This window comes from Burkholderia sp. JPY481 (assembly GCF_038900515.1).
In the GTDB taxonomy this organism is placed as follows: domain Bacteria; phylum Pseudomonadota; class Gammaproteobacteria; order Burkholderiales; family Burkholderiaceae; genus Paraburkholderia; species Paraburkholderia youngii.
Window position 1 is genome coordinate 169960 of the sequence record NZ_JAYMRT010000009.1, and the last position, 57671, is coordinate 227630.

The 57671-nt window shown below is 63.2% G+C and carries 53 protein-coding genes (2 of these 53 only partly in view); 29 read left to right on the plus strand and 24 right to left on the minus strand.

Translation table 11 applies throughout. The features are described 5' to 3' along the window. On the plus strand, positions 1-172 hold the 3' portion of the coding sequence (locus VSR82_RS22105; RefSeq protein ID WP_013090989.1) for an HU family DNA-binding protein. Its footprint begins 107 nt before the window's first position; 172 of the gene's 279 nt are visible here — the last part of the coding sequence; its start codon lies off the left edge, out of view; the stop codon is at positions 170-172. 98 nt (positions 173-270) lie between these two features. Here the strand turns inward: VSR82_RS22105 and VSR82_RS22110 are convergent, their stop codons facing one another. Next, complete coding sequence (locus VSR82_RS22110) at positions 271-1626, minus strand: GTP-binding protein (protein ID WP_429461472.1); 1356 nt, start codon at positions 1624-1626, stop codon at positions 271-273. Positions 1627-1770: 144 nt separating this feature from the next. After that, entirely contained in the window at positions 1771-2214 is a 444-nt protein-coding gene (locus VSR82_RS22115; protein ID WP_013090991.1) for a lytic transglycosylase domain-containing protein, read from the minus strand. Positions 2215-2710: 496 nt separating this feature from the next. Here VSR82_RS22115 and gspD point away from each other — a divergent pair, with 496 nt between their 5' ends. Genes gspD through gspF form a run of 3 tightly spaced genes read left to right on the plus strand, consistent with a single transcriptional unit; the run spans position 2711 to position 7855 of the window. Continuing rightward, entirely contained in the window at positions 2711-5113 is a 2403-nt protein-coding gene (gene gspD / locus VSR82_RS22120) for a type II secretion system secretin GspD (RefSeq protein ID WP_429461474.1), read from the plus strand. Between the two features lie 5 nt (positions 5114-5118). Next, on the plus strand, positions 5119-6633 hold the full coding sequence (gspE, locus tag VSR82_RS22125) for a type II secretion system ATPase GspE (protein WP_368624141.1): 1515 nt from the start codon (positions 5119-5121) through the stop codon (positions 6631-6633). Positions 6634-6637: 4 nt separating this feature from the next. Continuing rightward, positions 6638-7855 carry a type II secretion system inner membrane protein GspF gene (gene gspF, locus VSR82_RS22130; protein WP_176380597.1) on the plus strand — a complete coding sequence of 406 codons (1218 nt, stop codon included), beginning with the start codon at positions 6638-6640 and terminating at the stop codon, positions 7853-7855. Positions 7856-7931: 76 nt separating this feature from the next. Here the strand turns inward: gspF and VSR82_RS22135 are convergent, their stop codons facing one another. Next, entirely contained in the window at positions 7932-8345 is a 414-nt protein-coding gene (locus tag VSR82_RS22135) for a type II secretion system protein N (protein ID WP_429461477.1), read from the minus strand. A 136-nt stretch (positions 8346-8481) separates the two neighbouring features. On the opposite strand from VSR82_RS22135, the gene gspG reads away from it, so the two are divergent. The 8 genes from gspG to VSR82_RS22175 all read left to right on the plus strand — a co-directional run bounded on the left by gspG (position 8482) and on the right by VSR82_RS22175 (position 14616). Then, positions 8482-8946, plus strand: coding sequence for a type II secretion system major pseudopilin GspG (gene gspG, locus VSR82_RS22140; RefSeq protein WP_013090996.1), 465 nt, complete (start codon positions 8482-8484; stop codon positions 8944-8946). Positions 8947-9122: 176 nt separating this feature from the next. Then, entirely contained in the window at positions 9123-9662 is a 540-nt protein-coding gene (locus VSR82_RS22145) for a GspH/FimT family pseudopilin (RefSeq protein WP_368584845.1), read from the plus strand. A 52-nt stretch (positions 9663-9714) separates the two neighbouring features. Further along, on the plus strand, positions 9715-10107 hold the full coding sequence (gspI, locus tag VSR82_RS22150; protein WP_498858089.1) for a type II secretion system minor pseudopilin GspI: 393 nt from the start codon (positions 9715-9717) through the stop codon (positions 10105-10107). Continuing rightward, positions 10085-10759, plus strand: coding sequence for a PulJ/GspJ family protein (locus VSR82_RS22155; protein ID WP_429461480.1), 675 nt, complete (start codon positions 10085-10087; stop codon positions 10757-10759). Before gspI ends, VSR82_RS22155 begins: the two co-directional genes overlap by 23 nt. Position 10760: 1 nt before the next feature. Beyond that, positions 10761-11870, plus strand: coding sequence for a type II secretion system minor pseudopilin GspK (gspK, locus tag VSR82_RS22160; RefSeq protein ID WP_429461482.1), 1110 nt, complete (start codon positions 10761-10763; stop codon positions 11868-11870). Positions 11871-11898: 28 nt separating this feature from the next. Then, on the plus strand, positions 11899-13308 hold the full coding sequence (gspL, locus tag VSR82_RS22165; RefSeq protein WP_498858075.1) for a type II secretion system protein GspL: 1410 nt from the start codon (positions 11899-11901) through the stop codon (positions 13306-13308). Next, positions 13305-13808, plus strand: a complete 504-nt coding sequence (locus VSR82_RS22170; protein WP_368584841.1) for a type II secretion system protein M — start codon at positions 13305-13307, stop codon at positions 13806-13808. The genes gspL and VSR82_RS22170 overlap by 4 nt, the downstream gene beginning before the upstream one ends. A gap of 28 nt (positions 13809-13836) precedes the next feature. Then, positions 13837-14616, plus strand: a complete 780-nt coding sequence (locus VSR82_RS22175; RefSeq protein ID WP_368584840.1) for a type II secretion system protein N — start codon at positions 13837-13839, stop codon at positions 14614-14616. Positions 14617-14722: 106 nt separating this feature from the next. On the opposite strand, the gene VSR82_RS22180 is transcribed toward VSR82_RS22175, so the two are convergent. Beyond that, on the minus strand, positions 14723-16318 hold the full coding sequence (locus VSR82_RS22180) for an efflux transporter outer membrane subunit (protein ID WP_429461486.1): 1596 nt from the start codon (positions 16316-16318) through the stop codon (positions 14723-14725). Positions 16319-16575: 257 nt separating this feature from the next. Next, positions 16576-16980 (minus strand): hypothetical protein, encoded by a 405-nt coding sequence (locus VSR82_RS22185; RefSeq protein ID WP_429461488.1) that lies wholly within the window; start codon positions 16978-16980, stop codon positions 16576-16578. A 258-nt stretch (positions 16981-17238) separates the two neighbouring features. Here VSR82_RS22185 and VSR82_RS22190 point away from each other — a divergent pair, with 258 nt between their 5' ends. Next, positions 17239-17745 (plus strand): MarR family winged helix-turn-helix transcriptional regulator, encoded by a 507-nt coding sequence (locus tag VSR82_RS22190; RefSeq protein ID WP_429461490.1) that lies wholly within the window; start codon positions 17239-17241, stop codon positions 17743-17745. A gap of 212 nt (positions 17746-17957) precedes the next feature. Then, positions 17958-19520, plus strand: coding sequence for a DHA2 family efflux MFS transporter permease subunit (locus VSR82_RS22195; RefSeq protein ID WP_429461491.1), 1563 nt, complete (start codon positions 17958-17960; stop codon positions 19518-19520). Positions 19521-19569: 49 nt separating this feature from the next. Here the strand turns inward: VSR82_RS22195 and VSR82_RS22200 are convergent, their stop codons facing one another. The 4 genes from VSR82_RS22200 to ada form a co-directional block, all read right to left on the minus strand. Beyond that, positions 19570-20085 (minus strand): hypothetical protein, encoded by a 516-nt coding sequence (locus tag VSR82_RS22200; protein ID WP_368584835.1) that lies wholly within the window; start codon positions 20083-20085, stop codon positions 19570-19572. Between the two features lie 223 nt (positions 20086-20308). Next, positions 20309-21925: a glutamate--cysteine ligase gene (gene gshA, locus VSR82_RS22205; RefSeq protein ID WP_429461494.1), complete on the minus strand. Its 1617-nt coding sequence runs from the start codon at positions 21923-21925 to the stop codon at positions 20309-20311. A gap of 218 nt (positions 21926-22143) precedes the next feature. Continuing rightward, positions 22144-23064: a DNA-3-methyladenine glycosylase family protein gene (locus VSR82_RS22210; RefSeq protein ID WP_410852366.1), complete on the minus strand. Its 921-nt coding sequence runs from the start codon at positions 23062-23064 to the stop codon at positions 22144-22146. Further along, complete coding sequence (gene ada / locus VSR82_RS22215; RefSeq protein ID WP_429461959.1) at positions 23061-24221, minus strand: bifunctional DNA-binding transcriptional regulator/O6-methylguanine-DNA methyltransferase Ada; 1161 nt, start codon at positions 24219-24221, stop codon at positions 23061-23063. Before ada ends, VSR82_RS22210 begins: the two co-directional genes overlap by 4 nt. 435 nt (positions 24222-24656) lie before the next feature. Between ada and VSR82_RS22220 the strand changes: the two genes are divergently transcribed. Continuing rightward, entirely contained in the window at positions 24657-25082 is a 426-nt protein-coding gene (locus VSR82_RS22220; RefSeq protein WP_368584832.1) for a VOC family protein, read from the plus strand. Between the two features lie 43 nt (positions 25083-25125). Here the strand turns inward: VSR82_RS22220 and VSR82_RS22225 are convergent, their stop codons facing one another. Then, a complete protein-coding gene (locus tag VSR82_RS22225) occupies positions 25126-25680 on the minus strand; it encodes a YaeQ family protein (RefSeq protein ID WP_429461961.1) in 555 nt (184 codons plus the stop codon). Between the two features lie 142 nt (positions 25681-25822). Beyond that, entirely contained in the window at positions 25823-26800 is a 978-nt protein-coding gene (locus VSR82_RS22230) for a LysR family transcriptional regulator (protein ID WP_429461498.1), read from the minus strand. A 172-nt stretch (positions 26801-26972) separates the two neighbouring features. Between VSR82_RS22230 and VSR82_RS22235 the strand changes: the two genes are divergently transcribed. From VSR82_RS22235 to araH, 4 genes are all read left to right on the plus strand, one after another. Further along, on the plus strand, positions 26973-28421 hold the full coding sequence (locus VSR82_RS22235) for an aldehyde dehydrogenase family protein (RefSeq protein WP_429461500.1): 1449 nt from the start codon (positions 26973-26975) through the stop codon (positions 28419-28421). 178 nt (positions 28422-28599) lie between these two features. After that, positions 28600-29604 carry an arabinose ABC transporter substrate-binding protein gene (locus VSR82_RS22240; RefSeq protein ID WP_368584828.1) on the plus strand — a complete coding sequence of 335 codons (1005 nt, stop codon included), beginning with the start codon at positions 28600-28602 and terminating at the stop codon, positions 29602-29604. Between the two features lie 93 nt (positions 29605-29697). After that, positions 29698-31257: an L-arabinose ABC transporter ATP-binding protein AraG gene (gene araG, locus VSR82_RS22245; RefSeq protein WP_368584827.1), complete on the plus strand. Its 1560-nt coding sequence runs from the start codon at positions 29698-29700 to the stop codon at positions 31255-31257. A 73-nt stretch (positions 31258-31330) separates the two neighbouring features. Further along, positions 31331-32335, plus strand: a complete 1005-nt coding sequence (gene araH / locus VSR82_RS22250; protein WP_498858076.1) for an L-arabinose ABC transporter permease AraH — start codon at positions 31331-31333, stop codon at positions 32333-32335. A gap of 255 nt (positions 32336-32590) precedes the next feature. Here araH and sap1 read toward each other — a convergent pair whose 3' ends face one another. Further along, a complete protein-coding gene (gene sap1 / locus VSR82_RS22255) occupies positions 32591-32929 on the minus strand; it encodes a surface attachment protein Sap1 (RefSeq protein ID WP_013091020.1) in 339 nt (112 codons plus the stop codon). A gap of 493 nt (positions 32930-33422) precedes the next feature. On the opposite strand from sap1, the gene VSR82_RS22260 reads away from it, so the two are divergent. Then, on the plus strand, positions 33423-33602 hold the full coding sequence (locus VSR82_RS22260; protein WP_176109876.1) for a hypothetical protein: 180 nt from the start codon (positions 33423-33425) through the stop codon (positions 33600-33602). Between the two features lie 200 nt (positions 33603-33802). Here the strand turns inward: VSR82_RS22260 and VSR82_RS22265 are convergent, their stop codons facing one another. Further along, entirely contained in the window at positions 33803-34228 is a 426-nt protein-coding gene (locus VSR82_RS22265; protein WP_498858077.1) for an HIT family protein, read from the minus strand. A 103-nt stretch (positions 34229-34331) separates the two neighbouring features. Further along, positions 34332-35267 (minus strand): GlxA family transcriptional regulator, encoded by a 936-nt coding sequence (locus tag VSR82_RS22270; protein WP_429461507.1) that lies wholly within the window; start codon positions 35265-35267, stop codon positions 34332-34334. A gap of 176 nt (positions 35268-35443) precedes the next feature. On the opposite strand from VSR82_RS22270, the gene VSR82_RS22275 reads away from it, so the two are divergent. Next, entirely contained in the window at positions 35444-36283 is an 840-nt protein-coding gene (locus tag VSR82_RS22275) for an SDR family NAD(P)-dependent oxidoreductase (RefSeq protein WP_429461509.1), read from the plus strand. A gap of 31 nt (positions 36284-36314) precedes the next feature. Here the strand turns inward: VSR82_RS22275 and VSR82_RS22280 are convergent, their stop codons facing one another. Continuing rightward, positions 36315-37430: a diguanylate cyclase gene (locus VSR82_RS22280; protein ID WP_498858078.1), complete on the minus strand. Its 1116-nt coding sequence runs from the start codon at positions 37428-37430 to the stop codon at positions 36315-36317. Between the two features lie 273 nt (positions 37431-37703). Here VSR82_RS22280 and VSR82_RS22285 point away from each other — a divergent pair, with 273 nt between their 5' ends. Beyond that, positions 37704-38033, plus strand: a complete 330-nt coding sequence (locus VSR82_RS22285) for an ecotin precursor (RefSeq protein ID WP_429461513.1) — start codon at positions 37704-37706, stop codon at positions 38031-38033. Between the two features lie 97 nt (positions 38034-38130). On the opposite strand, the gene VSR82_RS22290 is transcribed toward VSR82_RS22285, so the two are convergent. From VSR82_RS22290 to mnmE, 3 genes are all read right to left on the minus strand, one after another. Next, positions 38131-38292, minus strand: coding sequence for a hypothetical protein (locus VSR82_RS22290; protein ID WP_176109870.1), 162 nt, complete (start codon positions 38290-38292; stop codon positions 38131-38133). A 245-nt stretch (positions 38293-38537) separates the two neighbouring features. Continuing rightward, complete coding sequence (locus VSR82_RS22295; RefSeq protein ID WP_429461515.1) at positions 38538-39728, minus strand: tyrosine-type recombinase/integrase; 1191 nt, start codon at positions 39726-39728, stop codon at positions 38538-38540. Between the two features lie 187 nt (positions 39729-39915). After that, on the minus strand, positions 39916-41310 hold the full coding sequence (mnmE, locus tag VSR82_RS22300) for a tRNA uridine-5-carboxymethylaminomethyl(34) synthesis GTPase MnmE (protein ID WP_429461517.1): 1395 nt from the start codon (positions 41308-41310) through the stop codon (positions 39916-39918). Positions 41311-41656: 346 nt separating this feature from the next. Between mnmE and VSR82_RS22305 the strand changes: the two genes are divergently transcribed. Further along, positions 41657-42064, plus strand: coding sequence for an XRE family transcriptional regulator (locus VSR82_RS22305; protein WP_368584819.1), 408 nt, complete (start codon positions 41657-41659; stop codon positions 42062-42064). A 140-nt stretch (positions 42065-42204) separates the two neighbouring features. Here VSR82_RS22305 and yidC read toward each other — a convergent pair whose 3' ends face one another. The 4 genes from yidC to rpmH form a co-directional block, all read right to left on the minus strand. After that, positions 42205-43863, minus strand: coding sequence for a membrane protein insertase YidC (yidC, locus tag VSR82_RS22310; protein WP_429461520.1), 1659 nt, complete (start codon positions 43861-43863; stop codon positions 42205-42207). Positions 43864-43893: 30 nt separating this feature from the next. Further along, complete coding sequence (gene yidD / locus VSR82_RS22315) at positions 43894-44124, minus strand: membrane protein insertion efficiency factor YidD (RefSeq protein WP_498858079.1); 231 nt, start codon at positions 44122-44124, stop codon at positions 43894-43896. Between the two features lie 112 nt (positions 44125-44236). After that, positions 44237-44716, minus strand: a complete 480-nt coding sequence (locus VSR82_RS22320) for a ribonuclease P protein component (protein ID WP_410852358.1) — start codon at positions 44714-44716, stop codon at positions 44237-44239. Between the two features lie 19 nt (positions 44717-44735). After that, positions 44736-44870, minus strand: coding sequence for a 50S ribosomal protein L34 (gene rpmH / locus VSR82_RS22325; protein ID WP_004198824.1), 135 nt, complete (start codon positions 44868-44870; stop codon positions 44736-44738). 383 nt (positions 44871-45253) lie between these two features. On the opposite strand from rpmH, the gene dnaA reads away from it, so the two are divergent. From dnaA to VSR82_RS22345, 4 genes are all read left to right on the plus strand, one after another. Next, a complete protein-coding gene (dnaA, locus tag VSR82_RS22330; protein WP_368584817.1) occupies positions 45254-46852 on the plus strand; it encodes a chromosomal replication initiator protein DnaA in 1599 nt (532 codons plus the stop codon). Positions 46853-47348: 496 nt separating this feature from the next. Next, positions 47349-48452, plus strand: coding sequence for a DNA polymerase III subunit beta (dnaN, locus tag VSR82_RS22335; protein WP_410852357.1), 1104 nt, complete (start codon positions 47349-47351; stop codon positions 48450-48452). A gap of 114 nt (positions 48453-48566) precedes the next feature. After that, positions 48567-51038 carry a DNA topoisomerase (ATP-hydrolyzing) subunit B gene (gene gyrB, locus VSR82_RS22340; RefSeq protein WP_429461523.1) on the plus strand — a complete coding sequence of 824 codons (2472 nt, stop codon included), beginning with the start codon at positions 48567-48569 and terminating at the stop codon, positions 51036-51038. Between the two features lie 146 nt (positions 51039-51184). Continuing rightward, positions 51185-52297 (plus strand): hypothetical protein, encoded by a 1113-nt coding sequence (locus VSR82_RS22345; protein ID WP_498858080.1) that lies wholly within the window; start codon positions 51185-51187, stop codon positions 52295-52297. Positions 52298-52980: 683 nt separating this feature from the next. Here VSR82_RS22345 and VSR82_RS22350 read toward each other — a convergent pair. Then, positions 52981-53886 carry a GIY-YIG nuclease family protein gene (locus tag VSR82_RS22350; RefSeq protein ID WP_429461529.1) on the minus strand — a complete coding sequence of 302 codons (906 nt, stop codon included), beginning with the start codon at positions 53884-53886 and terminating at the stop codon, positions 52981-52983. A gap of 604 nt (positions 53887-54490) precedes the next feature. Next, entirely contained in the window at positions 54491-55372 is an 882-nt protein-coding gene (locus tag VSR82_RS22355) for an AraC family transcriptional regulator (RefSeq protein ID WP_498858081.1), read from the minus strand. A gap of 333 nt (positions 55373-55705) precedes the next feature. On the opposite strand from VSR82_RS22355, the gene VSR82_RS22360 reads away from it, so the two are divergent. Then, positions 55706-57100: an ethanolamine ammonia-lyase subunit EutB gene (locus tag VSR82_RS22360; RefSeq protein ID WP_429461531.1), complete on the plus strand. Its 1395-nt coding sequence runs from the start codon at positions 55706-55708 to the stop codon at positions 57098-57100. Then, positions 57097-57671: the 5' portion of an ethanolamine ammonia-lyase subunit EutC gene (gene eutC / locus VSR82_RS22365; RefSeq protein ID WP_368587343.1), read on the plus strand. 217 nt of this gene lie beyond the right edge of the window; only the first 575 of its 792 coding nucleotides appear in the window; its start codon is at positions 57097-57099; the stop codon falls past the right edge of the window. The genes VSR82_RS22360 and eutC overlap by 4 nt, the downstream gene beginning before the upstream one ends.

Below are 57671 nucleotides of genomic sequence, written 5' to 3' on the forward strand. Positions count from 1 at the left end.
GTCGAAGGGTGAGGCGGTCCAGTTGATCGGCTTCGGTAGCTTTGGTTCGGGCAAGCGCGCAGCGCGTACGGGGCGTAATCCGAAGACCGGCGAAACCATCAAGATCCCGGCTGCCAAGACCGTCAAGTTCACGGCAGGCAAGGCGTTCAAGGACGCAGTCAACAAGCGCTAAGCAGATTGCTGCCGGGCAGTTGACACCCGTGAGAAAAACCCGCCAGTGGCGGGTTTTTTTCGTCCATGCGTGCGGCTCAAATGCGAGGCGTGCTTCGTTCAGTCATGACGATGCGCATTCTTGCCGTGGTCATGTCCGCAATGCTCGCAGTCGTCGCCGTGCCCGTGATGATGGTGGTGATCATGCTCGTCGTCATGATCGTGGTCGTCGAACTCCCATGCAGGGAACGGATCGGGGAACTGCTGCCAGGCTTGCGGCCCGAGCGCGTATTCGTCGTCGGTGAGCAGACAGGCGTCGAACCTCGCGCGCCAGAGGGCGGGGTCGATGTCGACGCCGATCAGCACGAACTCCTGACGACGATCGCCGATGCTCATATCGGCCGGCGCACCGTACCAGTCGGCGGCGATTTCGGCGGCCAACTCGTCGTCGCCTTCCGGCCACTCGCTGCGATCCTGCGCGGCCCACCACATGCCCGCGGGGCCGTGCCGGCAAGCGCCACCGGCCTGCGATAGCGAACCGCCGATATCGTTGCGGGTCGCGAGCCAGAAGAATCCCTTGCTGCGCAGTACACCCTTCCACTCCTGATGCAGCAGCTCCCACAGTCGCTGCGGATGAAACGGCCGGCGTGCGCGATAGACGAAATAGCCGACGCCGTATTCGTCGGCTTCGCTGTGATGCACGTGGCCATCTTGATCGCCGTGCTGATTCTCGTGCTTGTGCTCGAGCGCCGCGAGCCAGCCCTGCGCATTCGACGCTTCGTCGAAATCGAAGCGTCCGGTGTTCAGCACCTGATCGAGCGGCACTTCGGCAAAGCGGCTCACGAGCTGCACCGCACGCGGGTTCAGGCGCGCGAGGATGCGCTGCAAACGCGCGAGTTCGTCCGCGCTGACGAGATCAATCTTGTTCACGACGAGCACGTCACAAAACTCGATCTGCTCGATCAGCAATTCCACGATCATGCGGTCGTCGTCTTCGTCGACCCTGACGCCGCGTTCGGAGAGCGCATCGGCGGACGCGTAATCGCGCAGGAAGTTGAACGCATCGACGATCGTGACCATTGTATCGAGCCGGGCGACTTCGCCGGGCGAGAGGCGGTCGTCGCCATCGAATGTGATGGTTTCGGCAATCGACATAGGCTCGGCGATGCCACTCGATTCGATCACGAGCGCGTCGAAGCGCTTTTCGCCGGCGAGGCGACGGATTTCGCTTTGCAGATCGTCGCGCAGCGTGCAGCAGATGCAGCCATTCTTGAGTTCGACGATCTGCTCGTCGACGCCCGACAGTTCGGCCGCATTACGCATGAGCGTCGGGTCGATATTGGCGTCGCCCAGATCGTCGACGATCACGGCGACGCGCAAACCGGCGCGGTTCGCGAGGATGTGCTTCAGGAGCGTGGTCTTGCCGGCGCCCAGAAAACCGGAGAGCACGGTGATGGGCAATAGCGGCTGGTTCATCGCGGTACGAATACGGGAAGATTGGAAGGCGTGCCGCGCGCGGGGTCAAATCGTCGTCGTCGCTGCGACGGCGCGACAAAAGCACGAAGTCGCATTGTGCATTAAAATGCGTGCGGCTCGTGCGAGCGACAGCGTTGGAATGGCTTACTGCGCGGGCATCAACTTCCAGCTGCGCAGAATCGCAGCGATCTGTTGCGCGTATTTGTCCCGCAACGTGGGCGTCTCCGAGTGGTATGCTCCGACCGCCTGCCAGGTATTGCCGTACTTGTTCATCTGCCGGCGCAGATGCCACGCCGCGATGTAAACGTTCTTGCACGGCTCCATCAGCGTGCCCTGCGAGATCCCGTACTGGGCGAGCACCGGCAGATGCACCGAATTGATCTGCATCACACCGTAGTCGGTCGAGCCATTCGCGTTCTTGTGCTGGGCATCCGGCCGGTTGTGCGACTCCTGCCACGCAATAGCCCGTAAGATCAGCGGATTGACCTTCTGATACTTCGCCGCTTCATCGAAGCAGTCGGCGCGCGCGGAGCCGGCCGCGGCGAGCAGCGCGAGCGTGGCGGCAACGGTGACGAGCGGACGTTTCATCGGTCAATAGGACTAAGCAAACCTGGGGTAAGAATCGGTAAGGCAGTTCGCCGGCCGCGTTTCGGCCGCAACGGCAAGCTGGCCGGGCGTTTGTCGAGCATCGGGGAAAACCCGCGTCAGCAAACACATAACAGTGGGTCGAACGGCTCGTATCATACCGGCAGTCCGACCTTCGTCAAGTTGGCTAACCGACATAAGACCGTACAAAGCCGGGTAATGGCGCGAGTGTACGGTGCTGGCTAGCTTTCATTTTAATAACCGCTCTGCGATCTTCATGAATTCGCATGGGGCCCCTTGTTTTGTTTCAATTCCGACATGAAAAGCTGTTACTGTTCGATTTTTTCGGACCTCGGGACGCCGGAACTCGAAGCGAAACTCGCTTTTAGGGCCGGCTCACAAACCGACCGGGCGGTAGCTTGCCGCCGGGTCCGCATCGCATGACCGTCGGTGGCAGAGGCTGCCGGCATCGATATCACATCCCATGAGAAGAAATTGTATGGCTTTGCGTCGGGTGGCAACGGCGCTGCTGGTGGCTGGACTGATCACCGCGCAAACTGCACACGCGCAGGTGACACTCAACTTCGTCAACGCCGACATCGACCAGGTCGCGAAGGCGATCGGCGCGGCGACCGGCAAGACGATCATCGTCGATCCGCGGGTGAAGGGGCAACTGAACCTCGTGTCCGAAAATTCGGTGCCTCAGGATCAGGCGCTCAAAACCCTGCAGTCCGCGCTGCGCATGCAGGGTTTCGCGCTCGTGCAGGATCATGGCGTGCTGAAAGTGGTGCCCGAGGCCGACGCCAAGCTGCAAGGCGTGCCGACCTACGTCGGCAACGCGCCGACGGCGCGCGGCGACCAGGTCATCACGCAGGTCTTCACGCTGAGGAATGAGTCGGCCAACAATTTGCTGCCGGTACTGCGTCCGCTGATCTCGCCGAACAACACGGTCGCGGCCTACCCCTCCAACAATACGATCGTCGTCACCGACTACGCAGACAACGTGCGGCGCATCGCCCAGATCATCGCGGGTGTCGATAGCGCGGCCGGCCAGGCGGTTGCAGTCGTGCCGCTGAAGAACGCGAATGCGATCGACATCGCGCAGCAGATGAACAAGATGCTCGATCCGGGCTCGATCGGCAGCACGGACGCGACGCTCAAGGTGTCGATCTCGTCCGATCCGCGCACCAACTCGCTGCTGATGCGCGCGTCGAACACAGCACGCCTCGCGGCGGCCAAGGAACTCGCGAAGCAGCTCGACATGCCGACCACGATGCCGGGCAACATCCACGTCGTGCCGCTACGCAATGCCGACGCGACGAAGCTCGCGCGCACGCTGCGCAGCATGCTCGGCAAGGGCGGCGGCGAGGGTTCGTCAGGCGGCGCGAACGAGGCCAACTCGTTCAACCAGAACACGAGCGGCGGCGGCGGTGGTGGTGGCGGTGGCGGTCTGTCGAACAGCGGCTATTCGACGGGCTCGTCGGGTACGCCGCCGTTGCCGTCGGGCGGCCTCGGCGGCGGCTCGATGAACTCGCCGATGGGCGGCGGCGCTTCGGGCTCGAACAGTAATACCGGCGGCTTTCTCGGCGGCGACAAGGAAAAGAGCGAGGATCAGGGCGGCGGCATGATTACCGCCGATCCCGCGACCAACTCGCTGATCATCACCGCGCCCGAAGCGACGTACCGCAACTTGCGCGCGGTGATCGACCAGCTCGATGCGCGTCGCGCGCAGGTGTATATCGAGGCACTGATCGTCGAGTTGAACTCGAATACGAGCGGCAACCTCGGCATTCAGTGGCAGGTCGCGAACGGCAACCTGTTTGCCGGTACCAACCTGGCGACTGGCTCGGGCAACAGCATCATCAACCTGACGGCCGCGGCGGCCGCGGCTGGTTCGACCGGCGGTCTCGCGACGGCGCTAGGCAGCCAGGCCCTGCAACAAGGCTTGAACGTCGGCTGGATCCACAACATCTTCGGCGTGCAGGGTCTCGGCGCACTGCTGCAGGCGCTGTCGCAGACCGCAGACGCGAACGTGCTGTCCACGCCGAACCTGATCACGCTCGACAACGAAGAGGCGAAGATCATCGTCGGTACCAACGTGCCGATCCAGACCGGTTCGTACTCGAACCTGACGAGCGGCACGACGAGCGCGGCGTTCAACACGTTCGACCGGGTCGACGTCGGTCTGACGCTGCACGTGAAGCCGCAGATTACCGACGGCGGCATCCTGAAGCTGCTGCTCTACACGGAAGATTCGGCGATCGTGAACGGCACGAACAACGCGGCGACGAACCCGGCGGGCCCGGAATTCACGAAGCGTTCGATCCAGTCGACCGTGCTGTGCGATAACGGCGAGATCATCGTGCTCGGCGGCCTGATGCAGGACAACTACCAGGTCAGCAACAGCAAGGTGCCGCTGCTTGGCGACATTCCCTGGCTGGGCCAGCTGTTCCGCTCCGAGCAGAAGACGCGCAACAAGACTAACCTGATGGTGTTCCTGCGCCCGGTCATTCTCGCCGACCGCGACACCACGCAGGCCGTCACGGCAAACCGCTACGACTACATCCAGGGTGTGCAGGGCGCGTACCGTCAGGACAACAACATCATGAGGGATCGCGACGATCCGGTCGTGCCGCCGATGCCGCTCGGCCCGAGCCAGGGCGGGGTGCCGGCGATGAACCTGTTCGACCTGAACCAGATGCGCCGCCAGCAGATGATGCCGCAGCAGGCACCGCAACAGGTTCCTCAACAGGTACCGCCGCAGGCCGTGCCGCAAGCTGGCGCGCAGACCACGATCCAACCCGTGCCGCAGACGATGCCGCAAACCATGCCGCAACCGGCCGTCGTCGAGCCGGCAAGCGGCCCGGTGTCGAGCACGGTGTCGCCGGGAGCGCGTCCGTGACGCAGATGCCCGCGCAAACCGCGCCTTCGCAACGTCCGCTGAACGGCGATGCCGCGGCCGGCGAGCGCGCGGCACCCTCCCCGCTTGCCGCCCGGCTCGTGCCATACGGTTTTGCGCGCAGCGGCCAGATCCTGGTCGCGCATCAGCATGCCGATAGCCTCGAAGTCTGGATCAGCGAGCGCACGAGCGAAGCCGCGCTTGCCGAAATCGCGCGCAACTACGGCGTGGTGTCGGTCGTGCGCGTGCCCGCCGACGATCTCGCGCAGGCGATCAACCAGGCCTATGCGCGCCAGGACGGCAGCGCCGCGCAGGTGGTCGGCGAAGTCGAAGGCGAAGTCGATCTGTCGCGGCTGATGCAGGACATCCCCGAGGTCGAGGATCTGCTCGAATCGGAAGACGACGCGCCGATCATCCGTATGATCAACGCGCTGCTCACGCAAGCCGCACGCGAGCAGGCATCGGATATTCATATCGAGCCGTTCGAGAATGCGTCGGTGGTGCGTTTTCGCGTCGACGGCACGCTGCGCGACGTGGTGCGGCCTAAAAAAGCGCTGCACGGCGCGCTGATCTCGCGGATCAAGATCATGGCGCAGCTCGACATCGCGGAAAAACGTTTGCCGCAGGACGGCCGCATCACGCTGCGCGTCGGCGGTCGTCCGGTCGACGTGCGGGTATCGACGCTGCCCACCGGCCACGGCGAGCGCGCGGTGCTTCGTCTGCTCGAAAAAGACGCGGCGCGGCTCAATCTCGAAGCGCTCGGCATGGCATCCGACACGCTCCGCCAGTTCGACAAGCTGATCGGCAAGCCGCACGGCATCGTGCTCGTGACGGGTCCGACCGGCTCAGGCAAGACGACGACGCTATATGCGTCGATGTCGCGACTGGAGACGGCAACCACCAACATCATGACGGTGGAAGACCCGATCGAATACGACCTGTCCGGCATCGGCCAGACCCAGGTCAACGAGCGGATCGGCATGAGCTTCGCGCGCGCATTGCGCTCGATTCTGCGTCAGGACCCGGACATCATCATGATCGGTGAAATCCGCGACCTCGAAACCGCGCAAATCGCGGTGCAGGCGTCGCTGACCGGCCACCTGGTGCTCGCGACGCTGCACACGAACGACGCGGCATCGGCCGTCACGCGTCTGACCGACATGGGCGTCGAGCCGTATCTGCTCGCCTCGTCGCTGCTCGGCGTGCTCGCGCAGCGGCTGGTGCGGCGACTGTGCCCGGTGTGCCGCGAAGAGCGCACCGAGGAAGACGGTAGCAAGCGCTGGCATCCGGTCGGCTGCGACCGTTGTGGGCAATCCGGTTACGCGGGACGGCGCGGCGTCTACGAGCTGCTGCTGATCGACGAAACGATCCGCTCGCTGATCCACCGCAACGCGGCCGATGCCGAAATTCTCGAAGCGGGCCGCGCCCAGGGCATGCGCACGCTGCGCGAGGATTCGGAGCGCTGGCTCGCATCGGGACTGACGTCCCTCGAAGAAGTGATTCGCGTGACGGGCGGAGCATAAGCGCATGCCGGCATTCCGTTTTGAAGCGATCGACGCGGCGGGCAAGGCACAAAAAGGGGTGCTCGACGCCGACAGTGCACGCGGCGCGCGCACCAACCTGCGCTCGCAGGGACTCACGCCGCTGGTCGTCGAACCGGCGGCGTCGCGCACGCGCGGCGAGCGCAATCAGCGGCTCGCGCTCGGGCGTCGTCTGTCGCAGCGCGAGCAGGCCATTCTGACGCGGCAGCTCGCGAGTCTGCTGATCGCGGGCCTGCCGCTCGACGAAGCGCTCTCGGTGCTGACCGAGCAGTCGGAGCGCGACTACATCCGCGAGCTGATGGCGGCGATTCGCGCCGAAGTGCTCGGCGGTCATTCGCTTGCCAACGCGCTGCAGCAGCATCCGAAGGATTTCCCCGAGATCTACCGGGCGCTCGTCGCGGCCGGCGAACACACGGGCAAGCTCGGCCTGGTGCTGTCGCGGCTCGCCGATTACATCGAGCAGCGCAATGCTTTGAAGCAGAAAATCGTGCTGGCGTTCACGTATCCGACGATCGTCACGATCATCGCGTTCGGCATCGTCACGTTCCTGCTCAGCTATGTGGTGCCGCAGGTGGTCAACGTGTTCGCGAGCACCAAGCAGCAACTGCCGTTTCTGACGATCGTGATGATGGCGCTGTCCGGTTTCGTGCGCCACTGGTGGTGGGCGATGCTGATCGGCGTGATCGTGGTCGTCTATCTGGTGCGCGCGACGCTCCGGCAACCGGGGCCGCGTCTCGCCTTCGACCGCTGGCTGCTGACCGCGCCGCTGCTCGGCAAGCTGGTGCGCGGCTATAACACCGTGCGCTTCGCCAGCACGCTCGGCATTCTGACCGCGGCGGGCGTGCCGATTCTGCGCGCGTTGCAGGCCGCAGCCGATACGCTCAGCAACAACGCAATGCGCGAGAACATCGACGATGCGATCGTGCGGGTGCGCGAAGGCACGTCGCTGTCGCGCGCGCTCGGCAACACGAAGACGTTTCCGCCGGTGCTCGTGCACCTGATCCGCTCGGGTGAAGCGACCGGCGACGTGACGACGATGCTCGATCGCGCAGCCGACGGCGAAGCGCGCGAGCTGGAGCGCCGCACGATGTTCCTGACGAGCCTGCTCGAGCCGCTGCTGATTCTGGCGATGGGGGGTGTGGTGCTCGTGATCGTGCTTGCGGTGATGCTGCCGATCATCGAACTGAACAACCTCGTGCAGTAGCGGTGGCCGTACCGCGAGGAAGGAAAAGAAAGGATTTGCGCGGCATGCCGTATCAGCCGCGCAACCGCTTCAGGTTTCAGCGCACGTAAATGGTGGGACCGCTGGAGTTGGCGGGCAGGAAGATTTCCGAGTGGGCGCCGTTGCGGTCGATGATGATCGAGCGGGCGCGAACTTCGGAGAGCCTGGTGCCTTGCATCAGCGTGCTGCCGAGCGACACCGCGTGCGGCGGCTCGCCACCGACGCTGACGATCGCCGCGGCGCCTTCGCTCAACGCGAGGATGCCGAACAGATGGATGTCCTGATTGACGTTGCGCGTGAGCTGTCCGCCGAACAGCGTCGCGGCCTGCTCGGTCGAGACCTGCGCGTGTGCGGCGGCAGCCGGTAGCGGCGCGCCGGACATCGTGGTGAGCGTGATGACCCAGTACGTGAGCGTCGCGCAGAAAACGGCGAACAGCGCGAGCGACAGGAGGCGGATTTGGATGGCGTTCATGCGCACATTGTACGGACTATTGTGAAAATTGCGGTGGGTTGAAAGCCTTCAACTACATGACATTAAAATGACCGGCCCGGCGTATTCAATCTGACAACCCGAGCCAAAAATTTCATCTGAAAAGAGGTAGCAAGCTATGCAACTGTCGACCATTCGCCGCGCTGACAACGCGGGTTCACGCGGCCGCCGTCAACGCGGTTTCACGCTGATCGAAATCATGGTCGTGATCGCGATTCTCGGCATTCTCGCCGCGCTGATCGTGCCGAAGATCATGAGCCGTCCGGACGAAGCGCGGCGCGTCGCCGCGAAGCAGGATATCGGCACCGTGATGCAGGCGTTGAAGCTCTATCGTCTCGACAACGGCCGCTATCCGACCCAGGAGCAAGGCCTGCGCGCGCTCATCGAAAAACCGTCCACCGACCCGGTGCCGAACAACTGGAAGGACGGCGGCTATCTCGAGCGTCTGCCGAACGATCCGTGGGGCAACGCGTATCAGTATCTGAATCCGGGCGTGCACGGTGAGATCGATGTATTTAGCTATGGCGCCGATGGCAAACCGGGCGGCGAAGGCAACGATTCCGACGTCGGGTCCTGGCAATAAGCACGCTGAACAGAGCATCCGCCAGGCTCGATGATGTTCACGCACGCACCCTCGTTGGCACAGGGTTGGCCGCTGGTCTCACCGGGCGCCCTGCCCGCCACGCCGCAATTTGCATGGCGCGACGAAGCGCGCGTGTTTCACCGATGCATTGCTGTTTGAATATTCGTTGATCGTCGATGGCCGGCACTATGCGCACGTCCGCTTGCAAGTCCCCCGTGGACACCCCGTGTACGGCTTCGCGGCCGCGCTACCGGCAACGCCGCGGCCGCGCGGCTGGCTTCACGCTGCTCGAAATGATGGTCGTGCTCGTGATCGCGGGCCTGCTCGTGTCGCTGACCGCGCTTACGATGACCCGCAATCCGCGCACCGATCTGAACGAAGAAGCGCAGCGTCTCGCGCTGCTGTTCGAATCGGCTGGCGACGAAGCGCAAGTGCGCGCGCGGCCGATCGCGTGGCAGCCGTTCGAGGGCGGCTTCCGTTTCGATCAGCGCACCCAGGACGGCTGGCGTCCGCTGCGTGACGATCTGCTCGGGCCGCGTAAGTGGGAAGGCGGCGTGACCAGTGTCGCGATCAGTTACCCGGGCTCGGATTCACATGCCGATCGCATCGTGTTCGGTACCGAGGCGATCGACGTGCCGGTGCAGGTCACGCTGTTTTCGGCGGCCGGACAGGCGACGATCGTCAGTACCGGCAATGGCCGCTACGAGGTGCGCTGACATGCGGATGCGTCGTTATGGCAGGCCCGCCCATGCCTCTTCTCTCTTCAACATGCGCGCTATCGCGTGCCACAACCAGCGCGGCTTCACGATGATCGAGGTGCTGGTCGCGCTCGCGATCATCGCGGTCGCGCTTGCCGCGTCGCTGCGCGCGGTCGGCAGTCTGGCGAGCGGCGAAGCCGATCTGCATCGGCGTCTGCTCGCCGGCTGGAGCGCGGACAACGCGCTCGCGGACCTGCATCTGAAGCATGCATGGCCGAACATTGGCTCGACGAGCTTCGATTGCTCGCAAGGCAATCTGCAATTGCGCTGTACCGAGCATGTGACGGCGACGCCGAATCCGGTGTTTCGCCGTGTCGAAGTGACGGTGACGATGCCGGGGCAATCCGGCAATCTCGCCCAGATGGTCACGGTGGTCGCGAATGAAGCCAACCGCTCGCTGTGAGCGCCGCCGCCGTTACGGCGCGCGCGGCTTCACGCTGATCGAACTGCTGGTCGCGATCGCGATCCTCGCGGTGATCGCCGTGCTGTCGTGGCGCGGGCTCGATCAGATCATCCGCGCCCGCACGACGATCACGAACGCGATGGAAGACGAGCGGGTGTTCGCGCAGCTGTTCGATCAGATGCGCATCGACGCGCGGCAGGCCGCCAGCGACGACGAAGCCAGCCAGACCGCGGTCTCGGTGTCGGGCAACACGCTGCAGATCGTGCGGCACATGGTGCTGCCGGGCGCCGCGCCGCGTCTGCAGGTGGTGCGCTATCAGATCTCGAACGGCCGCGTGGTGCGCTATGCGTCGCCGCCGATCGGCAACGTCGGCGACTTGCGGCGCGCATTGCACGGCAGCGACGAAGGCTGGAGCGCGGTGCCGCTGATGGGCGGCGTCGGCTCCATCTCGGCGCGCATGTACGTGCCAAAGCTCGGCTGGACCATCCAGATGAACGACGTGCAAACCGCGATGAACCAGGCCGTCAACAATCTGAAGGTGCCGCAGCTCGGCAACGCGCCGATGCCGCGCTCGGTGACAGGGCTCCAGGTCAGCATCGGCGCGACGTCGCTCGCACGGCCGATCACGCGTGTTTTTCTGGTCGGAGAATGACATGACGTTCTCCTCCTCATGGCCGAAGAAGTCCGCATCCGCTTCGCGCGCACGTGCACGCGAGCGGGGCGCGGCCATCATCAGCGCGCTGCTGGTCGTCGCGTTGTCGGCGATCCTCGTGTCCGGCATGTTGTGGCGCCAGCAGGTGCAGATCCGCCGCATCGAGAATCAGCGGCTGCTGTCGCAGGCGCAATGGGTCGCGCGCGGCGCGCTCGACTGGACCCGGCTGATCCTGCGCTCCGAGGGCGATACGTCGGCGGGCATCACGTATCTGGGCGGCTTGTGGGGCGTGCCGATCGCGAAAACGCGGCTGTCGGATTTTCTCGGCCAGATCGGCGAGGTGCGCGCTGAGCAAGGCGCGGCCACGTACCTGTCGGGCTCGATCGAGGACGCCCAGTCGAGATTCAATCTGCGCAATCTGGTCGCGAGTCCGGCGCCCGGCGTGACGCAAATCAGCGCCGAGCAGATGGCCGCGTATCAGCGCCTGCTGGTGTCGCTCGGCCTGAGCGGGCAGCTCGCCAAAGTGACCGCGCTGCATGTGCGCGCGGGACTGTCGCAATCGGCGACGCGCTTTCAGACCGGCACGTCGATCAGCAGCTCGCCGCAGGTCGGCGGCGGCGGTATGACGGGTGGCAACTTCACGAACCAGCCCGGCATCGAGGACGGCGAGGACAACGTGGCGGTCGCGCCGCTGCTAATGACGGGCGTCGATTCGCTGCTCGACATTCCGGGCTACACGCCGGAGATCGTCGCAAAGCTGCGGCCGTTCGTCACCGTGCTGCCGACCGTCACCGCGATCAACATGAACACCGCGTCGGCCGAAGTGATCGCGGCGGTGGTGCCGGGCATGACCGTGTCGCAGGCGCAGGCGTTGGTCGCGCGGCGCCAGACCGTGTTTTTCCGCAACGCCGGCGACGTGCAGCTCGCGCTGACCGCCGCCGGCGTGCAATCGGCGTCGATCGATCCGAATCAGTTCGACGTCAATTCGAGCTACTTTTTAGTCCACGGCAGTGTGCAGCACGAGCGCGCCGAAGTGGATCGCACGACGCTCGTCTATCGCGATCCGCTGACTCACACTACGCGTATCGTGCGGGTACAAGACCAACTATGAATAACGCAATCCACAGAGAGAGTGGCCTTTGAGCACGCTGATCGTCCTATTGCCGCTGCGTGATCCGGCGGTGCCCTCGCAGGAGTGGCAACTGCCCGAGCTACCGTTCGTGCTGCTCGATAAGGCCGGGCGCACGCAGCGCGCCGGCCGCTCGGCGCTCGCGCTGCTGCCGCGCGCGAACACGACGGTGCTGATGGTCGCCGCGCGCGACCTGCTGCTGATGCCCGCGACGCTGCCGCCGCTGCGCGGCCCGAAGCTGCGCCAGGCGCTGCCCAATATCGTCGAGGATCAACTGATCCAGGACCCGCAGACCTGTCATATCGCGGTCGATCCGCAGGGGCTTGGGGAAGGCCGGCACCTGCTCGCGATCATCGATCGCGGCTGGTTCCGTTTCATCTGCGAGGCGTTCACGGCGGCCGGTCATCGCAGCCTGCGCGCGGTGCCGGTCACGCGTTGCCTGCCGCCGGCGCCGGTGACCGAAGCCGCCGCGAACGTCGACGAAACCGCCGAGGCGCGCGAGCCGGTGCTGGCTGGCGCGGCGAGCGTCGCGACGTCGCTGCCGGGCGTCGCGCCGGTGGTCGCGCCCGAAGCGCCGTCCATCGTGCCGATGGTGGCCGCGGTGCTCGGTGCGGTCGTGCAGACCGCGCCCGCGCTGCTGGTTGAAGGCGCGGTCGACAGCGGCGTGCCGCGCGTCGAACTGGCGATTGCGCGCGGCGTGCAGGGCGAGGGTCTCGCGGCCCCGGCCAATGCGGTGAACGCGACGCTCTCCGCGCTGGCAGGGGCGGCGCCGGTGTCGCTGTACATGCTGACCGAAGTGCCGGGTAACGAGCCCAGCCACCCGACGACGAGTCCCGCGCGGCTCGCCTCGCATATCCACGGCGCGAGTCCGCTGCCGTTCGAGCAGCTCGCTCGGCGCGCGCTCGAATGCCGCTTCGACCTGTGCCAGTTCGAATTCGCGTCGCAGCCGTGGCGCCTCGATCGCGCGACGCTGCGGCGTCTACGTCTGCCGATCCTGCTCGCGGTCGCCGCGCTGGTCGTCGCGATCATCGGCGCGAACGTGCAGTGGCTGCTGCTCGCGCGTCAGCGCGACGCGATCAACCAGCAGATGACGGAGCTGCTGCTCAACACATTCCCGAAGACGACCGTCGTGCTCGATGCGCCCGATCAGATGGCGCGTCAGTTGCAACAGCTGCGCGTCGCGGCGGGCGAACTGTCGCCGGAGGATTTCCTGTCGCTTGCCGACGGCCTCGCGCGCTCGTTGGCGCCGCTACCGGTCAACGGCATCGCCGCGCTGGACTACCACGAGCACCGCCTCGACGTGACCTTCAAACCCGCGATCAAGGTCGACCCCGACTTCGCCAAGCGCCTCGCGCGCAACGGCCTGACCGGCGCGATCGACAGCAGCACCGGCAAGTGGACCATCAGGAACGGACAATGAAAGCTGAACTCGCTCAAACATGGGCTGGCTTCTGGGACCAGCGCACCGATCGCGAAAAGGCGCTGCTGACCTGGGGCGGTGCCGCGCTCGCGGTGGCGATCGCGTGGTCGGTGCTGTGGGCGCCCGCGCAGGAAGGCCGCGCGCATCTGCGTCAATCGCTGCCCAGCCTGCAGCGGCAGCTCGCGCAGATGACCGCGCAAGCGAACGAGGCGCGATCGCTGTCGGCGGCCGCGCAAGGTGTCGCACCGACCGGCGCGGCGCTGAAGGACGCGCTCTCCGCGTCGCTCGGCGAACACGGCCTCGCCGCGACGCAGGTGCAGTTCGTCGGCAACGCGGTGCAGGTGCAGATGAAAAACGTCGCGTTCCCGGCCTGGACCGCGTGGGTCGATGACGTTCGCAAGCAGTTCAAGGTGCAGGTCTCCGAGGCGCACATCACCGCGCTGAAAGACGACGGCCAGGTGGATCTGACGGTCGCGCTGCAACCGTCGACCGCGAAATAACGACGCGCCGCTCGGTACAGGATCTCGCATGAATTACTGGATGTGGCGCCTGCGTAGGGCGCTGCCGTGGCTGGTGGTCGCCGTTTTGTCGGCGGCGGCCGTGACGCTCGCGTTGCTGCCGGCCGCCTGGATTACGCCGCAATTCGCGCGGCAAACGCATGGACACGTCAATCTCGTCGACGCCGAGGGCTCGCTGTGGCACGGCTCGGCGACGCTGATGCTGGCCGCCGGCTCCGATTTGAGCGCGGCGACGCTGCTGCCTGGGCGGATCGAGTGGCGCACCGCGTTCTGGCCGCTTTTCACCGGCCGCGTGCGCATGGTCATGCGCCATAGCGACGCAATGCCCGACCCGATCACGGTCGATGTGACGCCGCGCGGCGCAACCGTCACGCCGGGCGTGCTCGCAGTGCCGGCGTCGCTGCTCGCGGGGCTGGGCGCGCCATTCAACACGCTCGATCTGCAGGGCAATGTGCAGCTGTCGTGGACCGACTGGCGCAGCTTCAACGGCGAAGCGTTCGGCCAACTGACGATGACGCTCGCCGACGTCAGCTCGCGTGTGTCGCTCGTGAAGCCGCTCGGGTCGTACCGGGTCAGGTTTCAGGCGCAGGGCAAGTCGTCGGCGCTCGATCTGAGTACGATCAAGGGCCCGTTGACGCTGACCGGCAGCGGCACGGTGTCGGCCGCATCGACGTCGTTTCGTGGCACGGCGAGCGCCGCGCCGGAACAGCATGACAACCTCGCCGGCCTGCTGAACCTGCTTGGCCGGCCGAGCGGGCCGGATACGGTGGCGCTGACCTTCATGCACTGAGGTGCGCTTCGCACGCGTAGCGCGATGAAAAAGAGGCATGGCCGCGAGTCGCGGCCATGCCTCTTCTGTTTCTGTGGTGATGCTGCGCGGCGGGCGCAGCGGACAACTATTTGCTTTGTACCCGCGCTTGCGGCGCGTTGCTCTGTGCGATGGACGCCGCGCCGACTGCCGCAGCCGCAGCCGCCGGAGCCGATGCCGGCAGCGGCGCGGGCGCCGCGACATCGCCGGTCTCGCGATTCATCTGCGACGCGTCCCAGCCGCCGCCGAGCGCCTTCACGAGCCCCACCGACGACACCATCCGCTGCCCGGCGATATTCTCGAGCTTCTGTTCGGCCGTGAACGCGGTGGTCTGCGCGGTCAGCACATTGACGAAGCCGACCGTACCCGCCTTGTACTCGTTCGTCACGATTGCGAGCGCCTGGCGCGCCGAGTCGACCGCCTGCCGCTGGACGACGATTTCCTGCTCGAGGATGCGCAGCGACGCGAGGTTGTCCTCGACGTCCTGGAACGCGGCGAGCACCGTCTGCCGATAGCTTGCGACATCCGCGTCATAGGTGGCGCGCGCGGCCTCGGTTTGCGCCTTGCGCAGGCCGGCGTCGAAGATCGTCCCGGCCAGTTGCGGGCCGAGCGTCCAGAAGCGCGACGGCAACGACAGCAATTGCGAGAACACCGAGTTCTCGAAGCCTCCGGTCGCCGATAGCGTGAGCGACGGGAAGAACGCGGCGATCGCCACGCCGATCTGCTCGTTGGCCGCCGCGGCCTTGCGTTCCGCCGATGCGATATCCGGCCTGCGTTCGAGCAGCGCGGACGGCATCTGCGCGGGCACGGCGGGCGGCGTCGCGGTGAGCGGCATCGGTGGCAGCGAGAACATCGACGCGGGCACGCCGATCAGCACCGCGATCGCGTGCTCGTCCTGCGCGCGCTGGATGCCGTTCTCGATCGCGGCGGCCTGCGCCGATTGCAGCTGCGTTTGCGCCTGGATCACGTCCGAGCGCGCGGCGACGCCGGCCGCGTACTGATTCTGCGTGAGCTGCAGCGAGCGCTGATAGGCGAGAACGGTGTTGTCGAGCAGCTTCTGCGTGGAGTCGAGCGCGCGCAGCAGGAAGTAGGTCTGCGCGAGCGTTGCCTGAGCGGACAGGCGCGCGTTTGCGAGTTCGGCGGCCGCGCCCTGCTGGCCGGCTTTCTGCGCGTTGACCGAGCGCGTGACCGAGCCCCACAGGTCCGGCTCCCAGCTCGCCGTCATCTGGACGTTGAAGCTGTTATTGATGCCTTCGCGACTCGTCGCCGTCGTCGCATTGCCGCCGGTTTGCGAGCCATTGCCCGAGCGGGTCGCGCCCGCCGACGCACCGATGGTCGGGAAGTACGCCGCCCGCGCTTCGCCGACGAGCGCGCGCGCCTGCCGGTAGTTCGCGGCAAATTGCGCGATGGTCTGGTTCGCGGCGTTGAGCTTGTCTTCGAGTTCGTTGAGCTTCGGGTCTTCGTAGATCGCCCACCAGTCGCCGCGGTCGTGCTGATCGGCGGGTTCCGCAACCTTCCAGCCGGGCGCGGCCTCCTTGAACGACGCGGGGATCTCGGTGGCCGGCCGCTGATAGTTCGGGCCGACCGCACAGGCGGTGACGAGTGCCGCGCAGGCCGCGCTGACGGCAAGGGACAGGACGCGCGGCGCAAATGCCCGCGCGGGCGGGATTCGAACAGACTGCATGCAATGAATTCCTTCTGGACGCCGCGGTATGGCCGGGAACGGCGCCACCGGCCGGGCGAGATCGTGGTCTGCCGGAATGTTAGCGTATGGGCCCGCGCGAGCGCGGGAAACTGAAAGCTGGAAGGTTAATGCGAGGCGGTGCGCAGGTGTGTTACTTGCAGCAACGCGATGGTTACGCGTTGTTACTGGCGCAGCGAGGGGCGGCGGGTTTGTGTGTTTGAAATAGCGAGAAAAGCGCGCGGCGAACCGGTGCGCCTTCAGAGCCTCGTTTCCGTGGACTGGGCCTGCTGGCGTTGACGCTGACGTTGACTCGCGAGCTTGCCAGCCGAGGCGCGGCACGACGCACCGCCGGATGCGAGGCAAACGTTGCCGCTGTTGGCCGTCGCGGCGACGACGTCTTCCGTCTCAATCGGCAGGCTTTTCTTCGGCGACACGATTTCGCTGGACTGGCCGAGCGCGGCCTTGCCTTTCTTCGCCCGCTTCGACTCCCGTCGATGCTCGGCCCAGGCGAGCAGCGCGACGCCCGCCGACCCGCCCGGCAGCACGAACAATCCCGCGAACAGCGCGAGCTTCCACCAGCGGTGCCGGCCTTGGAAGCTATGGAGTGCGGAATCGGTCAGTGAGCGGCTGAGGCCGCCAAGCGTGTGTTTGAGGTACTGCATCGGGGGAATCCTTTGGCGCGCGTCGCGAGGCGGGCGGCGTGCGGTCGATCGGTCAGAACATGGTCTCGAATGGCGCAGGACGCGCGAAACTCATTGCTTGTCATAATATTGACTGGGCAATCAAATTTCAAGATACTGTGCGGTGCAAAAGATTCGACTGTTGTTTTTAGGTTGGCCCGGTTGCGCACCGCAAAATGTGATTTGACTTGTCTGCTTAGGCAGCTAAACTTCGTCTTGCGTGGACGTTTCGGATACCCCATGGTTGATGGCCCCTACAAAGCGGATGAAGTCGAGCTCACGAGCAGTCTTGGCTACTACCTGACGAAAGCGCGCAATGTGCTGGTCGAGCGCACGGACCGTGCGGTCAAGCCCCTCGGACTCACCGCGCAGCAGATCGGCGTGATTCTGATGCTGTCGTCGCGACGCGCGAGCACGCCTTTCGAGCTGTCGCGCGCGATGTCGTACGACAGCGGCTCGATGACGCGACTGCTCGATCGTCTGGAAAAGAAAGGCTTCGTCGTGCGCACGCGCAGCAACGACGACCGACGCATGGTGAAACTGGAGCTGACACCGCAGGGCCATGAGGCCGCACGGCAGTTGCCGAACCTGGGCGCGACCGTGCTGAACGACCAGCTGCGCGGCTTTACCGCCGAAGAACACGCGACGCTGATTCACCTGCTCGCCCGTTTCATCGCAAACGGTCCCGAGGGGGAAGCCGACGTGGGTTGCGGTCCGGCCCCACCGTCGGACGAGCCGCGGCGATGAGCCGAAGCATGCGTCGAGGCGCGGTCGTCGTCGGATGGCGGTGGCGCTTCATCACGAAGTACTAGCAAGACAATCACAAGGCACCTTTTCAAGGCGCCATTGTCACCAGATATCTGTCTGGGCAGAGGGTGATGCGGCATGTAAGCATCATGTCCAGGACACCCGATAAAGCTGCCGCGACAAGCATTTGCCGCCTGAGGAGAACCCAACCTATGGATGCCACGGCTTCCAACGCCGCGCTGCCCGCAGCCGAAGCGGCCCCACTCAAAGGCGGCACGCTCGCGCTGCTGACCGTCGGCCTTGCGCTCGGCACCTTCATGGAGGTGCTCGACACGTCGATTGCGAACGTCGCGGTGCCGACCATTTCTGGCAGTCTCGGTGTCGCGGCCAGTCAGGGTACCTGGGTGATCTCGTCGTATTCGGTCGCCTCGGCGATCGCCGTGCCGCTGACCGGCTGGCTCGCGCGACGCGTCGGCGAGGTACGGCTCTTCACGCTGTCGGTGCTGCTGTTCACGATCGCGTCGGCGGCCTGCGGTTTTGCGCATAACTTCGAATCGCTGATAGCCTTCCGGCTCGTGCAAGGGCTCGTGTCCGGGCCGATGGTGCCGCTGTCGCAGACGATCCTGATGCGCTCCTACCCGCCCGCGAAACGCGGCCTCGCGCTCGGCTTATGGGCGATGACCGTGATCTGCGCGCCGATCTTCGGCCCGGTGATGGGCGGCTACATCACCGATAACTTCACGTGGCCGTGGATCTTCTATATCAACGTTCCGATCGGCCTGTTCTCGGCGTTCTGCGCATATCTGCTGCTGCGTGGCCGCGAGACCCAGACGACGCGCCAGCGCATCGACGTGGTGGGCCTCGTGCTGCTCGTGACCGGCGTGTCTTGCCTGCAGATGATGCTCGACCTCGGCAAGGACCGCGACTGGTTCAACTCGACGTTCATCGTCGCGCTCGCCGTGATCGCGCTCGTGTCGATCGCGTTCCTGCTCGTGTGGGAGTTGACCGAGGATGAACCGATCGTCGACCTGTCGCTGTTCAAGGATCGCAATTTCGCGCTTGGCGTCGTGATCATTTCGTTCGGCTTCATGGCGTTTTTCGGCTCGGTGGTGATCTTTCCGCTATGGCTGCAAACGGTGATGGGCTACACGGCGGGCCTCGCGGGTCTCGCCACGGCTCCGGTCGGACTGCTCGCGTTGTTTCTATCGCCGATGATCGGCAAGAACATGCATCGGCTGAATCTGCGCATGGTCGCGAGCTTCGCGTTCATCGTGTTCGCGATCGTGTCGTTCTGGAACTCGACGTTCACACTCGACGTGCCGTTCGGCCACGTGATCCTGCCGCGGCTCGTGCAGGGTATCGGCGTCGCATGCTTCTTCGTGCCGATGACGACGATCACGCTGTCGAGCGTGCCCGACGAGCGCCTGGCGAGCGCGTCGGGTCTGTCGAACTTTTTCCGCACGTTGTCGGGCGCGATCGGCACTGCGATCAGCACGACGTTCTGGGAAAACGACACGATCTATCACCACGCGATGCTCGCCGATACGGTCAACACGTATTCGGCCAACACCAACGCCTATACCAATGCGCTCGCGGGCGCCGGGCTGTCCGGCGACAGTCTCACCGCGCAGTTGAACCAGGTAGTGACGAGCCAGGCGTACATGATGGCCACCAACGACTTTTTCCGCATCTCGTGCGCGGCGTTTATCGTGCTGGCGTTGCTCGTGTGGATCACCAAGCCACGCAAGGGCAGCGGACCCGCGCTAGGACACTGAAGCAAGCGCGCCGCAGCGGCGAATGCATCGCCGCTGCCGCCAGCTTCAGCTATTGCGACATCGCCTCGCCATTCGGCAGCCTGCTGCTCTTTCCGGGAATCGTCTCCGGATGCGTCGTATCGGGCGCGTTCTGCGATGGCGTCGCACTGCCTTGCGGCGCGCTGGCGGCTGTGCCAGTGGTGCCTCTCACATACTGCTTGAAATCCGCACCGGCTTCCCAGGGATTCGGCTTGCAGCCGAGCGAGCTGTCGCAGTGCGCGGAGAAGCCGATCGTAACGGTGCCATCGGGTTCCGAGGCACGCGTGATCTGAAACGCGAGAGCGCGCTTGCCACCGTCGGGACCGGTGGTCTGGATCAGCGAGTCGTTAGCGGTCTCGATCTTGTACTTCGAATGACTCGCGACCCACGATTGCGCCCGTTGCCACCAGAGGTCGCATTCGGCCTTGGTCGAACACGTCAATGGCTTGGTCGCGATCTGCATGACGTCCGGATTGACCTGACCCTGCGTTGAGCATCCCGCAGTCGCTGCGAGACACAGTGCGGCCAACAGAGCTTTGTTCTTCACGTCGATACCTCCCCCCTGTGGAGCCTGTCATATTATTTTGGACCACCCCATCGAAGCGGTGTTTCACCCAGATCAGAGAATCGCGACGACGCGTGGAGAATTTGCCGATTGCGCGCGCTCGAAGAGCGCAATCCGTAGAGCTTACTTGCGGGTTTCGAACGACAAAGAAAAAGCGGCCACGGGGGCCGCTTGATCACATCTCGAGTTGTTGCGGTCCGAGCGCTCAGACACTGAAGCGATTGAGCGTATAGGCACGATACGCAGCGACGAACGCGTCGAACGAACCAACTTCTTCGCGTTCGAGCTTCGCCTGTTCGTCGAGCGATCGCACCGCGAGCTCCGCAAACGCCTTGGACTGCGCGGCATCGAGCGGACGCGCGCGGAAGTACGCGGCGTGCGCTTCGCTTTGCGCGAGTCCGAACGCGAGAAAGCTTTGTTGCTGGTCACGCATCGTTTGCAGCACGCGCGCCGATGGCGTCAGCGATACGTCCGCGAGCTTCGCGCGTTGCGCGGCGACCGCGCGTGCGTGTTCGACGCCGCCCTTCAACCTATCGAGCACGGCCGCCGCCGCGTCGATCTTCGCGAGCAATTCGTCGGCCCAGTCGGTCATCGCGACCGGCTTGCCGTCGCGAACCAGTTCGAGGCCCGGCTTGCGGCCTTCCATCGTCACGCGGCCGAAGTTCTGATTCGCTTCGGTGTACGCGGGCGGAGGCAGCGGCGCGCTGTCGTCGAGCGCGCATACGAGCAGGTAGGCATCGAGAAAGCGCGATGTTTCGAGCGAAATCCCGGTCGGCTCGAACGGATCGATGTCCATGCAACGCACTTCGACGTATTGCACGCCGCGCACGGCGAGCGCATGCAGCGGCCGCTCACCCGGATACGTGACGCGCTTCGGACGGATCGTCGAATAGAACTCGTTTTCGATCTGCAGCACGTTGGTGTTGATCTGCACCCACTCGCCGTCGCGTTGCGTACCGATCTGCTCGTAGGCGGGATATGGCTGGCTCACGGCTTTCGCGAGCGCGTCGAGATAGCCGGGCAGCGTGTCGTAGTCGGCGTGCAGCGCGGCTTGCGCGGTCGTGTTCGAATAGCCGAGATCGCTCATGCGCAGGCTCGTCGCGTACGGGCGATACAGCGTGTCGGCGTCGAACGTGTCGAGCGTGTGTTTGCGATCGCGGAGGAATCGACGATCGAGCGCCGGCGACGCGCCGAACAGATACATCAGCAGCCAGTTCGTGCGGCGGAAATTGCGGATCAGCGCGAGGTAGCGGTCGGACTGAAAGTCGACCGCGTTCGCGGTGGATTGCTGATCGGCGTGCAACAGGCGCCACACTTCTTCGTTCAGCGAATAGTTGTAGTGGATGCCCGCGATGCACTGCATCGTGCGGCCATAGCGCAGCGCGAGGCCGACCCGGTATACGTACTTCAGCTTGCCGATGTTCGACGTGCCGTAGTGCGCGATCGGAATGCCGTCGTCGGTGGCGGGCAACAGCCCCGGCATCGAGTTGTTCCACAGGATCTCGTCGCCGAGCTCCGCATAGACGAAACGATGCAGCACGTCGAGCTGCGCGAGCGTTTCAGCGGCGTCCTGCTCGGCCGGCGTGATCAGCTCGAGCAGCGCCTCGGAGTAGTCGGTCGTCAGCGACGGATGCGTGAGCGCGGAACCGAGCGCGCGCGGGTGCGGCGTCATCGCGAGCTGGCCGTCGCGCGTGACGCGCAGGCTTTCCCTTTCGATGCCGCGCAGGCCGCGTATCAGCACATCGCGCTGCGGGCTCGAGTCGAGCACGGACAGGCGGTGCGAAAGCGCGTCGGTCGTGCCGGATGGTGTGGTGTTTGGCATTGATGCAAATCGGGCGTTGCCGGTCGCCGTGTATCGCCAGACGATTCACAGACGATACAGCGGCTGACAACGTTCGGCGGAATTTTCAGTAGCGGGCACTTTAACATCTCGCCAGAACGGCTGCTTGCGGCCGCTTCGGCGGGGTTTGACCGCGCATGTCGGGGTCATGCTGAACTACGCCGTCGCCATCAGCACGTCGTGACGACGCTCAGCTCAACTCACCCGCCGCGCGCCGCGCCCGCCCGATCCGCTACCTCGTTCCACAGATGCATCGCGGCGTACGCGCGATACGGCCGCCATGCGTCGCTGCGGGTGCGCTGCTGTGCGGGCCGTATCAGCGAAGGATCGCGCGCACAGATCGATTGCATCAGCACGAGATCCGACGCGGGCCATGCATCGGGATCGCGCCATGCGCGCATCGCGACGTATTCGACGGTCCATGGGCCGATGCCCGCGAGCGCGAGCAACGCGGCGCGCAGGCTCGCGGCGTCGACGGTGTCGCTGCTGTCGAGCGGCACGTCGCCGCTCGCGACCGCGCGCGCGAAACCCTGCAACGCGGCGACGCGTTTGCCGGGCATGCCGATTTGCGCGAGATCGACTTCGGCTAGCGCGGCCGGCGTCGGAAAACGCCACGCGGTGTTCTCATGCGGATGGCCGTCGATGCGTTGGCCCGCGCGCTGCACGAGCCGTCCGATGATGGTCGTCGCGGCCTTCACGCTGACCTGCTGACCGACGATCGCACGCACCACCAGTTCGAAGCCGGACCACGCGCCCGGCACCCGCAGGCCAGGCACCGCCGCGACGAGCGGCGCGAGCCACGGGTCCGCGGCGAGTCCGGCGGCGATCTTCTTCGGATCGGCGCGCAGATCGAACATCTTCGCGATCGGCGCGGCGAGTGCGTCGGCATGCCGGCTCGCCGGCCCTTCGATGCTCGCGACGATGCAGCGCTTGCGCGGATGCAAGCGCACGCTGAGTGTGCCGCTGTCGCCGTCCCAGTCGATCGCGCGACGATACGCGCCATCCTCGACGGCTTCTACGCCGGGCGTCGCGCGGCCGCTGAAAAAACGCAGCAGCCGCGGCCAGTCGAACGGTGCGTTGAACGGTAATTCGAGAGTTGCGACGTCGTTAAGCGTGCTCAAGCGGCGTGATCCAGTTTGGAGTGGCGGGAATCGGCATCGGTGCGGCTTGCGTGGCCGCGCGGCGCGTCGTCGGCTGGAGCGCCGCCTGCGTGCTGCGCCTCATTGTCGAGCAACGCGGCCTTGCGCGGCAGCCCCCAGCGATAGCCGGCGAGCGCCCCGCCCTTCTGCACGACGCGATGGCAAGGAATCGCGAGCGCGACCGGATTGGTCGCGCATGCGCTCGCGACGGCGCGCACCGCGCGCGGCGAGCCGACCGCCTCGGCGATCTGCGAGTAGCTGCGCGTTTCGCCGTACGGGATGCGTCGCAAAGCATCCCAGACGCGCTGCTTGAACGCGGTCGACGCGATATCGAGCGGCAAGTCGAAGTCCTGGCGCGTGCCGCGCAGATAAGCATCGATCTGCGCGATGAACGGCGCGAGCCGCCCGGCGTCTTCGCGCAGCTCGGCGTTCGAGAACTCGCCGCGCAATTCGTCGATCAGCAGCGTGGTGTCGTCGCCGAAACCGATCTTGCAGATGCCCTTATCGGTCGCCGCGACGAGCACGAAGCCGAGCGAGGTCGGCGCGCTCGCGTAGCGCACCGTGAGCCCGGCGCCCTTGCGGCGGTAAGCGGACGGCGCCATGCCGAGCTCGGCCGGCGCGCTGTCGTACATGCGCGACGGCGAGCCGAAACCGGCGTCGAGTGTCGCGCGCGTGACATCGGCGCCGCCCTGCAGCGCATCGCGAAGCGCGGCACCGCGCTGCGCCGCCTGGTACTGACGCGGCGACACGCCGACCACGCGCTTGAACAGGCGCTGCAAATGGAACGGGCTCACGTGCACGGCGTCGCTCAGTTGCGAGAGCGTGAGACGCTGCTGCGGATCGGCGTCGAGCGCGGCGCATGCCCTCGCGACGATGTCGAGCTCGCGTGGCAGGCCGCCGGGCTGGCAGCGCTTGCAATCGCGAAAGCCCGCGGCGCGCGCGGCGGCGGCATCGGTGAAGAAGGCGACGTTTTCGCGACGCGGCTGGCGCGATGCGCACGACGGCCGGCAGAACACGCCGGTCGTTCGGACCGCGTAGAAGAACGCGCCGTCGGCATCCTGGTCGCGGTGGGTGACGGCGTCCCAGCGCTCGTCGTCGGTGCGCCACTGGGCCGCGTCGACGTCGGCGGCGGTGCGCATCGGGGTGGAATTGCGAGTGGTGGCGTTCATGATGTCCTGGGGCCCGGATGGGCAGTCAGTGTCGATGCTCATCAATCTAGGCCCGTTCGCTACACAGTACGCGCCGGTTCTTGCTCTGTCATTCGGACGCGCTTGCCCTTAGGGGTAGTGGGGTCAAACCCGGCAAATCGCGGTCCGAAGCACTGTGGAACGCCCCGCGGCCGGGCGTTTTGCCTCAAAGTGCGACAATTTCGCACGATGTCGGGTTTTCCCTTAAAAAGTTATTGCGTCGCACCAAGCCGGTGTGTATATTAGTACCTGTCTCCTCCATGTCTCCTCCTGATATGGATTCAGCCCGCTCCATTTGAGCGGGCTTTTTTTTGCCCGCCGATCCGCCCCCGCCCTTTCTCCTACACTTCCTAATCGGTTCTCCGAACTAGCGAAAGGGCGTTCCACATGAAAATCCACATTCGCGAGATCGACCACGTCGTGATCCGGGCGACGCACGTCGACACCCTCGCGCGCTTTTACTGCGACGTACTCGGTTGCAGCCTTGAAAAGGAGCAGCGCGAACTCGGCCTCACGCAACTGCGCGCGGGCCGATCGCTGATCGATCTGCTGCAGGTCGGCGCGAAGCTAGATCGGGCGGAAAACGGTGAGGCGGGCACCGGGCGCAACATGGATCACCTGTGTCTGCGCGTCGAGTCGTTCGACGCCGACGCGCTGAAGGCGCATCTGAGCGCGCATGGCGCGCGGCTCGGCGAACAAGGGGTGCGTTATGGCGCGGACGGGTTCGGACCGTCGCTGTATCTGTTCGACCCGGAGGGCAACATGGTCGAACTGAAGGGGCCGCCCGAGGCGGCGCGAGTCACGTCGCTCTGAAAGCGAAAACGAAACTGCTCAAAACCGGTTCAGACCGGTTCCATCACGCGTCGGCGGGCGCTTTCAGTACGGTCCAGTCGATCTTCACCGCGTCGGCTTCGGCACTGCCGAGCCAGGCTTCGCCGTCCTGCACCGTGCACTGCAGCCGCATCGTGCGTTCGGCGAGCGAGCCGAGCGATGCCGCGACTTCCTCGCCGAGCGTCCAGACCGTCACGTTGCGGAGCCGTTCGACCTTGTTGCGCACGCCTTGCCACCAGATTTCCGAGGTTCGCCCGCCATACGCGATCACGACCACGCGATTGGCGCGGCCGCTCGCCTTCGCGATGCGGCGCTCATCGGGCTGACCGACCTCGATCCAGGTGTCGATCGCGCCGGTCAGGTCCTTCGCCCACAGATCCGGCTCGTCGACATCCGACAAACCTTTGCAAAACTCCAGCCGCTCCTGCGCGAACAGCGCGAACGCGGCGACGCGGACCATCATCCGTTCGTCGGTTTCCGAGGGGTGACGGGCGATCGTCAGCGAATGGTCGGCGTAATAGTGCCGGTCCATGTCCGCGATCTGCAATTCAGCCTTGTATATCGTCGATTTGAGAGCCATACCGTTGCTAAACCAGGCGCTCGCTCCGCCGGAGCGCAGCGAAAATGAATCGTCGACGGCGCGTTGCCGTTTCTTGTGTTTGCTGTACATCGTCTGTTCCTCCCGCGCCGTCAGCCGGTGCCTATGACACAGAAGGAAGCATTTAGCGGGCCACCACCGTTTCCATGGCGGTGCCGTACACGTCGCGAGCCGCCTCCCGCAGCGCCTCGAGCACGACGGCGGCCGCCGGAGACAACAGATGCGACTGGCGCGTGATGATACCGAATGTGTCCATCCTGCACGGTAAATCGATCGGTACGCGTTTCAACACCCCGTACTGTTGGTACTGACGCGCCACTTCGTCGGGCAATACCGCCAACATGTCGCTTTGCAGCAGCAGGCTAGAAATCGCGAGGAAGTTGTTCGTATTGACGACGTTCTGCGGCGGATTCAGGCCGATCTGCGAAAACATCAGATCGAAGCGGTGGCGCAGCACGCTTCCCGGCGGATGCAGCACCCACGCCGCGTTGACGATACCGCGCAGCGTCAATCCCGTTTCGTTTTCGAGCGGATGGCCGGGACGCGCGACCACGCACAGCGGTTCGTCGGCGAGCGGTTCGTAGCGCACGTCGGTCTTGAACTGGTTATGCCGTTCGAGCACGCGGCCGATCATGATGTCGAGCTCGCCTTCGGCGAGCCGCGGCAGCATCACGTCGGAGGTCTCGACCTCGGTCCAGATCTGCAGCTGCGGATAACGCTCCTTCACGCTCGCGATCGCGCGCGGCACCATCGTCGCGGCGGCCGCCGCGATCACGCCGATGCGCACCTGACCGGCGAGCCCCGAGCGCAGCGCCGAGATTTCGTCGTGCGCCTGGCTCAGGTTCGACAGCACCATGCGCGCGTGGCGGATCATCACCTCGCCATACAGCGTCGCGTGCATACCGTGCGGCGTGCGGTCGAACAGACTCACGCCGAGCATGTCCTCGAGCTCTTTCAACAAGCGCGACGCGGCCGGCTGTGTCATGCCGAGCACGTCGGCCGCGCGGCGCACGTTGCCCTCCTCCTCCATCGCGGCAAGCAGCAGCAACTGGCGCGTCTTCAGCCGCGCACGCACGAACCAGTTCGAATAGCTACGCGTCATCGCAGGGGTCTCCAGGTTTTTATGAGCGATGTTTGTACGTTCTTCGTCCGAAGTTCCCATGATGCCATATCGAAACTGATATCGGAGAGGCCAAAAAAGGGATTGGAAAGTTATTGGGACGGCTCATACCATTCGTGGACTTTTGTGAACTTCCGGTGCGCCTTTTCCGCCGATGAACCGCGATCCGCTCGTCCCGCTCGTTGCCAGCCCGTTTCGCCATTACATCAATGGCGGATGGGAGACGGGTGCGACCGCGGGCGTGTCGCTCAATCCGTCGGATCTGGACGAACCCGTCGGCGAATACGTGCGCGCCGACGTGCGGCAGACCGACAGCGCGATCGAGGCCGCGCACGCGGCGTTTCGCGACTGGTCGCTCGCCTCCGCGCAGCGCCGCGCCGACGCGCTCGACGCGATCGGCAGCGAAATGCTCGCGCGCCGCGACGAACTGGCGCGCCTGCTCGCGCGTGAAGTCGGCAGGGTGCTGCCCGAGGCGCTCGCCGAGGCGACGCGCGCGGGGCAACTGTTCAAGCTGTTCGCGGCCGAAGCGCTGCGCGCGTTCGCCGAACCGCTCGCGTCAGCGCGTGCCGGCGTCGAAATCGACGTGACGCGCGAGCCGCTCGGCGTGGTCGGCGTCATCACGCCGTGGAGCGCGCCGCTCGCGATCGCCGCGGCGAAGATCGGTGCCGCGCTCGCGCACGGCAACTGCGTCGTCTACAAGCCGGCCGAATCGGTGCCGGCCTGTGCGGCGGCGCTTGCGTCGATCATCAGTCGCGCGGGCTTGCCGGCCGGTGTGTTCAACCTCGTGATGGGCAGCGGCCGCAAAGTCGGTGCGCGAATCGTCGCGCATCCGCTCGTCGCCGCGATCAGCTTTACCGGTTCGTCCGATACCGGCACGCGTGTGCTGCAGGCTGCCGCGACGCGCCAGGCGCGGGTGCAACTCGAGATGGGCGGCAAGAATCCGTTCGTCGTGCTGGCCGACGCCAATCTCGACGGCGCGGTCGATGCGGCGCTGACCGGCGCCTTCAGCGCGACGGGCCAGCGCAGCACCGCGGCCGCGCGGCTGATCGTCGAACGCGCGGTGTTCGCGCAATTCGTCGACGCATTGCAGGCAAAGCTCGCGAAACTCAGCGTCGATCACGCGCTGAAGCACGGCACCGACATCGGCCCGGTGGCGAACGCCGCGCAGCTCGAACGCAATCTCGAATACGTGCGCATCGGCGAGCAGGAAGGCGCGCAGTTGCTGCGCGGCGGACGGCAGCTGGAGCGCGCGACGCGCGGCTATTTTTTCGAGCCGGCGCTGTTTATCGGCGAACCCGAGCATCGCATCGCGCGCGAAGAAATTTTCGGGCCGCTCGCGGTCGTGCTGCGCGCGGACGATTATGAACACGCGCTGCATCTCGCGAACGACACCACCTACGGATTGTGCGCAGGCATCTGCACGCGCTCGCTCGAACGCGCGCGGCATTTTCGCCGCCACGTGCAGAGCGGTCTCGTCACGATCAACCTGCCGACCACGGCCGTCGAGCATCACGGACCCGGCGGCGGACGCAAGGCGTCGGCCTATGGCGCGAGCGATGCCGCGTTCTGGACCGCCGTGAAAACGGCTTACGTGGCGGGCTAGCACCGATGAGCCGCACCACGTTTTTCGCCGTGCCCCTGGCCGTGCGCCCCGCTTTACGAATCGCCCGGCCTGCCGAGCCCAGATCCAACCAGATCCGCGCGTCGGCTGACGCCGCCCGCGTTACCCCGCTGCAACTACCACGACATCAATGCAGCTTTTCAACCTCAGGAGACAGTAGATGACCAGCAAGCTTCGCCGTTTGACTCTGACCGCGATGGCCGCCGCCGCCCTCGCCGCCCCGTTTGCCGCGCAACTGTCCGCGCATGCGGATGAGCCGCTCAAAGTCGGCTTCCTCGTGAAGATGCCGGAACAGGCGTGGTTCATCAACGAACAGAAAGCCGCGACCGCTCTCGGCCAGAAGGACGGATTCTCGGTCGTCAACATCGGTACGCCCGACGGCGAAAAAGTGTTGGCCGCGATCGACAACCTCGGCGCGCAAGGCGCGAAGGGCTTCGTGATCTGCGCGCCCGACGTGCGTCTCGGTCCGGCGATTCAGGCACGCGCGAAGCGCTACAACATGAAGTTCGTGACCGTCGACGACCAACTGGTCGATTCGACCGGCAAGCCGCTTGCGAACGTGCCGCACCTCGGCATGTCGGCGTTCAAGATCGGCAATCAGGTCGGCACGGCGATCTCCGAGGAAATGAAGCGCCGCGGCTGGAAGCCAGAGGAAGTCGGCGCGCTGCGCATCACCGACTACGAACTGCCGACCGCGAAGCTGCGCACCGACGGTGCGACCCAGTCGCTGCTCGCCGGCGGCTTCAAGAAGGAAAACATCTTCGACGCGCCGCAGAAAACCACCGACGACGAAGGCGGCTTCAACGCGGTGTCGCCGGTGCTCGCGCAGCATCCGAACATCAAGAAGTGGGTGATCTTCGCGCTCAATGAAGAAAGCGTGCTCGGCGGCGTGCGCGCGACCGAACAGCTGCACATTCCGGGCACGGACGTGATCGGCGTCGGCATCAACGGCGCGGGCGAGGCGTTCGCCGAATTCCAGAAGAAGGAACCGACGGGCTTCTACGGCACGATCGCGGTCAGCTCGACGAACCACGGCAAGGAGAGCACTGAAAACCTCGTCGAATGGATCAAGGACGGCAAGCAGCCGCCCGCCGATACGCAGACTACCGGCAAGCTGATGGTCCGTAGCAACTGGCAGGACGTGCGCAAGGAACTGGGTATTTAAGCGAAGTTCTCGCAGCAGACGGCGGGCCGCATCGCGCGTTGCGTTTAGCGTGAGCGTGGCCCGCTCTGGTTCCATCCGTTCGAGGTTTTTCCGATGACGTCCTTATTCACCGGGTCTCATGCCGGCGACGCGGCGCTTGCGCCCTCGCCTGCAACGACGCCCGCATCCGACGCCCCCTATCTCCAGCTCGACGGCATCACCGTGCGTTTTCCGGGCGTGCTCGCGCTCGACCAGGTGTCGCTCGAAGTGCGCCGCGGCGAGGTGCACGGCCTGATGGGCGAAAACGGCGCCGGCAAGTCGACGCTGCTCAAGGTGCTGTCCGGCGTCAATCATCCTGAGTCGGGCACGCTGTCGCTCGACGGCGTCGAGCAGCAGTTCGCGACGACCAAGGCGGCGATCGCCGCGGGCATCGCGATCATCTACCAGGAATTGCATCTGGTGCCGGAGCTGACCGTCGCCGAGAACCTGATGCTCGGCGCGCTGCCGAATCGCTTCGGGGTTCTGGACGAAAAGGCCCTGGTCGCCCGCGCGATGCGCGAGCTTGAACGGCTCGGCGAAAAGCTCGATCCGTCGCAGCAGGTCAAGCATCTGTCGATCGGTCAGCGGCAGATGATCGAAATCGGCAAGGCGCTGATGCGCGACGCGCGCGTGATCGCGTTCGACGAACCGACCAGCTCGCTGTCGTCGCGCGAAACCACGCAACTGTTCCGCATCATCCGCGCGCTGAAGGCCGAAGGCCGCGCGATCATCTACGTCACGCACCGGATGGAGGAAGTCTACGAGCTGTGCGATCGCGTCACCGTGTTTCGCGACGGCCGCCGCATCGACACCTTCGAGGCCGGCGCGGGACTCGATCGCGATCGGCTGATCAGCTGCATGGTGGGCCGCTCGATCACCGATGTGTACGGCTATCGCGCGCGCGAGCACGGCGACGTGCAGCTTCAGGTCGACGGCCTGATGGGGCCGGGCCTGCGCGAACCGGCGTCGTTTTCGGCACGCAAGGGCGAAATCGTCGGCTTTTTTGGGCTGGTCGGTGCGGGCCGCTCCGAACTGATGAAGCTGATCTACGGCGCGGTCAAGCCCAGCGCCGGCGGGGTCGCGCTGAAGGGCAAGCGCGTGCAGTTCGCCACGCCGCGCGACGCGGTGCGCGCCGGTGTCGCGCTGTGTCCGGAGGATCGCAAGCAGGAAGGCATCGTGTCGATCGCGTCGGTGTCGGACAACCTGAACATCAGCTGCCGCCGCCACTTCAGCCGCTTCAACGTGCTCAACGGCCGCAAGGAAGCGCAGACCACGCGCGACTACATCGGCAAGCTCGCGATCAAGACCCGCAACGGCGACACGCCGATCGGCACGCTGTCCGGCGGCAATCAGCAGAAGGTGATCCTGTCGCGCTGGCTCGCCGAAGAGATCGACGTGTTCCTGATGGACGAGCCGACGCGCGGCATCGACGTCGGGGCGCGCAGCGAGATTTACGGGCTGTTGTATGGACTCGCCGAGGCGGGCCGCACGGTCATCGTCGTGTCGAGCGATCTCGCCGAAGTGATCGGTGTGACCGATCGCGTGATCGTGATGAAGGAAGGCCGCATCGTCGGCGATCTGCCGAAGGCGCAAGCCACGCCGGATGCGCTGATCAAGCTGGCGTTGCCCCGCTGATCCGCCAACGGCTCTCGCCACCAGACCTCTTATCGAATACCGCAACGAAACGGCATTGAATGGAACACACATCATGAGCATACCTTCCACCGATTCCTCGACCCCCGCCGTCGCCTCCGCCGGGTTGACCGCGCAGGCCGCACGCACCTGGGACCTGATCAACAAATCCGGCATCGTGATGGTGTTCATCATCCTGTTCGCGGTGCTGTCGTTCACGGTCCCCGGCTTTCTGAGCTCGCGCAATATCCAGGGCCTGCTGCTGTCGGTCACGCTGATCGGCTCGATCTCCGTCACGATGATGTTCGTGCTCGCGCTCGGCGAGGTGGACTTGTCGGTGGCGTCGATCGTCGCGTTTTCGGGCGTGGTGGCTTCCGTGCTGATCACCGCCACGCATAGCGTGTTCATCGGAGTCGCGGCCGGCGTGCTTGCGGGCGGCGCGGTCGGGCTCGTCAACGGCACGCTGGTCGCGCGCTACAAGATCAACTCGCTGATCGTCACGCTCGCGATGATGGAGGTCGTGCGCGGCCTCGCCTACATCACGTCGAACGGCGACGCGGTGATGATCTCCGAGGAGCGCTTTTTCGATCTCGGCGGCGGTTCGTTCCTCGGCATTTCTTATCCGATCTGGAGCAACATCATCGGCTTCGTGCTGTTCGGCTTCCTGCTGAAAAAGACCGTCTTCGGCAAGAACGTGCTGGCCGTCGGCGGCAATAGCGAAGCGGCCGTGCTCGCGGGGCTGCCCGTCACGCGGATCAAGATCACCGTATTCGTGCTGCAAGGTCTCGTGACCGGCTTCGCGGGCGTGATGCTCGCGTCGCGCATGAGCCTCGGCGATCCGAAGACGTCGGTCGGGCTCGAACTCGGCGTCATTTCGGCTTGCGTGCTCGGCGGCGTGTCGCTGACGGGCGGTGTCGCGACGATCTCCGGCGTGCTGGTCGGCGTGCTGATCATGGGTTCGGTACAGGACGCGATGAGCCTGCTCAACGTGCCGACGTTCTATCAGTACCTGATCCGCGGTGGCATCCTGCTGCTCGCGGTGCTGTTCGACCAGTTCCGCCGCAGCAAGCGCGTGCACTGACGCGCCGCTGCACCAGGCCGGTTTCCTGCGCTTTGCGAGAAGGCGTACTGCCGATGCGGGTCGATAAAACCCGCATCGGCTTTTTTTAATGCACGTGAAGTCCGGCCTGCATGAAAAGCAATAAAAAAAACGGCTTGGCATCTGAATGCCCAAGCCGTCCTTTTTTAGCTCACGCGTTCACGCCTGCGACTTTAAAGCCGCAGTGGAGACGCGTGCGATCGTATTCCGGCTTTTGCCGGAATACCGGTGTTGTACTTATTGCTTGATAAATCGGTCGTTGGCCCAGAGCCCCTCGGTGTCGCTATTGGCCGCATTCACGAACTCGACGTCGTGGCCGACCACGCGCACCACGCGGAAACTCGAGTCCGTCGGTGTTGATACGCATTGATATCCGGAGAAGAATTCCTGCATCTGCTGTTGCTCACCAGCTTGCGCATGGTGATCGACGGCATCGAGCTTGTCCTTCGATACGCAGCCATACGCATTGGCCTTGAACTGGATCGTTTGCTGCGGCTTGATCACGACGTCTTGCGCCTGAACGCTAGCGGCAGCCAAACCCGCGATGGCGAAAACAACGGCAATTCGAGTTTTCATTTATTCCTCCGGGGCGGGTCGAAAAAATACTCGGTTAGCTATGTATTTAACTTTAACGGTGGACCCACAGCTAGCACTCTAGGAGAAGCTATAAGAACGACAAGCACATCTTGTGTGCGGTCGCAACAGTGGCTAATTGTCGCACCCGCTGTCATGGCTGATTAGAGCTTGCGCAGACGCCTGATCAAATGACAATGAAACGAATCACTAAAAATCCAACTCGCTCAGCGCTTTAGCTGGTAAAGCTTTGCGCCCGCATTCGCGTAAACGCGTAGCGCCAATTAAGCGCTCTAATACAATTTAATCAACGAGTTTGTGCGTCGCACACAAAGTCATTCGGCGGGCAAAAGCCGCTAAGTGCAATAACGCGGCAGGTGCAGAAAACAAATGGTGCCAGCCGTCTCTCGCGCGCTTTCGTGAAGGGCCTGCAACGGCTTGCGGGTATAGGCGCTGCTCTACAATTGAAACAAATCTCCCGCACCTGGAGGCTATCGTGAACGAGCACGTAATACTCGGGATTTTTCTGGTCGTTCCGCTGCTGATCGTGATGTTTCTTTTTTCCGACGAACTGTGGCAGGAGCATCGCGACCTGCACGACGGGCGGCCGTTGTCACCGCGTCCCCGGCGTATCGACTGGCGGCATCCGCTGCGCCGTTCTCGCGATCGGCTCTGAGATTGCGAGCGGACCATAAAGAAAAAAGCCTGCCACAAGGGCAGGCTGAAAAAAGAGATCCACACTCAATGTCTTGAACACAAGGCAATAGCAGTCTAGTCGCGACTCATCAGTCGGTGGTTTCGACGGTTTTTACAGTTGTTACCGCACGTGACCGTCACGCCTGGCGCGGCAATGTGTGCGGGCCCGCGCGTCGCGCTTCAATGGGCGCGCCAGTGCGCGCGAATCCGTTTGGCGAGCGCTTCAAGCGTGTCGGCGTCGGCGACCTCGCGCGCATGCAGCTTCAGCGGCTGGCCTTCCCAGCGCGGAATCACATGGAAATGCACATGCGGCACCGTCTGTCCCGCCGCCGCACCGTTGAACTGGCCGATGAACACGCCGTCAGGACGCAGTGCCGCGCGCACCGCAATCGCGAGCTTTTGCGCCATGCGCGCCGACGCGACGAGCGCCTCATCCGACAGATCGAAAATCTCCGCGACCGCTTCCTTCGGCACGACGAGCAGATGACCGTCGGCCTGCGGCATCAAGTCCATGAAAGCCAGCGCCTGGTCGTTTTCGGCCACCTTGATGCACGGTAGTTCGCCGCGCAAGATTTTGGCGAACGGGTTGCTGTCGTTGTAGTTCATCGCGTTTCCTTTCGTTTGGTCTGGTTTCGATTCATGGGTCGAGCGGCACGCTGCTGTTTCGCGCAGTTTCGCATCGCGGGCTTCCTATTTTCTACCCGAATGCTCACGGCACGCGTGCGGCGCGCCGGATTGCTTGAGGCGGCTGGCCGAACGCGCGCAAAAACGCGCGCCGCATCCGCTCGGGGTCGATGAAGCCAGTGTCGGCTGCGACCGTTTCGATCGAATGACGGCCGGTTTCGAGCATCGTGCGGGCTGCTTCGACGCGCAGCGCCTCGATTGCACGAGCCGGCGACTGGCGCGTCTCGTCGCGAAACGCGCGGCTGAACTGGCGCGGGCTCAGATGCGCGACCTCGGCGAGCTGCTCGACGCTCAGCGGCTCGCGCAAATGACTCTTCGCATACGACAGCGCGTTCTGGATCCGATCCGACTTCGGTTCGAGATCCAGCATCGCCGAGTACTGCGATTGCCCGCCGGTGCGGCGGTGATAGACGACGAGCTTTTTCGCGATCGCGCGCGACACCGAGGCGCCGAGGTCGTTCTCGACCAGCGCGAGGCACAGATCGATGCACGCGGTCATGCCGGCCGACGTCCACACCGAGCCGTCGACGATGAAGATGCGGTCCTCGTCGACCCGCGCGCGCGGAAAGCGCCGCTGCAGATCGCGGGCATGCGCCCAGTGTGTGGTCGCGTGGCGGCCGTCCAGGATGCCCGCTTCGGCAAGCACGAACGCGCCCGTGCAGATGCTCGCGGTGCGGCGAGAGGCGGCGAGGGCGTCGTTCAGAAACGCGAGCAGCCCCGGCGACGACGGCGCGATCTGCATCGCGCCGGTGACGATCACCGTGTCGTAGGCGGGATCGCCGAACGGCCGGGTCGCGACCTCGACCCCCGCCGAACTGCGCACCATGCCGCCGTGCTCGGAGATCACCGTGACGTCGTACGGGGGCTCGTCGGCGTCCTGATTGGCGAGTTCGAAAATCGATACCGCGATCATGTCGAGGATCTGGAAGCCCGGAAACACCACTACGCCGATGCGCTTCATTTTGCGATGTCCTGAAACGAGGGAAATACGACGTTTGAGACAAAACGGTACGCGCCTAAACTCAGCTCGTCAACACCGCCGCATCAGCGCGAAGGCCGCGAGAGGGCGAGTTCACGGATGTTCCCATTCACCAGTCAGGGCGGTCGCATCGTGCGCAGCCCGCAAGGAGAGTTTCAATGGCAACACAGGCAGAGAAGGGCGTACAACGCGATTCGAACGAAGGCAAGGGCACGGCGGTGATCACTGGCGCATCGTCGGGGATCGGTGCGGTCTATGCGGACCGGCTCGCACGACGCGGCTACGATCTGCTGCTGATTGCGCGCGACGGCGCGCGCCTCAGCAGCGTCGCCGAGCGGCTGACGAAGGAGACCGGCCGGCGCGTGAGCACCGTCAGCGCCGATCTGACCGACAAGGCCGACGTGCGCCGCATCGAGAATCAATTGCGCGCCGAGCGAGGCATCACGATGCTGGTCAACAACGCGGGCATCGGCGCGACCGCGACGCTGCTCGACTCCGACATCGATGAACTCGAGAAGATGATCGACCTGAACGTGACCTCGCTCACGCGCCTGACGGCGGCCGTGTTGCCGGGTTTCATCGCGCGTGGCGCGGGCACGGTGATCAATATCTCGTCGATCGTCGCGCTTTCGCCGGAATTGCTGAACGGCACCTATAGCGGCACCAAGGCGTACGTGCTGAATCTCACGCAGTCGCTGCATCACGAGGTGGGCGGCAAGGGCGTGCGGCTGCAGGCGGTGCTGCCGGGCGCGACGAGCACCGCGTTCTGGGATCGCGCAGGTCTCGCGGTCGAGAACCTGCCTGCGGAGATCGTAATGAGCGCCGAGGACATGGTCGACGCGGCGCTGGCCGGTCTCGACCAGGGCGAGCTGGTGACGATCCCGTCGTTGCCCGATGCCGCCGACTGGGAGCGTCTGAACAACGCGCGCTTGCATCTGCAGCCGAATCTGTCGCACAGCGCGCCGGCCGAGCGCTATACGCGCGCCGTGGCGGCGTGAAATAGAGGGTGGGGGAAGGGCGGCGCCCGACTCAGCCGCTCACCGCCACCTGATTCTTGCCGTCGTGTTTCGCGCGATGCAGGCCGACACCGGCGGCCTCGATCAGCGTCGTGACCGGCTCGGCCGCCGACGGCACCACCATCGCCGCGCCGATGCTGATCGTGACGACGCCCTCTGCCGAGCCCGCATGGGTGATCGCGAGATCTTCGACCGCAATGCGAATTTTTTCCGCGAGCAGGCGCAAGCCGCCCGCCGACGTGCCCGGCACGACCACCGCGAACTCCTCGCCGCCGAAGCGGGCGGCGAGATCCGGTGAATGGCCGAGGCACGCCTCGATCTTATGCGCGACGCTCTTCAGCGCTTCGTCGCCGGCGACGTGCCCGTAGGTGTCGTTATAGGCCTTGAAGTGATCGACATCGATGATCAGGAGGCCGAGGCCGGTCTTGTCGCGCGCGCCGCGGCGCCATTCGTCGGCCAGATGCTGGTCCAGGTAGCGGCGGTTCGACAGGCCGGTCAGACCGTCCGAATGCGTGCGCCGCTGCAATTCCAGCTTCGTCGCCAGCAGTTGCTGCTGTGACTGCCGCAGCGCGCGGTACGCCTCGTCGCGTTGCAGCAGGTTCAGATAAGAGCGCGAGTGATAGCGGATGCGCGCGATCAGCTCGATGCGATCCGGCAGCTTCACGAGGTAATCGTTCGAGCCGGCCGCGAACGCCGCGCTTTTGACGAGCGGCTCTTCCCTGGTCGACAGCGCGATGATCGGGATGTCGCGCGTGGCCGGGTTCAACCGATATTGCCGGACCAGCGTCAGACCGTCGGCGCCCGGCATCGCGAGATCTTGCAGGATCACCGTCGCGCGCTTGTCTTCGGCGCAGCGCACCGCGTCTTCCCATGACGCGCAGTAGTGAAAGTCGACGCCCGGTTCATCGGCGAGCGCCTCGCGCAGCCCGTCTGCGATGACCGCCTGGTCATCGACCAGCAGAACCATGATCGGGCACTCGGCCGCCGGCGGGTCGGCGAGGATGCGCGCGAACGAGTCGTCGATGGCGAGATTGGGCGGACCCTCCGCGACGAGCGCGTGTGCCTGCGTCTGTGCTTCGTCTGCGGGATGCAGCGTTGCGACGTTCTGGGGCAGTTTAGAGGTGTCCATGTAGTTCAGCCCGAATGAAGGTCAGGAAAGGCCGGTCAGGTTGCGCTGAGGCGGGGCGCTCCTTGAGCAGTGCCATTGGTCAGATAATAGTCGGCGCCCGCGACAAGACCAGCGCGGCAATCGTCCGCGCTGTCGCCGCGCGATCCCATGCGCAGGCGGAAGCATCCGACGTTATGCGCCTGTTACAGAGTTAATGTCCCGTTACCAACTGCAGCATCTATTTCCGCCCGCGCCAGCGACAATTCGTCCATGCCTGAACGGCGGGAGGTCAATATGAAAAAGATCGCAGTGGCGTTGGTAATGGCGGGTAGTTTGACGGTCGCGGGCCAGGCGTCCGCGCACGGACACGGCGGCGACGTGGTGGGTGCGCTGATCGGCGGCGCGGTGCTGGGTGCGGTGGTCAGTTCGGTGTTGACGCCGGCGCCGGTGGTCGCGTATCCGCAGCCGGTTTATGCCGAGCCCGCGTATCTGCCCGCGCCGGCCTACGTGGCACCGCCGCCCGGGTATTGCTATGACCAGTATCAGCGCGCCTATGTCGCGTGCGGCGCACCGCCGCCCGGACAGTACGGCTACGCACAGCCGCAACCCGAGCCGCAGTGGTGAACGCGGCATGGCTCTGATGCGCGGATGATCCAGCCTGGCAACGCGCAGACAAAAAGGCCGTCGCTCGATGCGACGGCCTTTTCCATTGAGGCACGCCTTAGTGCTTGTGATGTAGCCACTCCGCGTAATGCGTGTCGAGCCAGCGCTCGAGCTTGGGCGGTTTGGACGGGTCGCGGTGACGCGACATCATCCAGATGGCAAAGCCGACCACCAGCATGACGGCAGGCCCCATCAGATAGGCGAGCATTGATTCAGGCATCGAAACCTCCGTATCTGCTTGCATCCATCTCTCAGTGTAGGCGAAGGAAGCGGGGAAAGAACGATGATGTGAGACGGTCACGAGGAGCGGATAAAGGCGCATTTTCGCGCGCTTTAGAAACCTTATTTTTTAATGATTTTCCCTTGTTTGACCAGCTTTGGGACAAGGTCGAATCGGCCTGTGTACCATCCCGATTCCGCCATGGCAGCAAGCGTCAGATCACGCCAAAACCCATGACGATGCCGTCAAGCCGTGCCGTTCGCAGTCTGCCGTGCGATTTCCATCTGGCTATCGACAAAGTCCGCCCAACTCTGAAGCATGCGACTGTCCCGCGCTGCTTCATCGGTTGCTTCACGATTCGTGATGTCGCGTGCCGCGGCCGATTGCTGCTCCATGTCACGCAGATGCGTCGACGCGGTGCGACGAAAGTCGTGCAGCACGAAATGCTCCACCTCGAGCCCCAATGCCTTGACCGCCTGGTTCAGCGTGCTTTTCGCGATCGGCCGATCGTCGCCCCTGACGCTCGGGAACACGAACGTCTCGCTGGTGCGCGCGCGCTGCAGCTCGCGCAAAAGCGCAACCGCCTGACGCGGCAGACGTAGGATGCGGTCCTCGCGCGCGTTCAGGCGGGCAGCGGGGATCGTCCATAGCGCGTTGTCGAGATCGAACTCCGCCCATGTCGATTCGACGAGGTCCGATTTGCGCGCCATCGTCAGCACCAGCAGGTGCAGCGCTAGCTTCAGCGGGCGGCGGATATTCGACGTGTCGATGGTGCGCAGCATGACACCGATCTCGGCGCCGGACAGCACGCGGGTGCGGCTGTCGAAGGTCGCGATCGAGCGCGCCGGCGCCACTTCGGCGGGGTTGCGGGTCGCGAGCTGACGCGCGATCAGGTATGCATACAGGCGCTTCACGACGTTGCGCGTGTGCAGCGCCATTTTCGGCGCGCCGCGGCTTTTGATGCGCTCGCAGATCGCGACGATGTCGTCGGCGGTGACCGCGCCGATCGGCTTGTGGCCGAGCGCGGGAAGCACGTCCTTGTCGAGCGCGCGCCGCGTGGTACGGCGATATTCGTCGGACTTGCCGGCCAGCGCCGTCGAGACATAAAGCTCCGCCGCTTCGCGCAGCACGTCGGCCTTGCTCTCGGCACCTCGATCGCGCCGCGCGGTCGCCACCGGCGAGATGCCCTGCGCGACGAGTGCCGCGTACCTCTGGGCCTTCGCGCGCGCGACGCGCAGCGAAATCATCCGGTAGTCGCCGATCGTCGCGAGCGGCTGACGCTTGCCGTTCAACGTATAGCGGAAGCGCCAGACCTTGGTGCCGGTCGTCATGACTTCGATCACGAGACCGTTGCCGTCGGCGACGCAGTAGCGGGTCGCGCGCGGTTCGAGCGCGCGGATCTCGGATTCGGTGAGCGGAGTGGCGAGGCGGGGCATGCTTTCGGAACGCTGTACGTCGTTTAGGTTCGGACAGCCGAGATTTTAAGACTTTTGCCCCGGCTGTGTACCAAAAATTTGCCGGGTTTTTGGTCGACAGAGTGCGTTTTCGATTGCGTGGCAGCAGCGGCTTTTCGACCGCGGACGTTATATCAGAACGGAACAGCGCTGGCGAGCGTGTTAGGCGTTACTTGCCGATACAGAATCGGCTGAAAATCACTCCGAGCAGATCGTCCGAACTGAACTCACCCGTGATCGAATTCAACTGATCTTGCGCGAGCCGCAACTCCTCGGCGAACAGATCGAGCGCCTGCGCGTTCTGCTCCGCATGCGCGGCGGCGGTCGCCAGATGTTCGTCGGCCGCACGCAATGCAATCAGATGCCGCTCGCGCGCGAGATAGACGTTCTCCGCGCCCGCCTGCCAGCCGGCAATCCGCAGCAGTTCGTCGCGCAACAATGAGACGCCGTCCCCCTTCTTCGCCGACAGCCGCACCTCGCTGAGTTCGAGATCGGCGTCGAGCGCCTGCGTCGCGGGCGCGAGCCCGGTCAGGTCGGTCTTGTTCAGCACGCGCACGACCGGCACGCCGCGCGGAAAGCGTGCGGCGATCGTTTCGTCGTCGGTCGTCATGCCGGCGCGCGCGTCGAGCAGATGCAGCACCACGTCCGCGCGCTCGATCTCGCCCCACGTGCGCTCGATGCCGATCTTCTCGACCTCGTCCTCGGTGTCGCGCAGGCCGGCCGTATCGATCACGTGGAGCGGGATGCCTTCGATCTGGATCGTCTGCGCGACCTTGTCGCGGGTCGTGCCGGCGATCGGCGTGACGATCGCGAGTTCGGCACCAGCGAGCGCATTCAGCAGCGACGATTTGCCGACGTTCGGCTGCCCAGCCAGCACGACCGACAGACCCTCGCGCAACAACGCCCCTTGGCGCGCCTCACTCAGCACATGCGCGAGACGTTCGCGAATGCGCGCGAGCTTGCCGCGCGCGTCTGCGGCTTCGAGGAAGTCGATTTCCTCTTCCGGGAAGTCGAGCGTTGCTTCGACCAGCATCCGCAGCGTGATCACTTCTTCGACCAGCGCGTGGATATCGCGCGAGAACGCGCCGTCGAGCGAGCGGCCGGCCGAACGCGCGGCGGCCTCGGTGCTCGCCTCGATCAGATCGGCGACGGCTTCGGCCTGCGCGAGGTCGAGCTTGTCGTTCAGAAACGCGCGGCGCGTGAATTCGCCGGGCTCGGCGAGCCGCAGACCGAACGCGCGGCCGGCGTCGATGCAGCGCTGCAGGACCAATTGCAGCACGACCGGGCCGCCATGGCCCTGCAGTTCGAGCACGTGCTCGCCGGTGTACGAATGCGGCGCCGGAAAGTACAGCGCGATGCCGCGATCGAGCGGATTGCCGCTCGCGTCGAGAAACGGCACGTAGCTCGCGTGACGCGCCTCGAGCATCTGGCCGGTGAGCGCCTGCATCAATGGCTGGGCCGCCGCCGCGCCGGCGCGGCCGAACGAAATCCGCACGACGCCGATACCTCCCCGGCCGGATGCGGTAGCAATGGCAACGATGGGATCGGAGTCGGTCGTGAGCATGTGAAGTCGGCGAAACGGGAGGGGAAGGGCAGGGCCGCGTTGGTCGAGTCGGCGCGAGGCATTGTAACGCGCGCGCTACGGACGAAAGGGTGCATTCCTATCGTGTAAACATCTCGGATTTATCCCAAGTAAGCTAGGATTATTATCGCGCTACTTAAGAATAATTGAGACTTGGCAGCACCTGCAGTTCAGGCAAAGCCAAGCCAGGCAATAAAGAGATGAAAAAAATCGAATTCGCGCAACGCTTTATCTGGCGCACGCTGCAAGCTAAAACTGTCTCAAATAAGAGAAAACAAAGCTTGGTCGGTTGTCAACTGGTTGAACGCTGAATTGCACAATCTGGCCCATGCCGACCGACAAAGAAAAAGCCGCCTTCGCCAAGAGGCTGAAGGATCTGCTCGAGCCGCTGAAAATTCGCGGCGGGACCAAACTCGCCGAGCAGTTCAATCTTCGCTATCACGGCGAGCGTCCCGTGACACCTCAGACCGCGCACAAATGGCTGACGGGTACGACGATTCCGAAGCCGGACAAGTTGCGCACGCTCGCCGAATGGTTGAACGTCAACGAGCACTGGCTCCATTACGGACCGCCGCCCGGCGCCAGCGCACGACCGATGGCACGTGGCGAAAAATATCCGCCGACACCGGAAACGATCGAACTCGCTTCGAAGATCGCATCGTTGACCCCGAAGGATCGGAATCTGGTCGAGGAAATGATCGTGCGTTTTTACGGCGAAGATTCCGACGAGGAGTGAACGTCGAAACGTAGGCGCAGCCGCCGCCCGTCGCATTTTCTTCGACCGCACCATGAAAAAAGCCGCCCGGTTCGCACCGGGCGGCTTTTCGTTTTCGCTTTGCGTCACGGCGGCCATGCGGAGCGCCGTGGGACGGAACATCAGGCCGGCTTCGCCTTCGAGGTGCCCATCATCCGCGTGATGTAGTACTGCTGCGCGATCGACAGCACGTTGTTCACGACGTAGTACAGCACGAGACCCGCGGGGAAGAAGAAAAACATCACCGAGAACGCGATCGGCATGAACATCATCATCTTGGCCTGAACCGGGTCCGGCGGCGTCGGGTTCAACTTGGTCTGCAGGAACATCGATACGGCCATCAGCACCGGCAGGATGAAATACGGGTCCTGCTGCGACAGATCCTGAATCCACCAGATCCACGGCGCGCCGCGCATTTCCACCGACGACAGCAGCACCCAGTACAGCGAGATGAACACCGGAATCTGGATCACGACCGGCAGACAGCCGCCGAACGGATTGACCTTCTCGGTCTTGTACAGCTCCATCAGCGCCGCGTTCATCTTCTGCGGATCGCCCTTGAAGCGCTCGCGCAGCGCCTGCATGCGCGGCGTGATCGCCTTCATGCGCGCCATCGACTTGTAGCTTGCGGCCGACAGCGGGAAGAACACCGCCTTGATCAGCAGCGTGAGCAGCACGATCGACCAGCCCCAGTTGCCGACATAGCTGTGAATCTTCGACAGCAGCCAGAACAGTGGCTTCGCGATGATCGTGACCCAGCCATAGTCCTTCACCAGATCGAGGCCCGGCGCGATGCCCGCGAGCATCTGCTCTTCTTCCGGACCGGCGAACAGACGCGCGGACACGCTGACGGTCTGGCCCGGCTGGATGGTCGGCATCGCCTGCTTCATGCCGACGCGATACAGCGACGGATCGATTTTCTCGGCGTAGAAGTCACGCTTCACGCCTTCTTGCGGAATCCAGGCCGACGCGAAGTAGTGCTGGACCATCGCGACCCAGCCGTCGTTGGCCGACGCCGCGAAGTTCTGCTTGTTCTTGTCGAGATCGCTGAACGTCATCTTCTGGAAATGATGCTCGTCCGTGTAGACAGCCGGTCCGATGAACGTGTGCGAGAAGCGCGGCGTTTCGACTGGCTGGTCGTCGCGAACGAGCTCCATATAGACCTGCGGCGTCACCGGCGTGGTGCCGACGTTCTGAACCTTCGTCTCGACGCCGATCACGTAGCTGCCGCGCGTGAACGTATACGTCTTGATGACCCGGAGGCCGCCCTTTTCCGGCGACTCGAAGCTCATCTGGAACGAGTTCTGACCGTCAGCCAGGTGGGTAGGCTGATTCGGCATCAGCGTGAAGACGTCGTTGTGATTCGGGAAGTCACCGCCGAGCAGGCCGGTGCGCGCCAGATACGTGTGGCTGTTCGTCTTGTCGAACAGTGTGATCACGAGATCCGGCTGCTTGCCGTCGCCCTGCTTGATGAGCGACAGGCGCGACAATGTGCCGCCGCGGGTGTCGATTTCGCCGGTGTAGACGTCTGTGCCGAACTTCACGAGTTGCGATTGCTCGGCCGCCGGCGCGTTGCCGGGAGCGGCCGCGTTAGTGGCCGGCAGATCGGCCGGCTGGGTGCCCGGCGTCGTTGTGCCCGGCGCGGCAGTGCCGGCGGTCTGGGTCGGCGTCGTGCTCGGGAAGAACATCGACGGGCGTCCGTGGTCGCGTTGCCAGTTGTCGAACAGCATGACAGCTGACATAAAAAAGATGACCCATAGGACGGTGCGTTTGATATCCATGCGTTGTCTCAGTGTCGATGGAACGGCGCGTCAGCGCTTTTCAGAAGTGGGTGGCGGGACGAGATCGATGCCGCCCGCGGAAAACGGATGGCAGCGGCAAACACGCCTCACGGCGAGATAAGTCCCGCGCGCGGCGCCATGATACTGGATTACCTCGCGCGCGTAATCAGAGCAGGAAGGGTAAAAACGGCACCGGTTGCCGAGCATGGGGCTGACGGCAAGCTTGTAAAAACGCAATAAAGCGAGAAGTACCGTTTGCATGGCAGGTGCGGCCGTACGGCGCCGCGCAACGTGAAGTACCGGGCGACGCCCGCGCCCTGAAGCTGCCGGCGCAATGCCCGTTGCGGCGACCGCTGTGCGGGCGGTCACTGCGTCATTCCGTCCTGGGCGCCTCCGCGGGCGGCACCTGACGACGGGTAATTTCGCGCGCTGCCTTGTCGAGCAACGCCTCGATTTCGCTGCGGCACAGCGCCTTCAACGGCGGCGATGACGCGCTCGGCAAAGCTTTTTTGTCGAAACGCGTGTGCAGACGCAGCAGCACATCCCAACCGCCGAATTCCGCGCGACGCAGCCGGAAGGCTTCACGCGCGATCCGACGCACCAGATTCCGCGTAGCCGCGCGCGGCGCGTACTTCTTGCCGATGACGAGGCCAAGACGCGCCTCGTTGCCGGTGGGCCGCCCGTACACGACGAAGTGCGCGGTACGGCGCCACGGCCGCAAACGAAAAACGGATGAAAATTCATCCGTTTTTAGCAGCCTTGCGGCTTTGGGGAAGGCGGCTTGCGCTCGCAACGGAACCGAGCCCGGTTGCTGCGCCCCGGCCGCTCCCGCTTCGCCGCGGGCTTCGGTCACAGCGCGCAATCCGCTTGCCTTAGATCGCGAGGCGCTTGCGGCCCTTCGCGCGACGTGCGTTGATGACCTTGCGGCCGCCAGCGGTCTTCATGCGAACGCGAAAGCCGTGGGTGCGCTTGCGACGGGTAACGGAAGGTTGGTAAGTACGTTTCATGTTGCTCTCACTTGATCGAAAAAAACCGCGCGATCATCGCTGAAAGCGCAATGGCCGGTGGTTTACTGGAATTGGTTTTCGCGGAACCCGCTATTTAAACTGGTTTTCCGTTGGCCGTCAATAGTTTAGCCCGCATCTGGCGCAGCCGGGGTTTGCCGGGCGAGCTGATCGGTCCCTGTGGATAACTCACTTCCGGGTCCGTTTTGGCGTTAGAATCTCGCCTTACTTCCCAAAAATGTTGCACGTCGCTCCGGCACGCTCGTCCCGCAGACCCTTGTGGCACAGGCGCCTGGGGCCGTTACGCCTGGCTGCTTAGGGCCTTGTTGCGGGCGCGCGACAGGGGCAGCGGCGACCGCCGTGCACACCATAACGATAGCAACTTGATGAACGAATTCTGGCAACACTGTTCCGCATTGCTGGAGCGTGAGCTTACGCCCCAGCAGTACGTGACGTGGATCAAACCCTTGGCCCCGGTCGCCTTCGACGCCGATGCGAACACGTTGAGCATTGCCGCGCCGAACCGCTTCAAGCTCGACTGGGTCAAGAGCCAGTTCTCCGGCCGCATCGCGGATATGGCCCGCGATTTCTGGCACGCGCCGGTGGACGTGCAATTCGTACTGGATCCGAAGGCTGGTATGCGCGGCCCGGCGGCCGCAGCGCCGGCTCCGTCGTCTGCGCGCCCGGCTTCGACCGCGCCGCAAGGCGGTAATGCCGGCGGCGTCGCAGCCATGGATGCCGCTGTGGGCGCGGTGCAGGCAGCGCATGGCGCGCGCGCGAATCCCGCAGCCGCGGCAGCGGCGCTCGCCGCGCAAAACGCGAATCCGCGCAGCGCCGCCGAAGATGCCGCCGACCTCGATCTGCCGAGCCTTGACGCGAACGAGGCCGCCGCTGGGCGCCGCACGTGGCGTCCGGGCCAAGGCGCGGGTGCGGCGGCAACCAGCGAAAGCGACTCGATGTACGAGCGCTCGAAGCTGAACCCCGTCCTGACCTTCGACAACTTCGTGACCGGTAAGGCGAATCAGCTCGCCCGCGCCGCGGCGATTCAGGTCGCCGACAACCCCGGTATCTCGTATAACCCGCTGTTCCTGTACGGTGGCGTGGGCCTCGGCAAGACCCACTTGATCCACGCGATCGGCAACCAGTTGCTGATGGACAAACCCGGCGCGCGAATTCGCTATATCCACGCGGAACAGTACGTGTCCGATGTCGTGAAGGCGTACCAGCGCAAGGCGTTCGACGACTTCAAGCGCTACTACCACTCGCTCGACCTGCTGCTGATCGACGATATTCAGTTCTTTTCGGGTAAATCGCGCACACAAGAGGAATTCTTCTACGCGTTCGAGGCGCTGGTCGCAAACAAGGCGCAGGTGATCATCACGAGCGATACGTATCCGAAGGAAATCTCGGGTATCGACGATCGCCTGATCTCGCGCTTCGACTCCGGTCTGACGGTGGCGATCGAGCCGCCCGAACTCGAAATGCGCGTCGCGATTCTGATGCGCAAGGCGCAATCGGAGTTCGTGAGCCTGAACGAGGACGTGGCGTTCTTCGTCGCGAAGCATCTGCGCTCGAACGTGCGTGAGCTCGAGGGCGCGCTGCGCAAGATCCTCGCGTATTCGAAGTTCCACGGCCGCGAAATCACGATCGAACTGACCAAGGAAGCTCTGAAAGACCTGCTGACGGTGCAGAACCGGCAGATTTCGGTGGAAAACATCCAGAAGACGGTCGCCGACTTTTACAGCATCAAGGTCGCGGACATGTATTCGAAGAAGCGTCCGGCGAACATCGCGCGGCCGCGTCAGATCGCGATGTACCTGGCCAAGGAACTGACGCAGAAGAGCCTGCCCGAAATTGGCGAGCTGTTCGGCGGGCGCGACCACACGACGGTGCTGCACGCTGTGCGCAAGATCGCCGACGAGCGCAGCAAGGACGCGCAGTTGAACCACGAACTGCACGTGCTGGAACAGACGCTGAAGGGCTAAACGGGCCGGCCGCACGCGACAGTGAAAAGGGCGTGGGCGGCGGGAAGCGCTGTGTGCGCTGTGAGATAGAGAAATGGGCAGGGGACCAACAACCCGGCGGCGCAGCCGGGTCCTGACGCGAAATGGCAAGGGACGCGACAGCAAGCGAGCAGAAGCGGCGCAAAAACGTGGCGAACCCCCGATGAGTTTGCGGTGCAACCGGCCCGAAGTGGCGGAAAAACGCGCCCGCAAACCAGAAGCACCGGGCAGCGGCATGAAAAACCGTCGGCGATCCGGATCACGCCTTGCAAAATCGACCTGTTTATTCCCGAACTCGCCCCCATTTTAGTGAGGCGGTCCCGTTTTCAGGCACAATACAGGTTTAACCGCCCGGCGGCGACGGGCGGATTTCACGCCGTGTCGGGCGCTTTTCAGGGCGCCGGCGGGGAGCCGTGGCTGCACGCTGAAAAGCTTGTCCCGTAAGGCGTGCAGGCCGTTATATCAACGAAGGAACCCTATGCAACTGGTCAAGACCGAACGCGACAACCTCCTCAGGCCGCTGCAAACCGTGAGCGGCATCGTCGAACGCCGCCATACGTTGCCGATCCTCGCCAATTTGCTGATCACGAAGAACGGTCCTGACGTGTCGTTCCTGTCGACCGACCTCGAGTTGCAGATCACCACGCGCGCCGATTTCGGTGTGGGCGGCGAATCGGTCGCGACCACGGTGGCGGCGCGCAAGCTCCTCGACATTCTGCGCGCGATGCCCGACGGCCAGGTCACGCTGACGCTGAATGACAAGCGCCTGACAGTGCAGTCCGGCAAGAGCCGCTTTGCGCTGCAAACGCTCGCCGCGGACGAATTCCCGACCGTCGCTCAGGCTAAAGACTACGGCGCGAGCCTCGTGGTTCCGCAAAAGACGTTCCGCCAGCTGCTCGGCATGGTCCATTTCTCGATGGCCCAGCAGGACATCCGCTACTACCTGAACGGCATGCTGCTGGTGGTGGACGGCGATCAGCTGATGGCGGTCGCGACCGACGGCCACCGTCTCGCGTTCTCGTCGATGAAAATCGAGGGCTCGTTCGCGCGCCAGGAAGTGATTATTCCGCGCAAGACGATTCTCGAACTGCAGCGCCTGCTCGAAGACATCGACGACACGCTGAACATCGACATCGCGCAGACGCAGGTCAAGTTCACGTTCGGCCAGGTCGAACTCGTGTCGAAGCTCGTGGAAGGCAAGTTCCCCGACTTCCAGCGCGTAATTCCGAAGTCGCACAAGAACAAATTCCTGATCGGTCGTGAAGAACTGCAGCGCTCGCTGCAACGCGCGGCGATTCTGACGTCGGATAAGTTCAAGGGCGTGCGCTGCATCGTCGAGCCGGGCCAGTTGAAGATCATGTCGACCAACGCCGATCAGGAAGAGGCGCAGGAAGAACTGGAAATCGCATACGACGGCGACAGCGTCGATATCGGGTTCAACGTCACGTATCTGCTCGACGTGCTCGCGAACCTGAAGGTCGACATGTTGCAGGTGAGCCTGGGTGATGCCAGCTCCAGCGCGTTGATCACGATTCCCGAGAACGACGAATTCAAGTACGTGGTGATGCCGATGCGCATTTGACGCGTCCAACATCAAGAAGAACACCAAGGGGCGCAGCGCCCCTTTGGTGTTTTTATGGCGTTTTGAAAAGTCCAGAGCAGCAACCTCGCAGTAACGCAGAACCGGAAAAAATCCATGACTGACATGAACAATACGCAGCCCGATAACAGCTACGGCGCCTCGTCCATCCAGATCCTCGAAGGTCTGGAAGCCGTGCGCAAGCGGCCTGGAATGTACATCGGGGATACATCGGATGGCACCGGTCTGCACCACCTCGTGTTCGAAGTGCTCGACAACTCCATCGACGAAGCGCTCGCCGGGCATTGCAACGACATCCAGGTGATCATCCACGCGGACAACTCGATCTCGATCACCGACAACGGCCGCGGCGTGCCGACCGGCCTGAAGATGGACGACAAGCACGATCCGAAGCGCAGCGCCGCTGAAATCGTGATGACCGAGCTGCACGCCGGCGGCAAGTTCGACCAGAACAGCTACAAGGTGTCGGGCGGCCTGCACGGCGTCGGCGTGTCGTGCGTGAACGCGCTGTCGGCGTGGCTGCGCCTCACGGTGCGCCGTGACGGCAAGAAGCACTTCATGGAGTTCCACCGTGGCGTGCCGCAGAATCGCGTGCTCGAAGAAACCGACGGTGTGGTCACGTCGCCGATGCAGGTGATCGGCGAGACCGAAAACCGCGGTACCGAAGTGCATTTCATGGCCGATGAGACGATTTTCGGCAACGTCGAATATCACTACGACATTCTCGCTAAGCGGATTCGCGAACTGTCGTTCCTCAATAACGGCGTGCGGATTCGCTTGCTGGATCAGCGCTCGGGCAAGGAAGAAGATTTTGCGTTCGTTGGCGGCGTGAAGGGCTTTGTCGAGTACATCAACAAGAACAAGTCCGTGCTGCACCCGAATATCTTCCACATCATGGGCGAGAAGGATGGTGTGGGCGTCGAAGTGGCGATGCAGTGGAACGACAGCTACAACGAAAACGTGCTGTGCTTCACGAACAACATTCCGCAGCGCGACGGCGGCACGCACCTTACCGGTTTGCGTGCGGCGATGACGCGTGTGCTGAACAAGTACATCGCCGATCATGAAGTCGCGAAGAAGGCGAAGGTCGAAACGTCGGGCGACGACATGCGTGAAGGGCTGTCGTGCGTGCTGTCGGTGAAGGTGCCGGAGCCGAAGTTCAGCTCGCAGACGAAGGACAAGCTGGTGTCGTCGGAAGTGCGCGCGCCGGTGGAAGAAGTGGTCGCGAAGGCGCTCGAGGAATTCCTGCTCGAGACGCCGGGCGACGCGAAGATCATCTGCGGCAAGATCGTCGATGCGGCGCGTGCGCGCGATGCCGCGCGCAAGGCGCGTGAGATGACGCGTCGTAAGGGCGTGCTCGATGGCGTTGGTTTGCCTGGGAAGCTCGCGGATTGTCAGGAGAAGGATCCGGCGAAGTCGGAGATTTATATCGTCGAGGGTGACTCGGCGGGTGGGTCGGCGAAGCAGGGCCGGGATCGGAAGTTTCAGGCTATCTTGCCGCTGCGCGGTAAGGTGCTGAACGTCGAGAAGGCGCGTTACGACAAGCTGCTGTCTTCCGAGCAGATCGTTACGCTGATTACCGCGCTTGGGTGCGGGATCGGCAAGGAAGACTACAACCTCGACAAGCTGCGTTATCACCGCATCATCATCATGACCGATGCTGACGTGGACGGTGCGCACATCCGGACGCTGTTGCTGACGTTCTTCTATCGGCAGATGCCGGAGATGATCGAGCGCGGGTATATCTATATCGCACAGCCGCCGCTGTACAAGATCAAGGCGGGGAAGGACGAGCGGTATCTGAAGGATGAGTCGGAAGTTAATGCGCATATTCTTCGCCTTGCGTTGCAGGGGTCGGAGTTGGTCGCTTCCGATGGTGCGACTCCGATTACCGGGGATGCGCTCGGTGAGTTGGCTCGGTCTTATCTGTTGGCGCAGGCGGTGGTCGATCGTTTGAGCCGTCTGTACGACGCTGGCGCGCTCGAGGCGGTGATGGATGGCGTCGCTGTCGATCTCTCCAGCGAGCAGGCGGCCGAGGCTTCGGCTCGCGCGCTCGAAGCGAAGCTGCGGGATGACGCGCTGAAGCCTGATGTGACAGTGACCACGATGTATGACCCTGTGCGGGAACTGCGCTCGCTGCGCGTCGCGCGGACGCATCATGGGAATCAGAAGAGTTCCGTGATCGATGAAGAGTTTCAGTTGACCGCGGATTATCAGCAGCTTGTTAATACCGCCAATACGTTCAAGGGATTGATTGGGGCTGGAGCTGTGATCAAGCGTGGGGAGCGGAGCATGGCTGTCACCGACTTCAAGAGTGCGATGAAGTGGTTGCTTGCTGATGCTGAGCGGAATATGTCCAAGCAGCGCTATAAAGGCCTCGGTGAGATGAATCCTGAGCAACTTTGGGAGACGACTATGGATCCGCAAGTGCGGCGTCTTCTGAGGGTGCAGATTGAGGATGCTATTGCTGCTGATGGCATCTTTACTACGCTGATGGGGGATGATGTGGAGCCGCGTCGGGCTTTCATTGAGTCTAATGCGCTTAGGGCGGGGAATATTGATGTTTGAGGGTTGTTGGTGTAGGTAGACGCATAACCTGAGAATTTGGGGCCCATAAGTTGAGAAATTTATGGGCCTTTTTATTGATAGCCTAGATTGGGTCGAGAAGCACGGTGAGATTGGCTTCCCATGCTCTAATAAGTCGAGGTTCGTAGATGTTTGAAAACGGTCCAAATGACGAGGGTAGCTTCCGGAAGAAAGACAAGAAACCACCGTCGGTCGGTTGGATGGTCGTTGTCATGTTTAGTTTGCTCTTCGCGTTGTGGTTGTGCAAATTCGACCTTGGAAAAGCACTCGTTACGGGCGGACTGCTGCTGGCAGTCACTCTTGGCTACGTGCGCGCATTCTTGGTCTCAATGCCCCCGTTTCGGCGCTGGCTCGTAAGGCGGTTTGCTCGTCTTATGAAGGAGTTGCGACGCTTCGATAAGCTTCCTCCCGATGCGGCCTTTGCTTACAACGCAACGGCTCTTCTTATAATAACCTTCGGGATACTGTTTGTCGCATTACGTGCCCCGTCAATCATCACGGGCTACGGCGCAATCGCGTGCTTTGCGTCACTTGGGTATGCGACGGCGCGTCACCACTACGCCACGGTTCGACTGATTGCTCGTTGGACGTGGAGCAAACCCGTGTGGAAAGCTTTTTATCTAGGTGTAAGCACCATTGCTCTATGGCTTAGCCATGCTGATACGGCAAGAATCGTTCTCAGGTTGACCCGGGAAACCTATGACCACTTTTCGAGCTTTTCGGGTCTCTTGACCTCTGTAGGTACCGCAGTACGACTGATCCAGATATTTGCACTGCTTCTCACTATCGTGGCATTTTTTCAGTTAATTAAGCTTCTTTCTCAACAAGTCTTGGGGACCTTTGTCAGGCACCTCACTTTTTCTGTGCCGATTGCCTGTGAGGTAGGTGAATTCTGGCGTCGGCTCAGAACCGGGCGCAAGATTGCCGATGACCCCGACACTGTTCATCACAGACAGAATGTTGCGCTACTTGCACCCATTGGCACCTTGCTTTGGGCATCGGCGATATTGTCTTTTCAATTCGTGATTTTGAACACCTCTGTCGCATCCTCCGTGCTGACAAGAATCCTCGTAAGCATGGAATACACACAGGATGCAGCGTGCCCAGGTACGACTTCTATCGGACTGTTTGCGCGCATTGGCGACGGTCGTGTGTCTCAAGCTTTTCGGACCGATGGTGGCTTCAAGTTCCGAACAATTGAGTGCAAGTCAAATTCCTCGGGTGGTTTGCACTTTAGCTGAACGTGAAGTCCACTTTTTCGTTTCGTAACCTGGTGCGACGCGCGCATAGTGGTTTCGCCGGATGCGCGTGCAGCGATGCTATCCTCGACTCGTCGCTGCTTCACGGGCTGACGAGCAGCATTCGTGATGGCCAGGACGACTCCTGCCGGCCGCATAGAACTGATTCTCCCGCTCACGGAATTCGTTAAAATCGACATGTCTGATGGTTAGTTTTTGAGGTTGCGTTGCGGAAGACAACGACGCGTAGTGATGGTATACGTTCGTTCTCGAAGTCTCGGCCACCCCGCACTCAAGAAGCCGAGGCTGCAAACTCTTTGCTTATGCGTCGCACGTTCTTACGTTATGCGTTTGCATCCGCTGGAGAGCCTTGCCGAACAAGGCTGCGTTTCTCAAGTTTTGCGCCCATCTACAGTTGGTTGGTGTAGATAGCCGCATTACGTGAGAAAAACGAGCCCATAAGTTGGAGAAACTTATGGGCCCGTTTTCATTAGTAGGTCATCCGTTGTTGCTTCGGCATACGTGACAATGAACCGATATCGTGACGTTTGAGCGGGCGTACGTTCGTCACGATGGAGCACCACGCACCAGCGCTAAAATCTGGCATAAGTTTTCTCTTTTCCAGTCATGTCCCGTTCACGATATGGCCAATGACGTCTTCGCCATTTCAGAGATCCTCACATTTCCTAAGCCCATATCCCATCAAGATCTCCCGCGTTCAAAAGTTTTTGTCTCAGCGCATATCGTGCTGATTGCATGTTGACTTCGCTATTCTCGAGGCGGGGGATGGGGCCGATTGCAGTCGCAGGGCCCTTAAACCTCAACATGTATTTGCCGCTATCCGCGTAGGGTTCGATTGATGCAATTTCTGCGATGTGAGTAACCGCCCCTACGGGTGCGACTTGATAAGCCGCAATGTACTTCAGTTTTGGAATATGCTTTGCGTTAATGCGAATGGCAAACCAGCGGTTTTGGCCGATGAATTCCTGTTTGAATCCTTCCTGCCTGGCCGGAATGACGATTGTGTCGAACTGTTCGGCGGTTAAAGGATTACTCGTCGCCGCCTGAACTTGTTCATCCGGTGCATCGCCTAGCTTTGGCGGCGTAAATGCATTAATGCCGAGCATCGGCAGGATTAAATATATGTCCTCGAGAAATGCCTGCGCAGTGGCCTTCGACACAAGAGACATTGTGGGAGAAGTAGGAACATTTTTGTTTAAAAGAATCGCTCGATCAAATTGCTTCGCACGCGCAATCATCGCGTACTCCAGAAACTGGACTTCGGTTTTTCCTATCTTGTGAAGCCGATCAAAAAAATAGACGCCCCAAACCCATCCCTCTTTGTTTGTGACATGGTTCTTGAGCCGTTCGCCGACGGGGTCAGCTTCGCCAATGTATATCGTTTCTTCGGAAGCATTACCCACAAGGATGTACACCCCGGCCTGATTGAACCCAGGCTCATGCTTAAGTTGGGCGAACAACTCCTTGGGAAACACGACACCCGAGCCTGACCAGTTCGATTTGTCGACATGGCGGATACCCTGTGGATCGCCGGTTGTCGCAAAAACGGTGATGGAAAATGGAAAGGACACGACCGTCTCCGTGTGAAGTGAAGCTAAACTATACAACTGCGTTATGGCGACCGAAGCTCGTGCAGAGTGCCACCTCGAGACGCAAAGGTTACCTCTGCAACAACTTATCTTGCTAGTAAGCATTGTGACCACTTTTCGAGGCGATCGGCCGATGTGGTCCACTAGCTGAGTTCGTGAGAGGTTTGCGACGCTTTGAAGTGTCCGCAATTTCGTTCTTTCGGATGGATTCTTGCTGTGCATCTAAAACGATCGAGCGCAACTTATCCACATCCCCCTCTGGACAACTTTTGTAAAAGCAGCCGAACACATTGTGGGTGAAATCTTGATAAAAGTGGAACGTTTACAGGCCGACAAAAAATTCTCCCTGGCTCCGTTAACCTGTCCGCCCGCGCTCCCAAGGGTTATCGATTCCGCAGCGCATTGATCCGTAAACGAACTTCCAAGTTATCCACAGCCGAACGCGTCGCTTGTTAACTATTACTACGTATACATATACAAAGACTATAAAAACCAGAGAAGCAGGGCAGCCCGCGCAACGTATACGTGCACAGCGACAGCAACATCCCACAAGCAGGGGAAGAGAACAACAGCCCAGCCGCCTCACTCACCCCAACGGCAAACAAATCTCCGTAACCAACTCCGCCGGCGGCGTCTCCTTGGGACTATTCAAATACTCCTCAAGCACCGGCGCATCCGCCGCCTCTCGTCCAGACTGCACGAGCCAGCTCCCGTATAGCCACTCATAAGCCGCCCGCATATCGCTATACGGTCCAACATGCCGCAACACCGCATACTGCCCACCACGTATACGCGTGACAGAAACCGCCCCACCCACCCCAACACCCGCTGCCACTTCAGCCATCAGAGGCCCCGGCAACAACACCCCCGCCTTCGACCGCAACGCAGCTTCCTCAACCACCCCCGGATCATCGAAGTAAACCCCGATCATCCGCATCTGCCCCGCAAGCAGATTATGTTTCGCAAGCCACCCAAACAACGCATCAAAAGCCTTGCCGATCTGCATATAAGGCCCGACATGATGGACCGACAGAATCTCCATCGGCTCCACATAACGAATCACGACCTCACGAATCGTCGTCATCTGATCGTCTCCTGAGAGCGCCGGCCGAAACCGGCTATGAGTGCCTTCCCTTCGATACTGCGCCGGCGGCACGCCAAACACCGCGCGAAACGTCCGCGAAAACGACTGCAAACTGCGATACCCCGAACGCTCGGCGATCTGGGCAATCGGCATCGAACTATTCGCAAGAAACCCCGCCGCGCGATGCAACCGTAAGCGCCGCACGGTTGTCGCAACCGTCTCGCCATACATCGCCTGATAAATCCGGTGCCAGTGATACGGTGACAAACAGGCAATCTCCGCCAGCCGTCCGATATCGAGCGGTCCGTCGAGGTGATCGTAGATATGGTCGAGCACGCGTGCGAGTCGCGTTTCGTATCTAGCCCGATGATCTGATTCGTGCATGACTGGCTGGACCGCAGAAAATTGGCGCGAGAGGATGCGGACAAAGTATCACGTCGGCGCGTGTCGGCCGTTTACCAAAACCTGCGGATTTAACGCGGTCCACGACAAGCGGATTAAGCGCCTGTTGAGCGCGCATTGCGCACCCGCACAAGCGGGAGTGACCGACGCAGCACCGGTAATCAGCACCAACCCCGCAACGTGACGCTGCCCCAATTTGGCGCTATCGTGTAATACGTCCCACCAGTAGCAAGCAGCAAGCAGCAAGCAACCCGCAGCATCGAACCGCCGTTCCCATTCCTACCCGCGTCCGCGCGAAGCGATGGAGCCGCAAACATGAGCTACACGGAGTCGATCGGCAGTCGCACGTACCGCTTCGCCGATCTGAAAACCCTGCTCGCAAAAGCGAGCCCGCAACGCTCGGGCGACCAGCTCGCAGGCATTGCGGCAGCAAGCGAAGAAGAACGGGTCGCGGCCAAAATGGCGCTAGCACAAGTACCGCTGCGCACCTTCCTGAACGACCCGCTGATCCCTTACGAAACCGACGAAGTTACCCGCCTGATCATCGACGATCACTCGGCCCAAGCCTTCGCCGAAATCTCTCACCTGACGGTAGGCGACTTCCGCAACTGGCTGCTGAGCACCGCAACCGAAACTGACGCACTCACCCGCATCACCCAAGGCCTCACACCAGAAATGGTCGCAGCCGTCTCGAAACTGATGCGCAACCAGGACCTGATCACCGCAGCACGTAAACGCCCGGTCATCACCCGTTTTCGCAACACGGTAGGTTTACCCGGCCGCATGTCCGTACGCCTGCAGCCTAATCACCCAACCGACGACGTCAAAGGCATCGCCGCCTCGATGCTCGACGGCCTGATGTACGGCTGCGGCGACGCCCTGATCGGCATCAACCCCGCCAGCGACAACCTCGCCGCGATTACAAAACTGCTCCAGATGATCGACGACTTCCGCCAGCGCTATCAGGTCCCGACGCAATCATGCGTGCTGACGCACGTGACGAGCACAATCGCCGCGATCGAAAAAGGCGCGCCGGTCGATCTGGTGTTCCAGTCGATCGCCGGCACCGAGAAAGCGAACACGAGCTTCGGCATCTCGCTCGCGCTACTGCAGGAAGCGTACGACGCGGGGTTGTCGCTGCAACGCGGCACCGTCGGCAGCAATCTGATGTACTTCGAAACGGGGCAAGGCAGCGCGTTATCGGCCGATGCGCATTTCGGCGTCGACCAGCAGACCTGCGAGGCGCGCGCCTATGCGGTCGCGCGCAAGTTCGAGCCGTTCCTGGTGAACACGGTGGTCGGTTTCATCGGCCCCGAGTATCTGTACGATGGCAAGCAGATCACGCGCGCGGGTCTCGAGGATCACTTCTGCGGCAAGCTGCTCGGCGTGCCGATGGGTTGCGACATCTGCTACACGAATCACGCGGAAGCGGATCAGGACGACATGGACAACTTGCTGACGCTGCTCGGCGTCGCGGGCATCAATTTCATCATGGGCGTGCCGGGTGCGGACGACGTGATGCTCAACTATCAGAGCACGTCGTTTCACGACGCGCTGTACGTGCGCGATGTGCTCGGTCTACGGCGCGCGCCTGAATTCGAGGAATGGCTGGAGTCGATGCAGATCATCGACGAACGCGGCGCGTTGATCGGCGGATCGGCGCGGCAACCGCTGCTCGAAGGCGCACGCGACTGGATGGGGATCGCATGAGCGAGAACGATGCACTCGACAAGGACCCGTGGAACGCGCTGCGTCGGTTTACGCAGGCACGCATCGCGTTGGGCCGAGCCGGTAACAGCCTGCCGACCGCGCCATTGCTCGCGTTCAATCTCGCGCATGCGCAGGCACGCGACGCCGTGCATCATCCGCTCGATGCGGACGCGCTGCACGCGCAACTACAGGAACAAGGCTTCAACACGCTCGATGTGCATAGCGCCGCGCCGGATCGCGAGCATTATTTGAGGCGACCTGATCTTGGGCGGCGTCTGTCGGATGAGAGTCGCACGACGCTTGCGCGCCTGCCAACGCAATCGAACGATGTACTGTTCGTGATCGGTGATGGCCTATCGGCGTTTGCCGCGTCGAAGCAGGCTGTACCGTTGCTGCAAGCAATACATCCGAAGCTCACCGATTGGACCATCGGTCCCGTGGTGGTCGCGCGTCAGGCACGTGTCGCACTCGGCGACGAGATCGGCGAATTGCTCGACGCGAAAATCGTCGTGATGCTGATCGGCGAGCGGCCGGGGTTGAGTTCGCCGGATAGCCTCGGCATCTACATCAC

Bases quoted from the DNA above. Each gene is read 5' to 3' on its own strand.
- VSR82_RS22110 (WP_429461472.1), bottom strand. From the start codon at position 1,626: ATGAACCAGCCGCTATTGCCCATCACCGTGCTCTCCGGTTTTCTGGGC.
- VSR82_RS22115 (WP_013090991.1), bottom strand. From the start codon at position 2,214: ATGAAACGTCCGCTCGTCACCGTTGCCGCCACGCTCGCGCTGCTCGCC.
- gspD (WP_429461474.1), top strand. From the start codon at position 2,711: ATGGCTTTGCGTCGGGTGGCAACGGCGCTGCTGGTGGCTGGACTGATC.
- gspE (WP_368624141.1), top strand. From the start codon at position 5,119: ATGCCCGCGCAAACCGCGCCTTCGCAACGTCCGCTGAACGGCGATGCC.
- gspF (WP_176380597.1), top strand. From the start codon at position 6,638: ATGCCGGCATTCCGTTTTGAAGCGATCGACGCGGCGGGCAAGGCACAA.
- VSR82_RS22135 (WP_429461477.1), bottom strand. From the start codon at position 8,345: ATGAACGCCATCCAAATCCGCCTCCTGTCGCTCGCGCTGTTCGCCGTT.
- gspG (WP_013090996.1), top strand. From the start codon at position 8,482: ATGCAACTGTCGACCATTCGCCGCGCTGACAACGCGGGTTCACGCGGC.
- VSR82_RS22145 (WP_368584845.1), top strand. From the start codon at position 9,123: ATGGCCGGCACTATGCGCACGTCCGCTTGCAAGTCCCCCGTGGACACC.
- gspI (WP_498858089.1), top strand. From the start codon at position 9,715: ATGCGCGCTATCGCGTGCCACAACCAGCGCGGCTTCACGATGATCGAG.
- VSR82_RS22155 (WP_429461480.1), top strand. From the start codon at position 10,085: ATGAAGCCAACCGCTCGCTGTGAGCGCCGCCGCCGTTACGGCGCGCGC.
- gspK (WP_429461482.1), top strand. From the start codon at position 10,761: ATGACGTTCTCCTCCTCATGGCCGAAGAAGTCCGCATCCGCTTCGCGC.
- VSR82_RS22170 (WP_368584841.1), top strand. From the start codon at position 13,305: ATGAAAGCTGAACTCGCTCAAACATGGGCTGGCTTCTGGGACCAGCGC.
- VSR82_RS22175 (WP_368584840.1), top strand. From the start codon at position 13,837: ATGAATTACTGGATGTGGCGCCTGCGTAGGGCGCTGCCGTGGCTGGTG.
- VSR82_RS22180 (WP_429461486.1), bottom strand. From the start codon at position 16,318: ATGCAGTCTGTTCGAATCCCGCCCGCGCGGGCATTTGCGCCGCGCGTC.
- VSR82_RS22185 (WP_429461488.1), bottom strand. From the start codon at position 16,980: ATGCAGTACCTCAAACACACGCTTGGCGGCCTCAGCCGCTCACTGACC.
- VSR82_RS22190 (WP_429461490.1), top strand. From the start codon at position 17,239: ATGGTTGATGGCCCCTACAAAGCGGATGAAGTCGAGCTCACGAGCAGT.
- VSR82_RS22195 (WP_429461491.1), top strand. From the start codon at position 17,958: ATGGATGCCACGGCTTCCAACGCCGCGCTGCCCGCAGCCGAAGCGGCC.
- gshA (WP_429461494.1), bottom strand. From the start codon at position 21,925: ATGCCAAACACCACACCATCCGGCACGACCGACGCGCTTTCGCACCGC.
- ada (WP_429461959.1), bottom strand. From the start codon at position 24,221: ATGCGCACCGCCGCCGACGTCGACGCGGCCCAGTGGCGCACCGACGAC.
- VSR82_RS22220 (WP_368584832.1), top strand. From the start codon at position 24,657: ATGAAAATCCACATTCGCGAGATCGACCACGTCGTGATCCGGGCGACG.
- VSR82_RS22225 (WP_429461961.1), bottom strand. From the start codon at position 25,680: ATGGCTCTCAAATCGACGATATACAAGGCTGAATTGCAGATCGCGGAC.
- VSR82_RS22230 (WP_429461498.1), bottom strand. From the start codon at position 26,800: ATGACGCGTAGCTATTCGAACTGGTTCGTGCGTGCGCGGCTGAAGACG.
- VSR82_RS22235 (WP_429461500.1), top strand. From the start codon at position 26,973: ATGAACCGCGATCCGCTCGTCCCGCTCGTTGCCAGCCCGTTTCGCCAT.
- VSR82_RS22240 (WP_368584828.1), top strand. From the start codon at position 28,600: ATGACCAGCAAGCTTCGCCGTTTGACTCTGACCGCGATGGCCGCCGCC.
- araG (WP_368584827.1), top strand. From the start codon at position 29,698: ATGACGTCCTTATTCACCGGGTCTCATGCCGGCGACGCGGCGCTTGCG.
- araH (WP_498858076.1), top strand. From the start codon at position 31,331: ATGAGCATACCTTCCACCGATTCCTCGACCCCCGCCGTCGCCTCCGCC.
- sap1 (WP_013091020.1), bottom strand. From the start codon at position 32,929: ATGAAAACTCGAATTGCCGTTGTTTTCGCCATCGCGGGTTTGGCTGCC.
- VSR82_RS22265 (WP_498858077.1), bottom strand. From the start codon at position 34,228: ATGAACTACAACGACAGCAACCCGTTCGCCAAAATCTTGCGCGGCGAA.
- VSR82_RS22270 (WP_429461507.1), bottom strand. From the start codon at position 35,267: ATGAAGCGCATCGGCGTAGTGGTGTTTCCGGGCTTCCAGATCCTCGAC.
- VSR82_RS22275 (WP_429461509.1), top strand. From the start codon at position 35,444: ATGGCAACACAGGCAGAGAAGGGCGTACAACGCGATTCGAACGAAGGC.
- VSR82_RS22280 (WP_498858078.1), bottom strand. From the start codon at position 37,430: ATGGACACCTCTAAACTGCCCCAGAACGTCGCAACGCTGCATCCCGCA.
- VSR82_RS22285 (WP_429461513.1), top strand. From the start codon at position 37,704: ATGAAAAAGATCGCAGTGGCGTTGGTAATGGCGGGTAGTTTGACGGTC.
- VSR82_RS22290 (WP_176109870.1), bottom strand. From the start codon at position 38,292: ATGCCTGAATCAATGCTCGCCTATCTGATGGGGCCTGCCGTCATGCTG.
- VSR82_RS22295 (WP_429461515.1), bottom strand. From the start codon at position 39,728: ATGCCCCGCCTCGCCACTCCGCTCACCGAATCCGAGATCCGCGCGCTC.
- mnmE (WP_429461517.1), bottom strand. From the start codon at position 41,310: ATGCTCACGACCGACTCCGATCCCATCGTTGCCATTGCTACCGCATCC.
- VSR82_RS22305 (WP_368584819.1), top strand. From the start codon at position 41,657: ATGCCGACCGACAAAGAAAAAGCCGCCTTCGCCAAGAGGCTGAAGGAT.
- yidC (WP_429461520.1), bottom strand. From the start codon at position 43,863: ATGGATATCAAACGCACCGTCCTATGGGTCATCTTTTTTATGTCAGCT.
- yidD (WP_498858079.1), bottom strand. From the start codon at position 44,124: ATGCAAACGGTACTTCTCGCTTTATTGCGTTTTTACAAGCTTGCCGTC.
- rpmH (WP_004198824.1), bottom strand. From the start codon at position 44,870: ATGAAACGTACTTACCAACCTTCCGTTACCCGTCGCAAGCGCACCCAC.
- dnaA (WP_368584817.1), top strand. From the start codon at position 45,254: ATGAACGAATTCTGGCAACACTGTTCCGCATTGCTGGAGCGTGAGCTT.
- dnaN (WP_410852357.1), top strand. From the start codon at position 47,349: ATGCAACTGGTCAAGACCGAACGCGACAACCTCCTCAGGCCGCTGCAA.
- gyrB (WP_429461523.1), top strand. From the start codon at position 48,567: ATGACTGACATGAACAATACGCAGCCCGATAACAGCTACGGCGCCTCG.
- VSR82_RS22345 (WP_498858080.1), top strand. From the start codon at position 51,185: ATGTTTGAAAACGGTCCAAATGACGAGGGTAGCTTCCGGAAGAAAGAC.
- VSR82_RS22355 (WP_498858081.1), bottom strand. From the start codon at position 55,372: ATGCACGAATCAGATCATCGGGCTAGATACGAAACGCGACTCGCACGC.
- VSR82_RS22360 (WP_429461531.1), top strand. From the start codon at position 55,706: ATGAGCTACACGGAGTCGATCGGCAGTCGCACGTACCGCTTCGCCGAT.